Below are 57,671 nucleotides of genomic sequence, written 5' to 3' on the forward strand. Positions count from 1 at the left end.
AAATTATTCAGTGCTCTACATTTTTGTAGATGTTGAATAATCTAGGATTTTTAATTATTAAAGTTTAGGGGTCAAAAAACGTCATTCTCCGACAGCCCCTTATTTAAGATATAAACCGCTATTAATTTTTATAAACTACTCATCTTTAGATTTCAATTTCTTTGCACTGCACAAGTTCTCTTCTTTATTTGCTACTCTTCCGCACTTCTTACAAACATATTTCCCATCTGAAACAAATTTCATATATTCTTTCATATCTTTATCTAGAATATCATCCTTTACAAGTTTACATAGTTTTTTTGACATGAGATTCTCCTTTATAAATATATAACTAATTTCGCTGATGCTTATATAGGATTATTACCCTAATTAATAATAAATATCTACATTTTTAAAATATAATATATTTATAAAGAAAGAGCCCCCATTTAACCTGGAGCTCTCATGAAAAATCTAAATTATTTCAAAACTATATTAAATATTTTACCATTTATAAAGATTTCTTTTACTACAGTTTTACCTTCCATAAAAGACATAAGCTTGTCATCTTTTTGCAGTGCTTCTTTAGCAATCTCGATATTGGCATATCTTGAAATCAGTATTGTTCCTCTTACTTTTCCATTAAACTGTACCGGCATTTCAATTTCACTTTCTAAAGTAAGGTCTTCATTCCACTGAGGCCAACTCGTTTGATTTAGCATTCCTTCAAAACCTTGAATTTCACATATTTCTTCAGTTATGTGAGGAGCGATAGGGTAGAGTATGGTTATAAAGTCTTTAAGTTCATCTTTAGTAATATACCCACTTGTATTGAATTCATTTATAGCAGACATCATTGCTGCTATTGCAGTGTTATATTTCATGGCTTCGATATCTTGAGATACTTTTTTTATAGTCTTATGCATAAGTGCCGTGTTTCCCTTAGAGTATCCTTTTTCTTCACTAACCATATCTTGAAGTTTCCAGACTCTGTCAAGGAACCTTTTACAGCCTTTAACGCTTGAATCTGACCATATAGCCGGTTTTTCGTATTCACCTATAAACATCACATAGGCTCTTAGTGTATCTGCGCCATATTCATCGATTATATCATTAGGATTGATTACGTTTCCTCTGGATTTTGACATTTTCTCACCGTCGCCGCCCAGTACAAGCCCTTGTGCTGTTCTTTTTGCATATGGCTCCTTGAAAGGTACTGCTCCTATATCAAATAAAAATCTATGCCAGAATCTTGAGTAAATAAGGTGACGGGTAACGTGCTCCATTCCACCGTTATACCAATCTACTGGTCCCCAGTATTCAAGATTTTCTTTTGAAGCAAGTTCATTTTCATTATTTGGATCCATATATCTCAAGAAATACCATGAAGAACCTGCCCACTGAGGCATTGTATCAGTTTCTCTTTTTGCATCACCACCACAGCAAGGACATTTTACATTGACCCATTCAGCCATATTTGCAAGAGGAGATTCTCCTGTTTCTGTAGGTTTAAAGTTTTCTATAACTGGAAGTATAAGCGGAAGCTCTGATTCTGGAACTGGGACCATTCCGCATTTTTCACAGTGGATTATTGGAATTGGCTCTCCCCAGTATCTTTGTCTGTTAAAAGCCCAGTCTTTCATCTTGTAATTTACTTTTTTACATCCAAGATCATTATCATTAAGGTAATTAGTCATCTTTTCTATGGCATCTTTAACTTGGAGTCCGTCCACAAGTGGTGAATTCACCATAATTCCATTTGCAATATCAGTAAAAGCTTCTTCTTCAATATTTCCACCGCTTATTACTTCTATAATTGGAATGTCAAATTTTCTTGCAAATTCCCAGTCTCTCTTATCATGAGCTGGAACTGCCATTATAGCCCCTGTTCCATATCCCATCATAACATAATCAGAAATCCATACAGGAATTTCCTGGCCAGAAACCGGATTTATTGCTTTAATTCCCTTAAGTTCTACCCCGGATTTATCTTTTGCAAGTTGAACTCTCTCAAATTCAGTTTTCTTCTTAGCTTCATTTTTATAATCTTCAACTTCGTCCATATTGTTTATTTCTAAAGACAGAGTATCTATAAGTGGATGTTCCGGGGCTATAACCATAAATGTTGCACCATAAACAGTATCTGCTCTTGTTGTAAATACAGGTAAGTTCATATCATGATCTTTAATATTAAACTTTATTTCAGCTCCGTATGATCTTCCTATCCAGTTTTCCTGTTCAAGCTTAATTCTAGGAAGAAAATCAAGGTCTTTGAGCTCATCAAGCAGCTTGTCAGCATATTCTCTTATTCTCAGAAACCATACATCTTTTTCCATCTGTACGACTTCGCTTCCACATCTGTCACACACGCCATCTTGTGATTCTTCATTTGCAAGCACAACTTTGCAGCTGTTACAGAAGTTAACAAACGTTTTATCTTTAAAAGCAAGGTTATGCTTGAACAGTTGAAGGAATATCCACTGAGTCCACTTGTAATACTTTTCATCGGTAGTATCTACAGTTCTGCTCCAGTCAAAAGAATAACCAGCAGCCTTGAGCTGACTTGTAAATACTTTTATATTTTCATCTGTTACTTCTCTTGGGTGTTTACCTGTTTGAATAGCATAGTTTTCTGTAGGGAGACCAAATGCATCCCATCCAATTGGAAATAAAACGTTAAAACCTTCAAGTCTTCTTTTTCTTGAGACCACTTCTAAAGATGTGTATGCTCTTATATGACCAACATGAAGACCTGCTCCAGATGGATATGGAAATTCTACGAGATTATAGTATTTCGGCTTGCTTCTGTCGTCAGAAGCTTTAAATGTTTGATTTTTTTCCCATATATCCTGCCACTTTTTTTCAATAATACTTGGATTATACTCCATAATATAACACTCCTTTTAGAAAAAAATTCAATTAAAAAATCTCCATCTCAAAATAGAGACGAAGATCGCGGTACCACTCTAATTGACAATATGAATACATATCGTCCACTTAAAAGTTTATAACGTAACAACCCGGCAAAACTATTTATTAATCACAGTAAATTACAGGATTAATTTTCATATTTGCAACTCCCAGGCGAGTTCAGAATAAGTTTTACTGCATTACACCTTGTTGCAGCTCTCTGTCAAAACTTTTATAACTTACTACTCCTGATCAAAGTTTCATTTCTAAGATAGTATCATGATATTCAATAAAAATCAACAATATTTTGAATCATATGTGGAAATATTGTTCAAAACGATATATAATCATCTTATACAGGCAAAAGTAATGCCAAATTAAAAAAAGAGGTAACAAATGAAAACTGTTTATATTGAAGAACAAATTAAAAACCTTCCAGCAAAACCTGGAGTTTATATAATGAAAGATGAAAACGAAAATATAATATATGTAGGAAAAGCTATCTCTCTAAAAAATCGTGTAAGACAATATTTTAGAGAAAGCAATGCTGACCCTAAGGTAAGAGCAATGGTTGCAAAAATTAATGAATTTGAATATATAATAACTGATAATGAGCTTGAGGCCCTTATACTTGAAAACAACCTTATTAAAAAACATAAACCACATTATAATATATTACTCAAAGATGATAAGACATACCCATATATAAAAATTACAAAAGAAGATTATCCTCGGATATTTAAAACCAGGAAGATTTTGAAAGATGGCGCACAATATTTTGGGCCTTATACGAACATCTTTGCTTTGAATGACTATATAGACGCAATCAATGATATATTTATGATAAGAGACTGTAATCGAAATATCGAAAAATCTATAAGTAACAGGGAGCGTCCATGTCTCAATTATTATATAAAAAAATGCAGCGCACCATGCAATGATAAAATAAGCAAACATGAATATCAAAGTGAGGTAAAACGTGCAATCCAGATATTAGAAGGTAATACTCAGATTATAGAAGAATATCTTACACAAAAGATGTACAAGGCTTCAAGTGATCTTAATTTTGAAGAAGCTGCCAAATACCGTGACAAACTTACCAACATGGATAAGCTCTATGAAAAACAGAAGATAGTCTCAAATGACATAGACAAAAATCAGGATTATATCGTTTACAGCAATGATGATATAAATGTTGTATTTAGTGTATTTTTTATAAGAAACGGCAAAGTTATGGGCCAGGAAAGCTTTTATTTTGAAAGGAATCTAGACAATATCGATGAAATGTACAATTCATTTCTTATACAATATTATTTCGAAAAAGATGCACTGCCTGATGAGATAGTTATAGAAAAAGATATATCAGACAGAGGACTTTTGGAAGAGTATTTGGGTAATAGAAAGAGTAAAAAGATGAAAATCCTGGTTCCTCAAAAAGGAAAGAAAAAAGATATGCTAGACTTTGCTAAAAAAAATGCTCATGAACAATTTAAAATTAAGAGCATTAAAGAACTTAACAATAGATCGCATTTTGAATCTTCACTCAAAGAACTTTCTTCCTTACTTGGACTGGATAATATTTCTGTCATAGAATCATATGATATATCAAATATACAGGGCACCAGTTCAGTGGGCGTTAAAGTTGTATACAAAAAAGGAAAAAAATCTCCAAAAGACTACAGGCGCTATAGAATAAAAAGCCTGACTGACAAAAGTGATGATTATGCTTCGATGAGAGAGGTTATAGAGAGAAGAATGAAAGATCCTGAACTTCCCGACCTGATTTTGCTTGATGGCGGAAAAGGGCATGTATCCACCATAAAAGCTTTGTTTCGTGAATTAAAAATAGAAGTACCTGTTTTTGGAATTTACAAAGATAAAAATCACCGTACCGAGGGACTCTGCAGTGATACTGAGATTATGGAAATCAACAAGAGAAGCTCTTTGTTTAAATTTCTCACTGGAATACAAGATGAAACTCACAGGTTTGCCATAGATTATCACAGAAATATTAGAAATAAGAATATGATAAAGTCAGAACTTGATGGAATAAAGGGGATAGGCGAAAAAAGAAAAACTGCACTATTTAACAAATATGGCAGCATAGATAATCTTAAAAAAGCGTCTGTCGATGAAATCAGCAGTATCCCTGGATTTAATAAAAATATTGCTGAGAATATATTAAACTATTTTAAGGAGCTATAAAATGAAAAATACAATTTCAGTGAAAGAATTGATTGAAGAAATGCACTTAAACTGCGTCAACGCCTCTACAAATGAATACAGGGTGGATTCAGGGGATGTAAACAGACCAGGCATGCAATTAATAGGTTACTACATGCATTTTGCTTCAGATAGAATGCAAGTGATTGGGAATGCAGAATTTGCCTACCTGGAAACACTTAGCGATGATCATCTACGAATCAAGCTTGATGAGTTTTTATCATATGATTTGCCTGCAATCTGTATAACAAGGGGCCACAAGCCTAATGATATATTTTATGAGCTCATAAAAAAACACAATAAAAACCTTATTCTAAGTGACTTGCCTACGACCAAATTTATGAATAAAATTTCTGAATATGCAAATCACAAGCTCGCACCTATAGAAGTCACTCATGGAGTTTTGGTGGATGTTGATGGAGTGGGGATTTTGATAAAAGGCGACAGCGGAATAGGAAAAAGTGAAACTGCACTTGAGTTAATAAAAAGAGGACATAGGCTTATATCTGACGATGCTGTTGAAATAAAGCTTTTGGACGATGATCTTCTTATAGGCCAGTCCCCAGAACTCACAAGATATATGATTGAAATAAGAGGTATAGGACTCTTGGACATAAAGAGTCTTTATGGTGTTGGAGCTGTAAAGCCAACAAAGACTATAGATCTTATTGCATATCTTGAATTATGGCAAGAAGGCAAATACTATGATCGCCTCGGCATAGATGATGAGCTTGTAGAAGTGCTTGGCATAAAAATACCCAAAATAACAATACCGGTAAAGCCAGGACGAAATCTTGCCGTCATTTTGGAAATTGCAGCAAGAAACCAGAGACAGAAGGAAATGGGCTATAATGCGGCACAAGAATTCAACGAAAGATTAATCGTTAAACTTACAAAAAACAACTAATAATAAATATATGGCATTATTTGCAATTTTTATTGCATTTTACTGTATTAATATGAGATAATAATATTATATAAAACTGCGTTTTTTTAGTCACGGGGGAAAATATATGAACAAAATAATTGTAAAAATTGCAAATCAGGAATATACAATAATCGGAAAAGAAGAAAAAGATTATATCCTTAGTCTGGCTTCACATGTAGATGAGCAAATTTCAAAAGCTTCTGAGAAGACCCCAAAAACGAACATTGTAACTCCAGTAGTTTTAGCTTCAATAAATATTGCTGACCAGTATTTCAAATCACTTGAGGATAACAAAAAATTATTAAATGTAATCGAAAATCAAAATTCAGGTGTTCTAAATGAAAAAGACAAGAATTTTCAATCACTTAAAGAAAAAGACGAATATATTAATAATATAGAAAAAAAAATCACTGATTTAGATAAACAAAACAGTAATACCAGCCAGGAAATAGAACATTTAAATAAGGAAATTTCCAATAAAGAAAATGAAATTGAGGATCTTCATATCCTTATAAACAGTTTTCAAAATCATATTTACGAGCTTCAGTTAGAGATAAACAATTTAATAGATATAAAATAGTCTCTTCATAGAGGCTATTTTATATAAAGGAGAATTATGAATAATAAAATAGAATTACTTGCTCCCTCGGGAAGCTATGAGTCTTTGGTTGCAGCAGTGCAAAACGGAGCAGATGCAGTATACCTTGCAGGAATGAGGTTTGGCGCCAGAGCCAATGCTTCAAATTTTGATAATGACGAGATTATAAATGCAGTCAAATATGCACACGAAAGAAACGTCAAGGTCTATGTAACAGTCAATATAATAGTAAATGATGACGAAATTGCAGATTGCATGGAATATATAAGTTTTCTTTATAATAACGACGTAGATGCAGTAATAGTACAAGATATTGGTGTAGCAAATCTGATAAACAAATATTTTCCAGAATTTGAAATACACGCGTCAACGCAAATGAGTATTTCAAATTCTTTAGATGCTATGTTTTACAAAAACATGGGTTTTTCAAGATTAGTAGCTGCCAGAGAAAATTCAATAGAAGAAATCAAAAATATCAAATCATTTTCTGATACTGAAATCGAATCATTTGTTCATGGTGCTTTGTGTGTCTCTTACAGCGGCAAGTGTCTCTTTAGCTTTATACAAGGAGGCAGATCGGGAAACAGAGGAAATTGTGCCCAGCCGTGTCGTATGAAATATGATCTTAATTCTCCAAAAGGGGATACCACAATTGAAAACAAGTACATTTTAAGCATGAAAGATCTAAGCACGATTACAAATATAAAGGAAATCGTCAGCGGCAATATTGATTCACTCAAAATAGAAGGCAGAATGAAAAGACCAGAATATGTAGCCATTGTTGTCAAGAATTACAGAAAAGCTATAGATGGGATTTTAAATGATACAATAACACCCGAGGAATTAACCCTACTGGAAAACGAGATAAAATATGTATTTAACCGCGAATATACTTCGGGACATATCTTGTCCTCACCTCCTGGAAAAATGGCAAATCTTGATTCGCCAAAAAACAAGGGAGTTTATTTGGGTGAGGTATTAGATGTTGATACAAAAATGAAAAGAATAAAAATAAAACTAGAAGATGACTTGAGCAAGGGCGATGGCCTCAGCATAGGTGAATTCGTTGGAAGAATCATTCATAGAAAAGAAATCAAAAATTTCGCAGCAAAAGGCGAAACTATAGAATTAGATTTTATAGGTAATGCTAAAGCTGGTGATAGAATTTACAAAACTTATAATACTACTATCATGAATGCCGCGACTGAAAGTTATAAAAAAGAATTCATAAAGTCTCCACTTTCATTTAGTTTGAAATTTAAAATAGGCGAAAATCCTCAAATTTTCATAACTGATAACAGAAACAACAAAGTTAGTTACAAAGATGATGAATATACAGTAGAAGCTGCCATAAACAGACCTACAGACGAAGAAACAATAACTAGACAAATGAGCAAGCTTGACAGTACGTCATACTTCCTTAAAGATATAAGTATAGAAAAAGATGAAAATGCAGTAATTCCGGTATCAATGCTCAATAAACTTAGAAGAGAATCCATCTCGATGATTACTGCAGCAAGAGAAAATATTAATAAAAGAGCTCATTATGACACTTATAAAATGATTTCTGATATTAATGATCTCTACAGTGTTAACGTAAGTCAAAATGTAAATTCTGACAACCTGACATCTGATTCTGACTTTAGTATTGCAGTTAAGTGTTTTAATGAAGATCAGATAAAAGCCTGCATAGATTCAAAGGTAAATAGAATATACATTTCAGATATGGAATTATACAAGAACTATGCCAAAAATGATGACGCAAACCTTTATCATTTTATTACGCCGGGTATGATGAAAGATAAAGACATAGCCGATCTGCAGGATTTTATCAATGAGTATAACCCTAATATTATGACAAACAGCCTGGGTCATGCAAAACATATATCCAAACAGTATCTTGATAAGAATATAAACAATTCTGTAGGAATTGATTATATGGCAAATCTCAATAATAAATTTTCAATCGATTATACAATTAAATCCTTTGAGGCAAATTTAGATACTTTGAGTCCAGGATTAGAGTATGTTATAAATCAGCAATATTTAGATTATACTTTCTTTGAATCCCAAAAAAGCAAAATAGAAATTCCTGTTGCGACTCATCCAATCTTAATGATTACTGAGTATTGTCCTTATAAGACAGACGGAGCAAGATGCAAGTTTCCAAATTGTGTCATAAATGACTCTACTTTAAATGGTGAAAATAACGAGATTTATAAAATTAAAACCGACAGTTTCTGTAAACTGTATATATACAGTTCTCGTATTGTCGAGTTGCACGTTCAAAGTATAAAAACATTAAAGGAAAGTAACTACAATAGATTTAGAATAGATTTGCTTGATGAAACTTATGATAATACTATTAAACTTATTAACAAATATAAGAGAAACTAATAAAGAGTGATAATTATGGAAAAGAAAACATTAAACGTACTAGAATATAACGCTATTATAAACCTCTTGGAGGATTGCGCGTCTACTGAACTTGGGAAAATAAAAGCCCGCCAGATAGATGCAAGTAACTCTATAGAAGTTGTAAAACAAAGACTTAAAGAAACAAGTGAAGCTCAAAGTATCATATTAAAAAAAGGGGGTCTGCCCATATACAGTCTTACTGACATCAGAAGATCTTTAAAACTTGCAGAAATAGGATCAACAATAGACATTGGAAACATCCTCAAGGTTGGAGAAATTTTAAAAACAGCAAGACTGGTTTATTCAAAAGCTTCTGGAATTGCAAACCTTGAAATAATCCCAGGTCTTGCATCCAACCTGTATTCTGACCCCGAACTCGAAAACAGAATCTTTATATCAATAATATCTGAGGAAGAAATTTCAGATAATGCAAGTTCGCAGCTAAAAAAGATTCGAAGAGATATAAGAGTATCAAAAGAACAGATAAGAACTAAAATCGGTTCTATGATCACCTCTAAAGAAAATTCCAAATATTTACAAGAATCCATAGTTACAATGAGGCAAGACCGTTTTGTATTGCCTGTAAAAATTGAAAACAGGTCCAATATCCCCGGAATTGTCCATGATACTTCCTCGTCAGGTTCAACACTTTTTATCGAACCTATGGCTATTGTAGAAATGAACAACAATCTTCGTATACAGATCAATAAAGAACAAGAAGAAATCGAGCGTATAATTATGGCATTCTCTAACGAGATAGGATTAATCTCGGGAGCGATTTCTGAAAACATTAAAATTTTAACCGAACTGGATTTTATTATGGCAAAGGGAAAGCTGTCAATAAAAATGAAAGCTATCGAACCCAACATTAACGATACTTTATCTATAGTCATTAAGAATGCCCGGCATCCTTTAATTGACCCCAAGAGTGTGGTCCCTTTAAATATGGAGCTTGGCAACCAATATAAAACACTCATTATCACAGGCCCTAACACTGGCGGAAAAACAGTAGCACTTAAAACTATTGGCTTGCTTTCTCTTATGTTTCAAAGCGGACTCCATGTGCCATGTGACTATGGGAGCAGCATGTGTATATTTAGAAAAGTATTTGCCGATATTGGCGATGAACAGAGTATAGAAAACAGTCTTTCTACATTTTCTTCACACATGACTCATATAGTAAAGATTCTGTCTGAAATGGAAGATAATGACCTTATACTGCTTGATGAATTAGGGTCTGGAACAGACCCCATAGAAGGTTCTTCTCTAGCTATATCAATATTAGAAACCATAAGAGAAAAAAGTATACTGACAATGGCTACTACACACTACAGCGAACTTAAAAATTATGCACTCAATAAATACGGAGTTGAAAATGCATCTGTGGAATTTGACATTGAAACACTCAGCCCCACATATAAATTGATAGTGGGTATACCTGGAAAATCTAATGCTTTTGAAATTTCAAGAAAGTTAGGACTTAGTGATGATATAATAGATTTGGCAAAAGCAAATCTAAGTGAAGAAGAAATAAAAATGGAAGATCTTCTTGCTCAAATTGAAAGAGACAGAAAGAGGATTGAAAACGAAAAAGAATATATAATTTCAGCTTCTCAAAAAATCAAAGAAAAAGAAGAAGATTTAATTAAAAAAGAAATAAAAACAAAATCCGACAGAGAAAAAATCATACTAGAATCAAAGAAAAAAGCTTCTACAATTCTTAAAGATGCAAAATATGAAAGTGATTCAATCATAAAAGAGCTAAACAACATAAAAGCAGATATAGAACAATACAATGTAAACAAAGAAATAGAAAAAGTTCGTACAAAAGTAAAGACAGGACTTGAAAAATTTGGATATACAGAAGATCTTTTAGGCTTAGATGAGCTTGAAGGCAAAGCCTTACAAAGTGTAGACATTGGACAAAAAGTATTTGTTCCAAGTTTTAGTCAAGAAGGTCTGATTCTTTCTATAGATAACAATAAAAAAGAAGCTCTTGTTCAAATTGGAATTATGAAAATAAATATGCCTTTCGAAGCCCTTCAGGGAAAGAATAAAGCAAAAAAAGTAAAAGAGATCAAAAAAAGTGGCATAGGAAAAATAATTAAAGATAAAGCAAGTACAGTGAAGTCAGAAGTTGACGTTCGAGGTATGGATATGGAAACTGCCAGAATCGAAGTCGAAAAATATCTTGATAATGCTTATCTCTCAGGTATTCCAAGAGTTACAGTTATACATGGTGTCGGCACAATGGTCCTTAAAACCGGAATTAGCAATATGCTGAAATCTATGAACCATATAAAATCATATAGACCAGGTGGTTATGGAGAAGGCGGAATTGGAGTAACTATTGTAGAATTTAAATAAAAATTTAATTTAATAGTGAGGGTTGATATGACAACGAATAATAAAGATCTAATAAGTGTAATCCAAAGTGAATTCACAAAATTAAGTAAAGGTCAAAAAATCATAGCGCAATATATACTTTCTAATTATGACAAAGCTGCATTTATGACCGCTGCAAAGCTGGGTGAAACAGTTGGAGTAAGTGAATCTACAGTAGTAAGATTCGCAAACGCAATAGGATATGACGGGTATCCTGATCTTCAGAAATCACTTCAGGAACTTATTAAAACTAAACTGACCACTGTTCAGAGAGTAGAAATGTCCAATGAATATTCAAGCGATTTTACAATACTGAAAAAAGTTCTAAAATCAGATATAGATAACATCAAGGGCACTCTTGATGAGATAGACCCACAGTCTTTTGAAAACGTCATAAACAAGATGGTTTCTGCTAAAAAAATATATATAGTTGGATTGCGAAGTTCTGCAACTATAGGAGAGTATCTCGGATTTTATCTAAACTTCATACTCGATAACGTTGTACTTGTAAACTATGGTATCAGCGATGTATTCGAACAAATATTAAAAGTTGACAGTAAAGATCTGGTGATTGGTATTAGTTTCCCAAGATATTCAAAACGTACATTTGAATTGCTTAAATATGCAAAAGAACAAGGAGCCAGTGTGGTGGCAATTACTGACAGTAAACTAGCTCCAATATCTACAATTGCAGAAGAAATCCTTATTACAAGAAGTAATATGGCGTCTTTTGTCGATTCTCTGGTAGCACCGTTTAGTGTTGCAAATGCACTTATTGTATCGGTTGGTATGAGAAAAAAAGCTGACATCAAAGACTCCTTTGATAAGCTCGAAAAAATATGGAAAGAGTACAGAATTTATGATGATAAATAAAAACAACTTTATAATAGCTATAGATGGACCAGCTGGAGCAGGTAAAAGTACTGTGGCAAAAAAACTTGCTGAGAATTTAAACTTTCTATATATAGATACTGGTGCTATGTACAGAGCTATTACTTATAAAATAAATAAAGAAAAAATCGATATAAATGATAAATCTGCGATAAAAAATATGTTAACAAAAACCAGGCTTATTTATGAAAATTCTACACTTTATCTCGATGGAAACCCTGTAGGGGATGAAATAAGAAGCAACGAAGTTAATTCTAAAGTATCTACAGTATCTAGCAATAAATATGTAAGAACTTCAATGACTGACTTACAAAGATGTATAGGTCAGACCACTTCATGCATATTAGATGGCCGTGATATAGGTACAGTAGTATTTCCAAATGCTGATATAAAGATATTTCTGGTGGCAGATGTGTCAATGAGAGCTCAGAGAAGATATAAAGAAAACCTCGAAAAAGGTATGGACACAACTTTTAGTGAAATAAAAAAAAGTATAGTAGAAAGAGACTGTATTGATTCAAAAAGAGAGATAGCTCCTTTGTCAAAAGCAAATGATGCCATAGTGATAGATACAAGCAGTCTTTCTATAGATGACGTGGTTTCAAAAATAACAAATATATATCTGGAGAAAATAAATGTATAACTTTTTAAAGAGAACAGTATGGCTGTTTACAAAGCTGGTATTCAGAATTGAATACCAAGGGCTTGAGAACATCCCTGAAACAGGGGCTTTTATTATAGTTGGAAATCATAAAAACAATTTCGACCCCATCTTGATTTCATTTACTACCAAACGTCAAATAAGCTACCTTGCAAAAGCAGAGCTTTTTAAAACAAGATTTACAAAATTGTTATTTGAATCAATAAATTGTATCAAGATAGACAGAAACAAAACCGATATAACAGCTATAAAAAATGCACTTAGGGTATTGAAAGCTGGCGGAATACTGGGTATATTCCCAGAAGGTACCAGAATAAAAGATGGATCAGAAGGTGGTCAGATAAAATCAGGTGCAGTTATGATTGCATCTAAGGGCAAAGTAGACATCCTACCCGTTGCAATAAGTGGACAATATAAGATGTTTGCCAAAATAAAAATATCTGTGATGCCTATGTATGATATAAAAAAAGCTATGACCGACCACGACGGAGATATAGAAGAAATTTCATCAGAAATAATGAGTGTTATATATAGAGAGGTGGATAAAAACAGTAATGAAAATTAAAATTGCCGAATTTAGTGGCTACTGCTACGGAGTAAAAAGAGCAATGGACCTTGCGTGGGAAGAACTCACCACTAATTCAGATAAAAAGGTGTATTCATTAGGTCCACTTATTCATAATGATCAAGCGATGAAAAAATTCACTGAAAATGGACTTATTGTCGAAGACTCTATAGATAAAATAGAAAAAAAATCCATTGCTATAGTAAGAAGTCATGGACTTCCTAAGGACTTTTATGATAAAATGGATATAAACTCAACACAAATAGTTGATGCAACCTGTCCTTTCGTTAAAAAAATTCAGGATATAGTATATGAAAATTATAAATCAGGACACATTATAATTCTGATTGGAGATGCGGACCACCCTGAAATAAAAGGAATCAACGGTTGGTCGGATAATTCATCTATAATTATTAATTCAGTTGAGGATGCTGAAGAGTTTGTTTTTTTGGATAGTGAATCTTATATAGTAGCTGTCCAAACAACCTACAAACTTGAAAAATATCTTCAAATTGAAAAAATATTAAAAAATAGATTAAAAAAAGTTGAATTCTTCAATACCATATGCTATGCTACAAGAGAAAGACAAGACTCTGCCAGAGAACTATCAAAAACTGTTGATGCTATGATAGTTATCGGTGGAACAAGCAGTTCAAACACAAAAAAATTAGCAGAAATATGTTCTGAGAATTGCATTACATTTTTAATTGAGACATCAAAGGATATTGACATTAAAAAAATCTCATCCTTCAATACAATAGGTATTACAGCAGGAGCATCAACCCCTGATTTTATCATTGATGAAGTAAAAGATTTGTTGCTAACAAAATAAACGTTTAAGGAGTTGGAAATTAATGATTAGTGAAATGGAAAGATTATTGTTGGAAGAGGAACAAAATTACCAAGAAGTTTACAAAGGGTCAAGAGTAAGAGGAACAGTAGAGGTTATAAAACCAGATTCATTCTACATTTCTTTAAGTTACAAAACTGATGGAGTTCTTCCAAAATCAGAAGCAGGTGACTGTGAAGATATCAAAGTTGGAGATTCATTGGATTTGGAAGTTGTAAAAATCGACAAAAACACTGGCGAAATACTATTGTCAAAGAAAAGACTTGATGACTTTAAAGCATGGGATGAAATCCAAATGGGCGACATTATCAATGTAAAAGTAACAGAAAGAAACGAAAAGGGCCTTATTGCTAAATTCAAAGGATCAATAAGAGGATTCCTTCCACTTAGTCACATTGAAACTAGATTCATAGGCGAAGATGCATTAGATAAATATATAGGACAGGAATTTGAAACTGAAATCATTGACCTTGATCCAAAGAAAAGAAGACTTATCCTTTCAAGAAAGAATATGCTTCTTAAAGAGCAAAATGAGCTTAAAAAAGAATTGATCAACAAAATTGTTGAGGGCGAAGTATTCAAAGGTATCGTAAAAGATATTAAAGATTACGGTATATTTGTAGATTTAGGTGGAATAACTGGTCTTGTCCACGTTAGTGAACTATCATGGAACAGAAAAGATAACATCGAAAAATCATATAAGATTGATCAAGAAGTTGAAGTACAAGTATTAAGCTTTGACCAGGAAAAAGAAAGATTATCATTAAGTATCAAAGCTCTAATGCCAAATCCATGGGATGTTTTTGTACAAAATAACCATGTTGGAGATATACTATCAGGAGAAGTTAAAAATATCAAAGATTATGGTATATTTGTATCTCTTGGAGATGGAATCGACGGATTCGTTCATATATCAAATATTTCATCTGATTTCATAAAAAATCCAGGTGAGGTTGTAAAAGTTGGAGATAAGATTGATGCCAGAATATTAAATATTGATTCTCAGGCACAGAAGATCGAATTGACACTTAATCTTGAAGAAAAAGAAGAAGTGATATCTGAAGATATCGAAAATACACAGGAGGTATAATATGAAAAATTATGTTTGTGATGTATGTGGTTATGTTTATGATCCAACAGCAGGAGATCCAGATAATGGAGTAGCTCCAGGAACAGCGTTTGAAAATGTACCAGAAGATTGGGTTTGTCCACTTTGCGGAGTTGGAAAAGATCAGTTTTCAGAAGAATAATTAACAAAAAAAGAGTGGTTATTGCCACTCTTTTTTAAATTAAATGAATTTTCATTAATTTTTTGTTTATTTTAAATAAGTAGAAAAGAGGAAAATTTACTATGAGCAGAGTGCTAAAAAAGAATAATGGATTTACATTAATTGAACTTCTAATAGTTTTGACAATTTTAGTAGCTTTGACCCTGACTGGTACATATAAATACTTCAATATAATAGAAACCAATAAACAAAAAATAGACATCAGTAATGCAAACATTTTAGCAGAAGCAGTAAATGTCGCAGAAGCAACGGGACAAATCGAAATAAAATCTTCACCTGTCACAGTAACCTACGAAAATTTAAAAAATGTCATTAATAAAGAATTGTTCCCTGTGAGCAAACTTTATTCCGGAGAAAGTTCCAAACCCGAATTCGTAATAACAGCATCTAAGAGCAGCAATGATTTGATAATAACAGTTTCTGCTAATAAAATAGAACTGTATCCTGTGGCAAAAATAGTAACAACAGAATAAATATATTTAAAAAAACATAAAATTAAACTTGCAGAGGTATTAAATGGAAGAATGGATTTTAAAAAGATCTTATTTAGACTACAAAGATATATTAAATGACTTTAAACTCGATAAAGTATCCGCACAACTGGTATCAAAAAAACAGTTTGAAACAAAATCAGAAATATACAATTATTTAAATCCAGATATCAGCCTCTTTCATGATCCTTTTAAATTAAAAGGTATGGACGAGGCTGTAAATTTGATTTTGAATGATATAAAAGAGAATAACAATATATTATTATCGCTTGATTATGATGTAGACGGCATAATCAGTGGTGCTATAGCTTTTTTAGGACTAACTCAAATCGGAGCTAAATGTTCATATATTTTACCTCATCGAATCAAAGATGGCTATGGCATTAATGAAAGAATAATTGAATATGCTAAAGAAAAATCAATAGATACAATAATCACATTTGATAATGGTATTGCTGCTTTTGACGCAATAGATCTTGCAAAAAAATATGGCATTAAAATAATAGTAACGGATCATCATGATATACCATTTAGTTTTGACGAAAGTGCGAAAAAAATATTTAACTATGTAAACGCAGATATTATAATAAACCCCAAACAGCACGAATGTACTTATCCTTTCAAAGGACTATGCGGTGGGGCAATAGCCTACAAACTTATACAAGCCCTTTATATAACTTTAAATGAAGATATGAATAAGATGAACGATTTTATTTCTCTTGCTGCAATTGCTACTATATGTGATGTTATGGAATTAAAAGATGAAAACAGATCTTTCGTTTCATTGGGTTTGAAAAATATTCAAAACATACAAAATCCAGGACTAAAAGAGCTTTTTTTACTATATAACATAGGTGGACCGGTTACCTCGGATGATATCGGTTTTAAGATTGGACCCTGTTTTAATTCCAGTGGAAGACTTAGTACGGCAGCAAAAAGTCTTGAACTTTTGACCTCTCATCTACACAGTAAATCTTCAAATTTATATAATATCAAAAACTTAGCCGAAGAATTGTTTGAACTTAATCAAAAAAGAAAAGAAATTACAGCTCATGCTTTTGAAAAAGCAATTTCTATAATTGAATCCGAATATATATATAACGAAAATATTATTCTTGTATACATTGAAGACGTTCACGAAAGTATTGCCGGCATAGTTGCCAGTAGAGTTAAGGAAAAATATAATAAGCCTGTAATAGTCTTTACGGATTCAGAAGAAATAATAAAGGGTTCAGCAAGATCAATAGAATCTGTTGATATGTTTGAGCTTATCTCTAATCACAAAGATCTTTTGTTGAAATTCGGAGGACATCCTATGGCGGCTGGTATGAGTCTGGAAAAGACCAATCTCTCTGTTTTTTTCTCAAATCTTAAAACTAGTATATCTGAGTATTCAATACCCCAAAATAAGATTCATAAAGTAGATATGCTTTTAAAATTTGAACAACTCGACTTAAAACTTGCAAATGCTTTAAAAAAATTCGAACCTTACGGAAAAGGTAATGAAAAAATCATATTTTCAAGCTTAAATGTGACAATCAGAGATTTTAAAATAATTGGAAAAAATTCAAATGTGTTAAAATTGCAAATTTCTCAATCCGAAGTATTTAGAGGATTTATTTGCTTTACAAATATAGATTCCATATTGATAAAAATAAAAAACAAAGTGCAAACAAATCAGTATAATGATATAATAATTGATGAAAACAATACTTTTGATATAATATATACCATTGGCAAAAATGTATTCAATGGTTCAGAAAAACTTCAGCTCGAACTCATAAGTATTCGATAGTATTAATACAATATAAAAGGAGATTTCATATGAATTTAGAATCATTCGTAAGAACAATAGAAGACTATCCTCAACCAGGTATCAGCTTTAAAGATATAACCACTTTACTAAAAGATGGCGAGGCGTTTAAATATGCTGTAGATCAAATGATAAATAATCTAAAGAATAAAGAAGTGGATTATATAATTGGAATGGATGCCCGTGGATTTATTTTTGGAGCCGCAGTTGCATATGGACTTGGCGTAGGTTTTATACCTGCAAGAAAACCAAACAAACTTCCATCTGAAGTTATTGGGTGTGAATATGAACTTGAATATGGTAAAAATACAATAGAAATCCATAAAGATGCTATAAATCCTGGAGATAAGATAGTTATAATTGATGATTTGCTGGCTACAGGAGGTACTGCTGGAGCAGTAGAAAAACTTGTTCAAAGTCTTAAGGGAGAATTGGTGGGTTTTGAATTTCTCATAGAACTTGATGGTCTTGAAGGCAGAAAAAATCTGGAAAATAAAAATATAAACGTATTAATACACTACTAAATTACATTATAGTATAAAAGATATTAAAAGACTTTCGTTTTTCTACGAAAGTCTTTTAATATCTTACAATTTGTTATATAATGAGTAAATACAGTTTATTATGAAGAGTGGTGATATAGTGCTAGAAAACTTACTATTAAGAATAGAACAATACAATCCTGATGCTGATTTGAAGCTGCTTATAAAAGCATATAACTACGCGTCCAGTGCTCACGAAAACCAATATAGAAAGTCCGGCGAAAAATATATTATTCATCCAGTTGAAGTGGCAAAAATACTTGCTGAACTAGAACTTGATGTAGATACAATAGCAGCTGGCTTGCTTCATGATGTAATAGAAGATACAGCTATTACATTTGAAGAAATAGAACGTGAATTCAATCTCGATATTGCAATGCTTACTGATGGTGTCACTAAACTTGGCAAGCTCGAATATAAAAGTAAGGAAGAAACTCAGGCTGAAAATATGAGAAAAATGTTTTTAGCCATGGGTAAAGATATTAGAGTAGTTCTAATAAAACTTGCAGACAGACTTCATAATATGAGAACATTGAAACATATGTCTCCTGAAAAAGCTATAGAAAAATCTTTGGAGACAATCGAAATATACGCACCTATTGCAAACAGGCTGGGTATCTCAAAGGTAAAGCTTGAAATGGAAGACCTGGCGCTAAGATATCTTGACCCTGAGGGATATTATGATTTAGTCGAAAAAATAGCAAGAAAAAAAGCTGAAAGAGACGAGTATATACAAAAAGTAATATCAGAAATAAAAATAAAACTTAACGATTCTTCTATATATGCAGACATTACTGGCCGGGCAAAGCATTTTTATAGTATATATAAAAAGATGAAAAGTCAGAATAAGGAGTTTGACGAGATTTTCGACCTTATGGCTGTACGAGTTTTGGTTGAAAGTGTAAAAGATTGCTATGCTTCACTTGGATTAGTTCATACAATATGGCGACCTATTCCTGGTCGGTTCAAAGATTATATTGCCATGCCTAAACCTAATATGTACCAATCTCTTCATACTACAGTTATCGGACCAGACGGAGAGCCTCTGGAAATCCAGATAAGGACCATAGATATGCACAGGACCGCTGAATTTGGTATAGCAGCTCACTGGAAATATAAAGAAGGTAAAATTAATCAAGAATCATCGGATATGGAATCTAAGTTACTTTGGCTAAGGCAGATGATGGAATGGCAAAAAGAAGTCTCGGATCCAAAAGAATTTATGGATTCATTAAAAATGGACTTATTTACCACTGAAGTTTATGTTTTCACGCCCAAGGGCGAGGTTATCGAGCTTCCAGCAAGTTCAATTCCGCTTGATTTTGCCTATAAAGTCCACTCAGATGTTGGAAATCGTTGTGTAGGAGCAAAAATAAACGGCAAAATAGTACCTATGACATATACTCTTCAAAATGGGGACCTTATAGAGATCTTAACCTCATCAAACTCCAATGGGCCATCGCGTGACTGGCTTAATATGGTAAAGAGTTCTCATGCAAAAAGCAAGATAAGACAATGGTTCAAAAAAGAACGTCGAGAAGAGAATATCCAAAAAGGAAGAGAACTTCTCGAACGTGAAGCAAAGAGACAGGGATATTCCCAGTCTGAACTTTTAAAACACAAATATCTTTCTCCAATAATGAAATCTCTTTCTCTGCCAAATGATGAAGATTTTTATGCAGCTATTGGATATGGGGGTATAACTCTTTCACAGGTTATGCCTAAGTTAAAAGAAAAATATGACCTGGAAAACAAAGACAAAGATAAAGATATTAAAAACAAAAAAGCAGTCGAGCCCGAACCGGCTGTACCAAGCAAAAAACCACCTGCCCACGACTATAAGGGTGTTTATGTAAAAGGAATAGACAACCTTCTTATGAGGTTTGCAAAATGTTGCAACCCTCTGCCAGGAGACGAGATAGTAGGGTATGTTACAAAGGGCCGCGGGGTATCAATTCACAGGGCTGATTGTGATAATATAGATATAAATACCGAAGCACCAAGCGACAAATTGATCGAAGTAGGATGGGATCAAAATTACAACAACCTGAAATCTTTTGAAGTTGAAATTCTTATACTGGCTAATGACAGAAGAGGTCTCTTTGTTGATGTCAGCAGAGTATTAGCTGACGAGAAAATACAGGTAAATGGTATTAATGCGCGCAATAATAAAGACGGGCTTGTCAATATGAATACAATAATTGTCGTTGCTTCAAAGGATCAGTTGAAATCTGTAAAAAATAAAATCAAAAGAATAGAAGGGGTAATCTCTGTAGATAGATTATAAATAATTATGAGAGCAATCATTCAAAGAGTAAAATACTCAAGTGTAGAGTTTATAAGAAATGACGAAAAAATAAAAAACGAAATATCCAAAGGACTTCAAGTTCTTGTCGGAATAACGCATGACGATACAAGCAAGGACGTTGAATATATTGTCGATAAAATTACAGGGCTTAGAATATTTGAAGATGAAAATCACAAAATGAATCTTTCTATCAACGATATATCTGGAGAAATACTTTTGGTCTCCCAGTTTACTCTATATGGCGATGCCAGAAAAGGGAAAAGACCCAGTTTCTCTGATGCCGCAAAACCAGACCTTGCTATCCCTTTGTATGAGTCTATGATAGACAATATAAAAGATAAGGGTATAGTGTGTAAAACAGGCGAATTTGGAGCTGATATGGATGTTACAATCATCAACGATGGGCCAGTTACAATTATGCTTGACAGTAAAAAACAATTTTAGATATGAGGTAAATTATGTTTTTAGAAACTTTAGGAAGAAATAAATTTGGAATAAACACTTATATTTTAGCTGATGATAAAAAAAATGCAGTTGTCATAGATCCAGGAATAAATTATGAATCTATCGTATACAGCCTTAAAGAGAATCAACTGAATGTAAAGGCCATACTATTGACCCATGGCCACTGTGATCATATAGCAGATGTACAAAAAATAAAAGAAAAATTTGATATACCTGTATATTGTCATATTAAAGATAATGAACTTCTTATGCATGCTAAATACAATTACTCCAAAGATTTTGGAATGGGTTCAATCGAATTTAGCGCAGATGTATTGGTTAAAGACGGAGAATCTATTAATTTAGATGAACTTGATTTGAAAGTAATCCATACTCCCGGACACACAAAAGGAGGGGTATGTTATATGTATAAAGAAATATTATTTACAGGTGATACATTATTTGCAGGATCTATGGGCAGAACTGACCTTTATGGCGGAAATGAAGAACATATGGCAGCATCTCTTCGTAAACTTTCTCAGCTTAGCGATAATATAACCATATATCCCGGCCATGGTCCAAAATCCACTATAAAAATAGAAAAGGAAACGAACCCGTTTTTAAGGTTATAAAATGAAAGTATATATTAAAAATGTTAAATACGAATATGAATTAAAAATGTTATATCACAGTTTCTCAAGAAAAGAAGTCGATTTTTATAGCATTTCAGATCATATAGAATCTGATAAGGGTGATTACATCGCTATTCACGAAGAATCGGGGTCAAATCCTTCAACAATAAACGTATCTGTGACATCAAATATAGATAATAACAATTATTATTATACAGAAGTGTGTCCTGACATTAGTAAAGAGGTTAAAAACGCTTACAAAAGATGTTTATACAGAGTTCTTTCCTCAGTCTTTAACAGGAATCTCCCATGGGGAATACTGACCGGAATAAGGCCTGTTAAGATATACAACGAGCTCAGAAAAACCGCTTCGGTCTTGCCTTATTTGACTGAAGACTCTATCAAAAATGAAATTTCATCAAAACATTTGATTTCTGATGAAAAAATAGAGCTTATGAAAACCATATCAAATATTCAAAAGCCTGTCATAGATTCTATAAACGATCAGAGCTACAGCATATATATATGTATTCCATTTTGTCCGAGCCGATGTAACTACTGTTCTTTTTTCTCCAATGATATAAATAAAAAAGGACATTTAAGAGATTCTTATATTGATGCACTGGAAACAGAGATCAATTCTGTTATGCAAGAAGAATGGGTGCAAGGCAAGCGACTTGACAGCATCTATGTCGGTGGAGGAACGCCGACAGCTCTTAAAGACTATCAGATTGAAAAACTGATGATTTTTTTGAATAGTAAATTTGACTTCAGCAAAATAAAAGAAATCACTTATGAAGCAGGAAGACCAGACACCATAACAGAGGCTAACCTTAGAATACTAAAAAAATATGGTGTTAACAGAATATCTATAAATCCTCAAAGCATGGTAGATGAAACTCTTAAAAAAATAGGAAGACTTCATAATTCCTCAGAAATAGAACAAGTCTTTAATCTAGCCAGAGAAGTAGGTTTTGACAATATAAATATGGACATCATTCTGGGTTTGCAAGACGAAGATGTGACCAGTGTAAGGCATACTCTTTCAAAAATCAGAGACTTAAATCCTGATTCCATAACAATGCACACTTTGTCAATAAAGAAAGCTTCAACTTTGCACCAAAATATTGATTATGAAGAACTCGAAAGACAAGAGCACAATATACAGCAAATGGTTGAAATCGTTTACGAATGCATGAATAACATGAATTTTACACCCTATTATCTATACAGACAAAAAAACATACTGGGCGGATTCGAAAATGTTGGATTTTCAAGACCAGGAAAAGAGTCCTGGTATAACATTATAATAATGGAAGAACTCCAAAATATACTGGCATTTGGTTCAGGAAGTGTTTCAAGGTTTGTATATCCTGAAGAAAACAGGATTGAGAAAGTAACTAATATCAGAAATCTTGAAGAATACATTAACAGGACACAAGATATGGTAAACAGAAAAAGACTGGAGATGAAATAATGAAAATTCAAAAACCAAAAGGCACCGAAGATATATTACCTTCATCCATTGGCAAATGGTACTATGTTGAAAACATGTTCAAAAAAGTATGTGAAGATTTTGCATACAGAGAAATCAGAACTCCTATGTTTGAATTCACTGATCTCTTCAATCGTGGGGTAGGAGAGACTACTGATATAGTTCAAAAAGAAATGTTTAGTCTCGAGCAAAGAATTAATCCAGGCTCAAAAAAGAAACCTGAATCTTTTTCTCTTAAGCCCGAAGGCACAGCCCCTGTAGTAAGAGCTTATATAGAAAACAGTCTCTACGCCAATCCTCAACCTACAAAATTATTCTATATAACCCCATGTTTTAGATACGAGCAGCCACAAGAAGGAAGAAAAAGAGCTTTCCATCAGTTTGGAGTCGAAGTCTTCTCGAGCTCTAACACTTACACTGATGCCGAAGTCATATCACTGGCCATGGAATTTTTCAGAAGACTTGGAATAGACAAGTATGTTGAACTGAGAATAAATTCAGTAGGTACCTCAGAAAGCAGAAAATCGTACTCAGATAAACTGAGATCGTTTTTACAAGACGATTTTAACCAGCTCTGCGATACATGTAAAGAAAGATTTTACAAAAATCCAATAAGGATTATAGACTGTAAAAATGAAAAATGCCACACTATAGCTGAGGGAGCTCCACTTATGATAGATAATCTAAGTGAAGAAAGTGAAAAAAACTTTGAAGAATTAAAACACAATTTGGATTTAATGGGAATAAAATATACTGTTGACCCTTACATAGTAAGAGGCCTTGATTATTACACAGATACAGCATTTGAAATAGTATCTAATGACATAGGCAGTCAATCCACTGTATGTGGCGGGGGCAGATACAATGGTTTAGTGGAGCAGTTAGAAGGCCCAGTAACTCCAGGTATAGGTTTTGGTTTGGGTATCGAACGCCTCATCATGGTATTAGAGAATCTAAATATTGAATTCCCACAAGATAAAGGCTTAGATTTGTTTGTTATTTCTATTGGTGACAAAGCCGACTCTATATCTACTAAAATAGTACATGAGCTTCGTAAAAAAGGTGTCTCATCAGACAAAGATCACCTTCGCAGAAGTATCAAAGCCCAATTTAAATATGCAGATAAATTAAACACAAGATATACAGCTGTTATTGGCGATGATGAAATAGAGTCTAAGTCAATAATACTCAAGAACATGAATAATTCTACTCAGGAAAAACTGAATTTAGAAAATTTTACGGAAGATTTTTTCAATATCATAAAATAAAATGCGAAATACGGAGACTAATTATGGAAACCTTAAAAGGATTAAAAAGAAGCAATTATTGTTCAACATTAAGAATAACAGACATTGACAAAGAAGTTACACTCATGGGATGGATACAAAAATCCAGAAACCTTGGAGGACTCATATTTGCAGACATAAGAGACACCTCAGGACTTTGTCAGGTAGTTTTTGATATAAACATAAACAAAGAACTTTTTGAAAAAGCAGAAACTTTAGGATCAGAATATGTAGTTGCAGTAAAAGGTATTGTAAAAGAAAGACAGGCAAAAAATCCAAATATTGAAACTGGGGATATAGAAATAATAGCAAATGAACTCAGAATACTCAACACTTCTGAAACTCCACCTATATATATTAAAGATGATGACGATGTTTCTGAATCACTCAGATTGAAATACAGATATCTGGACCTTAGAAAACCAAAGATGCAAAACAATTTAAAAATGAGACATAAAGTATGTCAGATTGTAAGAAACTTTCTTTCTGATGAAAATTTTGTTGAAATAGAAACTCCAGTACTTGCAAAGCCTACACCAGAAGGAGCAAGAGACTATCTTGTGCCAAGCAGAGTGAACCCAGGAAATTTCTATGGGCTTCCACAATCTCCACAACTCTTTAAGCAGCTTCTCATGGTTTCGGGAATGGACAGATATTTTCAAATAGTAAAATGTTTCCGAGATGAAGACCTTCGTGCAGACAGGCAACCAGAATTTACACAAATCGACTGCGAAATGTCTTTTGTTGAAATGGAAGATGTAATGCAAGTTATGGAAAAGCTTATACAAAAGGTATTTAAAGAAACTATAAATGTCGATGTTGCGCTTCCACTACAAAGAATGACTTATAAAGAAGCTATGGATAGATTCGGATCAGACAAACCAGACCTTAGATTTGGATTTGAAATAAAAGATTTAAGTCCTATAGTTCAAAAATGTGGATTTTCTGTTTTTGAAAATGCCCTTGAGAGCGGTGGATCTGTACGCGCAATAAACGTAAATGGCTATGAATCCCAGTTTACGAGAAAAAATATAACTGAACTTGAAAATGTGGCTAAATTGTTTGGAGCCAAAGGTCTTGCCTGGATGAAAATTACAGGTGAAGGTATTTCTTCGCCTATAGCTAAGTTTATGACTGAAGAAACTATAAATAACATTATATCTTCAATGGATGCTAAAGCAGGTGACCTTATACTCTTTGTTGCAGATAAGAACACTGTAGTATTTAACGCGCTTGGACATGTAAGAATTGAAGCTGCTAAAAAACTAGATATCATTGATAAAGATGCATTTAATTTCCTTTATGTAACAGAATTTCCATTATTTGAATTCGATGAAGAAGAGAACAGATACTTCTCAATGCATCATCCATTTACTTCACCACTGGATGAAGACTTTGATAAATTTGAATCAGATCCTGGAAGCATGAGGGCAAAAGCATATGATATGGTCCTAAACGGAGTTGAACTCGGTGGCGGAAGTATCAGAATATATGATTCAAATGTTCAAAGTACTATGTTTAAAGCTTTAGGGTTCTCAGAAGAAGAAGCACAAAACCAATTTGGATTCTTACTTGACGCTTTCAAATACGGAACTCCGCCTCATGGTGGACTGGCATTTGGTCTGGATAGAATAATGATGCTGCTTCTAAATCTGGAAAGTATAAGAGAAGTCATTGCTTTCCCAAAAAATCAGAATGCAGTTTGTCCGCTTACAAATGCACCAGGGAAGGCTGATCCAAAATCATTGGAAGAGCTAAATATCAAATTTGAAATTTAATATTGTGAAAATAATATTGCCAGCCTAAAACTGGCAATATTACAAACACTGGCAACTATTCTTTAAATGTATATTTTGCGAATAGTTGCATAAGGAGGCCCCCAAAAATGAAGATTCATAACAAATCTGGTAAACCCATGAATATTGTAATATCTGAGAATAAGCTGATTGAAAAATGTATAGAACTAGAAACTCAAATGCCAGTTTTTCTAAAAGACTATTTTATTTTTATAAAAAATGCCGTGTCTTTAAGTACCAGATATGCATACCTTAAGGATATTCATTTCTTTTTAAATTATCTTTTAATTGATAATTCCCATATCAAATCAATTGTAGATATTAAGCCTCAGCTTATAAATGATTTCACTGCCCGTGATTTTAACTATTTTATAGGCGAATACTGTTCACGTTACGAGGTTGATAAAAATGGCAGCCGAATCATCTACGAAAATCACAACAGATCACTCTCTCGAAAAAAATCCTCATTATTGTCTTTATTGAAGTTCTTATACAGAAACGAACAAATTACCAGTAATATAATCGAAGGTTTAAATCCAATAAAAACGCCCAAACCACAGCCAGATGCTATAAAAAAGCTTTCTGTTGAAGAAGCTGGAAAACTTATTGAAATTGTAAATACTGGTAAAGGTCTTACAGAAAAAGAGCTTGATTTTTGGAGACTTACACAGCAAAGAGACCGCCTTATAATTCTGCTTTTTATAATATATGGACTGAGAATTTCAGAACTCCAGTCATTAAATGTTTCATCTTTTAATCTAAACAGAAATGAGTTTAAAATTTTTAGAAAAAGAGGCAAAGAAGTTGATATGCCCTTGGACGAAAAAGTTAAGAAGTATCTTGTAGAATATCTGGAAACTGAGCTTAAAAATAACAAAGTCTCTGATAAAGATTCTGACGCACTTTTTCTTTCAAGGCAAGGTACAAGGCTTACTTCAAGAGCTATACAGAATTTGATCAAAAAATATACTTCTGTAGCAATGCAAACCAGTCGCAGCAACGGATATTCCCCACATAAGCTGCGAGCAACAGCCGCCAGCTCCATGATAGAATTCGGATTTTCTATCTATGATGTCCAAAATCTACTCGATCATGACAGTGTACTTACTACTCAGCTCTATGCAGCTCACAGAAAAAATGCAAAAAAAGAAATAATTGAAAATTTAAACTGGATTAAATAAAAAATCATCAGATTGATTGCTGTCAAAGAATCAAAAAAACACAAAAATGCTTAAAGATAGCAAATTTTGTGTTTTTGATTGTTTTATTTTTTCTTACTAGTCTACTAAAATAAAGGTGGATGAGGTGGAGATGTTCTCTTGTGCTCAGACCTGGCATTTAATCTTTCGATTACGACTTTATCTTCTTGAGGAATTTCTTTACCCTGAAGATACATATCTATATATTTATAGGTCGTGCCCATTTCTTTCTCGTCTGTCTGGCCTTCCCAAAGACCAGCAGTTGGAGCTTTTGCAAGTATATTTTCAGGAACGTTGAAATATCTCCCCCACTCATATACTTCGTTTTTTAAAAGATTGGCAAGAGGTAAAATATCGACTCCCCCATCACCATATTTTGTAAAGTATCCAGTTAACAATTCCGCAGCATTGTCTGTTCCCACAACAAGATAATTAAGATTGTTAGCTATGGAATAAAGTGCTGTCATTCTCAGCCTTGCTCTCATATTCGCATCGACAATTTTTTTATTTTCTTTAATAAAAAGTTCTTTCATCTCAGATTCAACTTTGTCTAATATTGATTCATTCTCATGAGAAAGATCAATTGTTAATTTTTTTATGTCACACGATTCACAAAGCGCATTGGCATCCACCAGATCTTCCGAAGAATTGTGTATTGGAAGTATAACTCCCAGACAATTATCGGGTGAAGCCAATTTTATAAGATTTGCAACTACAGCAGAATCAATTCCTCCAGAAACCCCAACAAGTAAACCTTTGGTTTTTGTTTCTTTCATCTTATCTTTCAGCCAGTTTACTGTACTTAAAATTTTCTCTTCAGTCGTCATTTTAAAACCTTTCTAAATTATAACTAATCTATTATTTTATCATTAAAAAACCTTACAAAAACATTGTCCAATTCATCTATGTTAACTAAAGATGAAGTTATATCAACTAATTCATTTAATATCATTATTTCTTCTTCATTAATATACACCATGAATTTTACATTTTCAAGATATTGTATATCTTTTACAATCACACCACTGTTTTTAAATCTGTGTTGTATTTTGGGTGCGATATCATAAGTACAAGTTATCAAGTAGCATTTCATTTGTCTGCATTCGATTATTTTGGAGGCTTCCATTCCCATTTTAGCAGATTCGGTATAGGCCCTTACCAGTCCTCCAGTACCAAGTTTTATGCCACCAAAATATCTGGTAATAACTATACAGATATCCGTCATTCCTTTTTTTAACATGACATCGAGTATTGGCATGCCAGCTGTTCCAGACGGTTCTCCATCATCTGAGTACCTCTTTATATCCGAGGCTTCTCCTACTACATAAGCGCTTACGTTATGAGACGCATTATAATTAAGCTTTTTAATCTTGGCAATGAAATCTATCGCTTCACTTTCTTCGTGTACAGGTTTTGTGTAAGAAATAAACCTCGATTTTTCAACTATATATTCCACTTGTGAATAATCTAATACTGAATAATAGTTCAATTTATTATCCTTCCTTTACTATTCTCAGAATAATATCTTTATTATATTCAACAGTTTCGCTCTTATACACTTTTCTCAAAAAATCTATTTTATCCTCTGTATTATATTTTGAAAAAGATTTGATTGCATAAGAACGAACCTGTGGCTTGTTATCTTTACATCCTTGTTTTAAATACGGAATAAATTCTTCATCATATATTTTACCCATACTGGAAAATGCCATTCTTTTAATATTACCATTATAGCTAAATGATAATTTTTTAAGGTAATCGTTGAATTTTTCAAGTTTTAACTCGCCAATTATCCATACAACCATAGACAAATCTTCTGCATTGTTTTTTTCATGATTTAAAAAAACTGAAATTTCATTTACGAGTTCTTTTTTAAAATCAAAAGTTATATTTTGAAGAAAATTGATTCTGTCTGCCTTTTCCATGAGTAACAGCTTTTTAAGCGTAGTATTGTTTTGAGGCTGCAGCTTTATATTTAAGCTTAAACTGAGCTTTGCATCAATAATATGCTGCCTTACTTGATTTTCATCAATTTCAAGTATCTTAGATATTTCAGAAATATTTTTTCCGGCCTTATATAATTTATATGATTCTTCCTGATAGTTCAAATTATCAGTCTCCTTATATTAAAATATATTCATTATATTTTCTGATATCATCCTGGGTCAACTTTAAGGTTATGCTTATTCCATTTTCTTGGTATTCAGTTGCTACATTTGAATATTTATCGTGAATTTCATTTATAAGATTGCCTTCATTATATGGAATGAGCAAAGTTTTTTCTTCTATATCTGGTATTATTGTTTCTTCTATCATATCTAATAATCTTTTTATATCGTCAGGATTATTTGCCGATATGTTAATGCTCTTTACCTCAGCGCTGCCTACAACAAAATCGCCAGATAGCAAATCTATTTTATTATTTACAATTATCTTTGCTTTGTCGGCGCATCCTATTTCTTTTAGCACATCTTCTGTAGTCTCTCTTTGCAGTTCATAATTCTTATCCGATGCATCAAGAATATGAAGCACCAGGTCTGCAAACAATGCTTCTTCAAGTGTGGATTTGAAAGCTTTTACAAGAGAGTGAGGAAGTCTTGAAACAAATCCAACTGTATCTATAACTAAAAAATCATTTCCATTTGTAAACTTGGCTTTTCGAAGTGATGTGTCGAGTGTAGCAAAGAGCATATCTTTAACAAAAACTTCTTTTTCTGGATCATGTAGTTCATTTCGCTTTATTATTTCATTTGTAATTGTTGATTTGCCTGCATTTGTGTACCCAACTAAGGCAACGATCGGTAAATTGGATTTCATTCTCTGGCTTCTTTGAACATCCCTGTTTTTAACTATTTCAGCAAGTTCTTTTTCTATTTCCAGTATTCTTGCATTTATGTGTCTTTTGTCTGTCTCAAGTTTTTTTTCACCAGGTCCTCTTCCGCCTATGCCGCCTCCCATTCTAGAGAGTTTTCCACCTATCCCAGCCAGCCTTGGGAGTCTGTATTTTAACTGAGCCAGCTCAACTTGAAGCTTTCCGTCTTTAGTGATAGCACGGTTAGCGAATATTTCCTGTATTAGCATGGTTCTGTCAATAACGTCTACATCTAAGGCATTCTCCAGGTTTCTTATCTGAGAACCTGATAGTTCATGGTTGAATATTACGAGATTTACATTCATATTCTCTGAATATGTTTTAATCTCTTCTACTTTACCTTTTCCTATAAAATATGTTACGTCTACGCTTTGCTTGTTTTGGACCATATTTCCTAAGACTTCAACATTCGCGGCCAAAGCAAGTTCATTAAATTCAGTCATTGACGCTTCAATATCTTCAATATAATCCTTGCTTTTTTTGTCTGCAATGTTGAGTGTCACCAGTATAGCCTTGTAATCTATCTTTTCTGTTGTTTTTTCCATAATTATTCCTTAATCTAAATAGTCTTTCAATTTTTTAGATCTGCTCGGATGTCTAAGTTTCCTGAGAGCTTTAGCTTCAATCTGTCTTATTCTCTCTCTGGTTACTTCAAACTCTTTTCCTACTTCTTCAAGAGTTCTCGCTCTTCCGTCTTCCAAACCAAATCTTAACCTTAAAACTTTTTGTTCTCTCTCATTAAGAGAAGTTAACACCTCATCAAGCTGTTCTTTGAGAAGTGAATATGCTGCAGCCTCTGCGGGCGCAGGTGCATCTTCATCTGGTATAAAATCTCCAAGATGACTGTCTTCTTCTTCTCCGATTGGAGTTTCCAAAGAAACGGGTTCTTGTGAAATTTTTTGAATTTCTCTTACTTTCTCAACTGGCATATCCATTTTCTTTGCAAGTTCTTCTGGACTTGGATCTCTTCCCAGCTCTTGCATCAATTGTCTGGAAATCCTTACAAGTTTATTTATTGTTTCGACCATATGAACCGGAATCCTAATAGTCCTCGCCTGGTCAGCTATTGCTCTTGTTATAGCCTGCCTGATCCACCATGTCGCATAAGTTGAAAATTTAAATCCTTTTTTATAATCAAATTTGTCAACTGCTTTAATAAGTCCAAGATTACCTTCTTGAATCAAATCAAGAAATAGCATTCCCCTTCCAACATATCTTTTTGCTATAGAAACTACAAGTCTTAGGTTAGCCTCAACAAGTAAAGACTTTACTGAATCATCACCTTCATCCATTCTTTGAGCAAGACTTGACTCTTCTTCTGGGGAAAGCAGAGGTATTCTTCCTATTTCCTTAAGATACATCCTGACTGGATCATCTATAGACACTCCTTTTGGTGCAGACAAATCTAAAGCCTCTGCTTTGACTTCTTCGGCTATTACATTTTCTTTCTCATAGTCTATATCTTCAATCAAATCCAGCTGATTCTCTTTGTTCTCCTCATCTACTACCTCTATACCCAGTTGACTAAGGGTCTCATAGGTATTTTCAATTACATCTTTATCCATATCAAACGTGGATAGAGCTTCAGTAATTTCTGAAAAAGTAAGTGTTCCTGTTTCTTTTCCTTTTTCAAGCAAATTTTTGATCGTTGTAGCTTCAGAAGCCCTGTTTTCATTATTTTCCATCAATACTCTCCTAATTAGTAGTTACTTTAAGTTTATTTATTAATTTTTTTGTTATTCAGATTTATTATATGTTGTCCTATAGTTAAAGCCAGGTCTAAAGTAGACTCATCTATCGATTCCAAAAGTCTAAGCTGTATTTCTTCAAATTTATTTATCTGTTTGTCCAGCGATATATTTCTCATGTTTTTTTTCAAAATATACATTTCTTCAGACTCTATCTTTGAATAATACTCTTTTAAGTGATCAGTTTCCTTTGAATTCTTGTGGAATATATTAGCATAAATCATCCGGTTTTCTCTTGTACTGAAATCATTGATTGAAAAATACTCTAACTCTATATTACCCATTATTATATTAGCTAAAATCATTTTTTCTTTTTTATCTATTTCAAACTCGTCAAAATACATTACCTTATTTAAGTCGGAACGAGATGGTTTTCTCTCAATCTCATCATTTTTGCTAAACTGTTTAATGCTGAAATACTTTCCAAATATGTCCTGGCCAATAGCTTTAATAGAGTATCCACTCTCAGTTGCAAGAAAGTAAATTGCATTTTCTACAAAGATATGACTGGAATTATATTTATTTAAATATTTTTTAATAAATTCTACGGATTCTTTTAAAAAATCTATCTTTTGTGATTCCAGGTCTGTTTTATATTTATTTTTTATGTTTTTAATATTAAAAATCAAATAGTCATCAGCTTTATCAAGTAGTTTTTCAAATGAAACATTTCCAAATTTAGAAAGAAATTCATCTGGATCTTTCGCCTCTAATATAGACACTACCTTGACTTCCAGGCCTTCTTGTAAAGCTATTTCCAGCGCTCTCAGGCTCGCCTGAATCCCAGCATTGTCTGAATCATATATTATATATAGTTTATCTGCTGTTTTCTTAATCAATTTTGCCTGCTCTATAGTAAGAGAGGTTCCCAGTGATGCAACCGTATTTTTATATCCAAACTGATGCATCTTTATTACATCCATATACCCTTCTACAAGAAATATACTTTTGTTTATCAAATTTTTCTTTGCAATATGGAACCCATAAAGATTGTCTTTTTTTAAAAATATTTTTGTCTCAGGCGAATTTAGATATTTGGGACCATAATCATCCATCTGCCTTCCCCCAAAAGCAATTACTTTATTTCTTGAATCAAAAATAGGAAACATTATTCTATTTCGGAATCTTGAATATATCTTTTCGTTTTTTTGTACAAACACCCCACTTCCAATTAAACTTTCTGTTGGAAATGTCTTTTTTAGCATGTTTAATAAGTCAAAGCTGTTATCTGCGTAGCCTATTCCAAATTCTTTTATCATTTCCGGAAGTATGCCTCTGTTTTTCAGATAATCTATTGCAGTAGGTGTGTTTATAAGATTTTTATAAAAAAACCGTGCTGATTCAGTATTTATTTCTTTTAACTCGGCATTGGCCTTTTCATAAGTCGAATAACCTTCCTTATTGTTTTGTGGCAATTCAATGTTTAACTTTTCAGCAAGAATCTTTAATGCTTCTATAAAGTCCACATTCTCAATTTCTTCTATAAATTTTATTACATCTCCACTCTTCCCGCATCCAAAACATTTGAAAATTTGTTTATTTTCACTTACAACAAAAGATGGAGTATTTTCATTATGAAATGGACAACATGATTTGTAATTTGAACCATTGTTTTTAAGATCTACATAATTAGAAATTATATCCACTATGTTAGCTTTATCCTTTACTTCATTAATAAAGTTATTATCTATACTCATTTTCTCTCCATTCATTGCCTCAACTATACAATTCTACAACAGCAGGGATTTTCCTTCTGAATTTACAAAAAAAATAAAAATTTAAAGGAAAGCCTTTAAATTTTTTTCATAAGTTGTTTGAAATCAGAAAAATCTATAGTCTGTTCTTTATCTGAAAGAGCTTCTTCTGGTTTTTTATGAACTTCTACAATTATTCCATCAGCACCTGCCGCCAGCGATGCACATGACATGGGTATAACGAGGTCTCTAATCCCAGTTCCATGGCTTGGGTCGGCAATCACAGTAAGTCCTGTTTCTTTTTTTATAATTGGAATTGCAGCTATATCCATTGTATTGCGTGTATAATCATTAAATGTTCTAATTCCTCTTTCACACATTATGATGTCAGAGTTTCCTGATTCGTATATATATTCTGCCGCTCTTATCCATTCATATATGGTTGCTGCCATTCCTCTTTTAAGGAGTACTGGTTTCCCATATTTTCCTGCTTCTCGCAAAAGCGTAAAATTTTGCATGTTTCTTGAACCTATTTGAATTATATCACTGACTTGTGCTACACTCTCAAGAGACTCCGTATCTACAGCTTCTGTGACAACTTTTATTCCTACATTTTCTCTGACTCTTTTAAGAATTTGAAGTCCTTCGTATTTTAAACCCTGAAAGTCTCTGTTTGAAGTCCGAGGTTTATAAGCCCCGCCTCTCAATACGGTAGCCCCATTATTTTTAACAAATTCAGCTATTTCTAACAACTGCTCCTCAGACTCTATTGAACATGGTCCAGCAATTATTATCTTATTTTTTTCTTTATTATAAAGATCATCTAATCGATTAATCTTCAATTTTTTAAAATCATTTTTAATCATAATTTTTATATTCCCTGCACTTATTCAAGTGCCAATAACTCAGATTTCACTACGCCATTTAATACTTTCAAATTTTCTATAAGTGTATCGATGTCTGTCTCCATCTTTGATATTTCTATTGTTATAGATACATTTGCAATTTTATTTATTGGCAAATCCTGATTTATTGTCAAAATGTTTACATTGTTATTTGAAAGATGTTTTAAAATTGAAGACAAGGTTCCTCTTTCATCCTTAAGAAGAAAAGATAATATTGCCTTGTTACCAACCATACCTTCTGAAAGCCCAAATACATAATCCTTATATTTATAAAATGTGCTTCTTGAGATATCTACTTTTTTAACTGCCTCTGATATCCCTTTTACACTGTTGGTCCTTAGCAGTTCTTTTGCGGTTAAAACTTTTTCAAAAACATCCGGTAAAACACTGCTGTCAATTACTAAAAATTTCTTCAACTGGAAATCCCCCATTCAATTTATTTACATTTATCATTTCTATTTTTTTATCTCTTGTCATGCGCTTTATCTGTCCTTCTCTTTTTAAGGCCTCACTCATAGAAGAAAACTCTTCTGAGTAAACAAGTTTTACAGGAATTCTGCCACGTGTATACTTAGCACCCTTTGCGCAGTTGTGCGCGCCAATCCTTTGGTTTAAATCCACCGTATAGCCTGTGTATAGTGTGTCATCCGCACATTTAACTATATATATATAATGCTTTTTATTTTGTCCCATTAGGTAAATATTCTCACTTTAATTATCCTGTTTTTAGATACAAGTTCTACAATGAATTTATAATTATAATAGTTTACAATCTCTCCATTTTTAGGAAGTCTTCCCAGAACACCTATGATAAATCCCCCAAAAGACTCAAACTCTTCAGATTCAAACGTTGTCCCTATAAGGTCGTTAAGTTCATCTAATTTTATATTACCATTTACTACATACTCATCTTCTTTTATTACTTCTATATCACTCTCGATGCTTTCATCGAATTCATCATTTATTTCACCAAATATACTTTCAATAATATCTTCCATAGTCACCAGACCCGCAACCCCACCATACTCATCTAAAACTATAGCTATATGGTTTCTGTCGCCTTTCATCTGTTTAAAGAAATCAGAAATTTTAATGAATTCAAAAGTCATAAGAGGATCTCTCATATAATCTTCAACTTTAAAATTGAGTGAAAAGTCTTTTTCTGATATGTTGCTGAAAAAAAGGTCTTTCGCATATAACATGCCCGAGATATTATCAATAGTATCATCATATACTGGCAATCTCGAGAACTTCTTGGTATTGAAAATTTCCAGAACTTCATCATAACTTGCATCTTTGGATATAGCCAGTACGTCCATTCTTTGGATCATTAAATCACCTACCCGCAGATCTCCAAATTCAAAGATGTTATATATCATGTCTTTTTCTTCTTTTTCAAGTATACCTTCTTTGCTTGATACATCTACAATTGTCTTTAACTCTTCGTGAGTAATAAATGGTTTTTTATCATCCGGAGTACCACCTAAAAGCTTGATGATACGATTTGTCAATTTAGTAAGAACATATAGCAGAGGCGAAAATATTACCGAAAGAAAGTTTATAATAGGTGCAACTAGTAATGCGAATTTTTCAGGGTACTGCATAGCAAGACTTTTCGGAGTTATTTCTCCAAATATAAGTATCAACACTGTCATAGATATAGTTGCAAGCCCTACCCCCCTGGTTCCAAAAATAGAAATCGCCAATACCGTAGCAACTGCTGATGCACCAGTATTGACCGCGTTATTACCCAGAAGAATGGCTCCCAGCATTTTATTAGGTGTGTTTAGCATTTTCTCTATTGTATCTGCATTTTTAACTTTAGATTCCACCATATGTCTTAACCGTATTTTACTTAAAGACATAAGCGATGTTTCTGAGGCTGAAAAAAAACCCGAAACAAATATCAATATAATAAGCAAGATTAGTTGCATATATGTATTTACTTCCATACTTTCTCCTTAATTTAATAATAGAATTTATTTGTAAATATTTCTTCACTGAATTAAATTATACAACAGAATCAAACAAATTGCACTATAAAGCAATATTAAAATTGTAAATTTTTCATATGATTGATATAATGTCAATGGAGGTAATAATTATGAAAACACTTATTTTTGGACACAAGAACCCAGATACAGATTCAGTCTGCAGCGCTATAGCATATTCTCACTTAAAAAATTCAATGAATGAAAATACCGAGCCCAGAGTTCTTGGAGAAATTAAGAACGAAGCTAAATACGTATTAGACTATTTTAAATTACCCTACCCTGAAATTTTAGATAATGTAAAGTCTCAGCTAAAAGACGCTCCCTATCATAGATCCCTGCCTGTAGACGAACACAACTCCTACCTTAAGGCTTTTAAAACTATGGATCTAAATGCTTTGAATACCATAGCCATAACAGACAAAAACAACTATCTAACTGGAATTCTAAGCATAAAAGATATAGCTATGGAACTCATTAAAGGTGATTTTAAAAACCTTAATTCAGTCTTTAATAATATAGTAGTACAAATCGATGCAAAAATCCTTGTTTGTGCAGGTCTTAATGAATCATCTCCTGTTATAGGTAATATTTCCGTTGCCGCAGACTATTATAAGTCTTTAAATGACACTTACAATGAAAATGACATTGTAATCACAGGTGATGTGTTCCCACTAATTGAAAAGCTACTTGAATATAATGTAAGGCTTGTGATAATATGTAGTGAAACATTAATTCCCGATGAAATTATAAATATAGCTGACAAAAAAAACATAGCCATAATTCAGACCAATAAAGATACTTATGCTGTGAGTAAGATAATACAGCAATGTAATTCCGTAAAAAATATAATGAAAAACAATGATATAGTAAAGCTGAGCATAAATGATTATATTACTGATGTCAAAGAGGAAATTTCCAACACTAATTATAGAAATTATCCTATTGTAGATTCGGATGGTAAATATCTTGGATTTATTGACAGAAAGTCGTTATCTGCTACTTCTAGAAAAAAAGTGATACTCGTGGACCATAACGAGGAAAATCAAAGTGTATACGGACTTAATGAAGCTAGCGTTTTGGAAATTATAGATCATCACAAACTTGGAGGGCTGACATCTATCGAGCCCATACACTTTTTGAATTATCCAGTTGGTTCCACATGCACCATAGTGTTTCAACAATTCGAATTTAACAAAATAAGTATACCTGCAGATATAGCGGGAATACTCATAAGTGGTATATTATCTGATACACTTTCATTTAAGTCACCTACATGTACACATCATGATATTGTGGCAGTCAAGGAATTAAATAAAATAGCAAAACTTAATATAGAAGAACATTTTTCAAATATGTACAAAGCCGCCTGTTCGACAGAAAATCTTACAATAGAAGAACTACTCTACACCGATTCAAAAGAATTTACAAATGTAAATGAAAAGTTCAGAATTTCACAGTTCTTTACGTCAGACCTGACTTTTATGGAAAATAATAAATTAGAAATCCTAAAAAAACTCAAAAGTGAATCCTCTGATAATAATTACTTTATATTCTTGCTCACAATAACTGATATAATAAATGAAGGTTCTTTTTTATATTATTTCTGCAAAGATCATAATTTTATATCAAGAGCATTTGACTGTAATGATACACAAGGTACTTTCGTTGAAAATATTGTTTCTAGAAAGAAACAAATTATTCCACAGATAATATCTGAACTTAACAGTAAGATGTAATAGGAGCTATTTATGCTAAAAATTTATAAGACAATTAATGATGCCACAAAAGAGATCAGCACACTCGATGATGGGGTATGGATTAACATGATTAATCCTACTCAGGAAGAACTTGCAAATATAAGACTGCGATATAATATAGAAGAGAGCCACCTTAAAGCAGCACTTGACGATGAAGAAAGCCCACGTATAGATGTAGAAGACGAAAGTACTCTCTTTATAATAGACGTTCCTATACCATTTGAAGACGTCACTCTTCAAGGATCAAGAATATATGGTACCGTTCCTATAGGAATAATTATTTCAGCACATGCCATAATAACCGTGTCCACAATAGAGGTAAAGCTTCTCAATGATTTTATAAAAATGAGAGTCAAAGGATTTCATACTGGAAAAAAGACTCGAATAATCCTTCAGATGATGTACAAAAATGCGACTTATTATCTATTTTATCTTAAACAAATCGACAGACTAAGTGAATCTATGCAAAAAGAGTTGCATAAATCCATGAAAAATGAAGAACTGCTCCAGCTTCTTTCTCTTGAAAAATCTCTAGTATACTTTACTACCTCACTTAAATCAAATGAAATTGTATTTGAAAAAATGATGAGGCTGGATGTCATTAAACAGTATTCAGATGACAAAGATCTTCTTGAGGATGTAATAATTGAGAATAAGCAGGCCATAGATATGTCACAGACCTACAGTAATATACTAAATGGAACCATGGCCGTTGTCGGATCTGTCATATCTAACAATCTTAACATAGTTATGAAAGTTCTTACCTCTCTAACTATAATACTTGCTATACCTACCATAGTAGCCAGTTTTATGGGCATGAATGTGCCTGTACCAATGGCAGGAAATCCAGCTGGATTTTTAATAATCATATTGATAACTATAGTAATTACAGCTGCCTTTACCTTGTTTATGCTTAAGAAAAAACTTTTTTGAAATTATAAAATTAAAAGCTGTGTAAGATACCCTCTAAAGGAATTCATACACAGCTTTTTTGTTTTTACATATTTTTCAATAGTCCTTCTATTATACGGATAGAGTTGTCTACTGCCAGAGGAACAAATTTTTGAAAATCTACACTTGCTCCTGTATTTGCATTATCTGATATAGATCTTATGACTATAAAAGGGACATTGTTCTGATGCGACACTTGCGCTATACTTCCGCCTTCCATTTCTACGGCTGCTGCACTAAAAGTTTCATCCAACCATTTAACTTTATTGTTATCCGCAATAAATTGGTCTCCAGTCGCTATTATTCCTACCATAGTCTTGTTTGATTCGCTCTTTAATTCAACATTTTTAGCAATATTTATCATTGCCTGGTCGCATTTGAAATCTAATACATCCATCCTTGGAATTTGACCATGTTTTTCTCCAAAAGCTGTACAATCTACATCATGCTGTACAAGTGAGCTCGCTATTACAACATCTCCTGGATTGGCATCTAGACTTACGCCGCCTGCCACTCCGACGTTTATTATTTTATCAACATCAAACATGTCTACCAGTATCTGCGTACAGATTGCAGCATTAACTTTGCCTATACCACTCACTACTACTACTGCATCATGTCCCCATAATTGTCCTTCAAAAAATTCCATGCCAGCCTTATTCATAGTATCTTCGACTTTCATTATTTTTTTAAGACTTTCTACCTCTTCTGACATTGCTCCTATTATACCTATCACCATCTTAATTTTCCCCCTGATTTTCAACACTTACTTTTCTTATAATATAATTTTCTTTTACTTCATATCCAAAATCAATCCATACCTGTTCTTTTGGCCTTGGGGCTACGTCCATACTCTCCATATTTTCATTATAAATAGCCTTTACTGTCGTATATATAGTCTCACAGTCAGGGCCAATTATTTCAACCTTATCTCCAAGGAAAATTCTGTTTCTTACATCGATTTTAGCCATATTTTTATCAGTATCATACAAAGTTACCAGACCCATAAAATCATAATTTCTTATATATGAACTAGTTCCGTAATTCTGAGATTCTCCATCTGGTTTATCAAGATAAAAACCGCTCGTGAAATCTCTATAGCTGGCCTTTTTTACCTCTTCCATCCAAGAAGGATCGGATTTATAGTTATCCGGATTTTTATAGTACTCGTCTATTGCCATTCTATAGGCCCTTACTACTGTTGCCACATAATAAGGTGTCTTTACCCTGCCTTCTATTTTAAAACTGCTTACGCCTGCTTCTATGAGCTCTTTTACATACTCAATCATGCACAGGTCTTTGGAGTTAAAGAAATACGTACCTCTTTCATCTTCTTCGATTGGAAAATATTCGCCAGGTCTCTTTTCTTCTACAAGTGAGTATTTCCATCTGCATGGATGCGCACATGATCCTCTGTTTGCATCTCTTCCCGTCATATAGTTGCTCATAAGACAGCGCCCTGAATATGAAATGCACATTGCTCCATGTACAAATGATTCTATATCCATATCTTCTGGTATTTCATCACGTATTTTTTTTATTTCTTCAAAAGATAACTCTCTTGCTGTAACAACTCTTTTTACACCTTGTCTGTACCAAAAATTCGCACTGTTAAAGTTTGTATTATTCGCCTGCGTGCTCAGATGAATTTCCATATCAGGAACTGTATCTTTTGCTATCATAAGGACACCTGGATCGGCCACAATAATTGCATCTATTCCTATTTCTTCAAGGTATTTAAGGTAATTTTCCAAACCTTCAAAATCATCGTTGTGAGGTATGATATTACAAGTTACATATATTTTTTTATTATTTTTCTTTACAAAATCTACAGCCTCTTTCATTTGCTCTTCAGTGAAATTCTTTGATGCCGTTCTAAGCCCAAAATTTTCACCCGCAATATAGACTGCATCTGCTCCATATAGTATGGCCATTTTCAATTTTTCTAAATCACCTGCTGGAGCTAATAACTCAATTTTATTCATTGCAAATCCTTTCATATTTAAATGTGATATATTGAAAATATAATTATCTTTTATAGGTTATTGCCAATCCATCACCAATTGGTACTAAAGTTGTATAAAACGACTCATTTTCAGTCGTAAGGTAATCCAGATATTGGTTCATTCTTCTATATATGGTCCTTTGTCTTCGTTCTACTGAACAAATTTCCGGTTCACAGACCATAGCTTTGTGAAAAATATTATCAGATATTATTATGCCTCCAGATCTTACTTTTTCAAATATCATATCAAAGAATAGCCTGTATTGGCCTTTTGCTGCATCTATAAATACCAGATCATATAAACCATTTTCAATTATAGCTCCTGCCTCAAGGACATCCACATTAATAATATCTATTTCATCCTGGAAACCAGCTCTTTTAACATATTCGATTGCTTTCAAATATCTTTTTTCATTTCTCTCTATTGTGGTTATCTTACAGTTTCCTTTTAATTCTGTACATATCATTATAGATGAGTATCCTATGGCTGTCCCAAATTCGAGTATATTATAAGGTTTGTTTATATGCACAATTGTTTTCAAAAGAGCCAGTGTATCTCTGGTAACTATAGGTACTACATTTTCTTTTGCGTACAATTCCATCTCTTCTTGAATATTAGAAACTGCATGAGTTCTCTCAGTTATATATTTCTCTACTTTGTCATTTGTAATATTACTCATTTTATTCCTTCCACTTTAATTTCCGAGATATTTGGCTTTATTTTTTAGATGCTCTTCGTACGTTTCACTATATACCTGTTCTCCGCTTCCATCATTTTTTGCAAGAAAATACAGATATTGTGTATCTGCAGGCTGAAGCACAGCCATAATAGCTTTTTCGCCAGGAGAGGCTATGGCAGTTTTGGGAAGTCCCTTGTACATGTAGGTATTGTATGGGGAATCTATACTTATGTCTTCATAAGATAGAATCGGTTTTCTTTCTCCTAAAATGTACTGTACTGTTGCACAAGACTGAAGTGACATGTCTATATCAAGTCTTTTGATAAAAACAGATGCAACAAGAGGCATCTCTTCTTCTATCGCCGCTTCTCTTTCGACTATAGATGCCAGTATTATAACTTGATTTACGCTCATACCTGTAGATTCTATATTTGAAGCTATATTTTTTTTATAAATAATATCAAATTGGGAAAGCATCTTGTCTGCAATTTCTTCAGAAGGCGTATTTTCTTTAAAATGATACGTTCTTGGGAATAAATAGCCTTCTAAAGTTGTTATATTTTCATCTTTTAAAAATTCATATTTATCTCTGAATATGTCCGGGTCATTAACAACCCTCATAAAATCGGCACCACTTCCAATACCGGCTTCCTCTATTTTTCTCGATATTTGAATAGCCTCATATCCTTCTGGAACGGTTAGTTTTTTCCCTTGATAATTATCACCGTCAATAAATTTTTGCAGTATTTCACTTGCTTTCATTGATTTCGTTATTATATATTCACCAGCTTGTATATTGGTTTTGTCATTTTCTGTCGCATATTTTTTAAGTGCTTTGGCATTTTTAATATATCCATATTCTTCCAACTCACTCGCAACTGTAGTTACATTTGTTCCCGATTTTACTTCATATATAATTTCTTCACTGTCATTTGCATCTACAGCCGACAACTTGTCTTCTTGAGAACATCCAGAAATAACTAAAGAAGAAATTAATAAAAGAGAAATTAATATTTTTTTTATCATATTATAGATTCCTTTTCAATGTAATCACTGTACATCATTACGCCAAGTATAGTTTTTGCATCAACAATTTCCTTGCTGTAAATCATTTTTTTCGTTTCTTCAAGGGAAAGCTCTATTATCTCAATATCTTCATCTTCATCAAAATTGGTACTTCCCTTGTCTGTAGCATCCAAAAAGTAAATATGCCCAACTTCATTAGAAAATCCTGGAGTAGTATAAAAATATGTCATATATCTAAGATTTTCTATATCGTATCCAGTTTCTTCTTTAAATTCTCTTACTATTGCATCATCAGGCTTTTCTCCTGGCTCCAATTTTCCTGCTGGAATCTCTAGTATTTCTTTCTCAATCGATTTTCTGAATTGCTTTACCAGAACAAGCTTTTTATACCTGGTCACTCCTACTGCACAAACTGCACCACAGTGATTGACAATCTCTCTGACTGAAGTTTTCCCTTCTGAGATTTCGACTATATCTACCTTTAAAGATACTACCTTACCGTCATATATCTGTTTAGTGCTCAAAGTTTTCTCTTTTGTCATTATTATATACTCCTGTTGTTTTTGGATATCAGTTCTTTTGCATTATCAATTGTGGTTTTTGTAATATTTAGTCCACCTATCATTTTTGCCAGTTCTGTCACTCTCTGATCATAATCTAATTTAGACACTACTGTTTCGGTAGATATGTCTGTATCAAATTTTTCTACAAGATAATGCCTGTCCGCATAGCTGGCAATTTGGGGAAGGTGAGTAATACATAGCACTTGTCTGTGCCTGCTTATTTCTTTAAGTTTATCACCTATGGTTTGTGCTGCAACGCCACTTACTCCCGTGTCAATTTCATCGAAAATAAGAGTTTCAATATCATCTGTTTCTGATATTACATTTTTCAAGGCCAGCATGAATCTGGAGATTTCTCCCCCAGACGCTATTTTGTTTATTGATTTAAGCACATCACCTTTATTAAAATTAACCATAAACTCTATATTATCAGATCCAGCTTCATTATACTGGGTTTCATTAAAATCAATTCTGAATTGTGTATTATTCATTTTCAGCGAACAAAGTTCTTTTATTATTTTTTCTGTTAATTCCAGGCCTATTTGTTTTCTTGAATTTGAAAGTTTCTCAGCTTCTTCGGATAACCTTATTTCGATTATCTTCAGCTCTTTCTTGTATTTTTCAATAAGCTCATCTCTCAGTATTATTTCTTCCAGTCTCTTTGATGATTTGTCTCTAAATTCAATGACCTTCTCATAACTGTTTCCGTATTTCCTGTATAGGGTATTTATTTTGTCTATTCTCTGGTTTAGCTCATCTATCAATGAAGGATCAAACTCAAAACTATTTTTCTTAGACCTTATTTCATTTGCAACATCATCTAATCTATAATAACAGTCTTTAATTACATCGTTCCATTGCTTGATGTCCTTATCAAAGTCTTCAATCTGGTCAAACTTGTTAAGACTGTTTGAAAGTATAGATAAAACAGATTCCGAACTTCCATATATAGAGTCATAACTTGTTGACAATATGCTTTGTATCTTTTCTGTATTCTCGACTTTTTTCAGTTCTTTTGTAAGTTCCTGTTTTTCATCTTTTGATAAGTTTGCAGTTTTAATTTCTTCTATTTCATATTTAATCAAATCAATTTCTCTTTGTAATTTACTGGGCTCTTCATAATTATTAAGCTTAGATATTTTCTTTTTCAAATCAATATATTCATCATAAATATTCTTATAAGAGCGTTTCTTATCATACAGAATTTCTCCGCCAAAGAGATCAAGAAGATTCAGCTGATTATTAGAGTTCATTATTTGTTCGTACTCGTTTTGTCCGTGTATGGTTATTAGCTGAGTTGAAATCTGTTTTAATATAGACTTACTTACGCTTCGGTTGTTTATCCTGCTAAGAGTCTTACCTTCTGCGCTTATTTCTCTTGTTATTATTATCTCTTCTTCAGCATCGTCTATTCCAAGGTCGCAAAGCGACTTTATTATTTCAGAGTTTTTACAGCTGAAAACTGCCTCAATTACTGCCTTGGAGCTTCCATTTCTGACATATGATCTATCACCTTTTTTCCCAAGCGCCATAGACAAAGCATCAATCAGGATAGATTTTCCTGATCCAGTCTCTCCTGTGATGATATTTAATCCCTCTTTAAATTTAATTCTATTTTCATCAATTAACGCAAAGTTTTTTATATAGATTTCATGTAACATAATTACCTCTTAAGTCTATTTATCCAATTTAAAATGTGCACTTTTTACAACATTCTCCGCTTCTTGGTTTGTGTCAGTGATTTCATTCTCCGAGTTATTGCTTAATAACATAAGAAATTCTATATTTCCCTTAGGACCTTTTATTGGTGAGTAATCGAGGCCAGTAAGGTGCAGCCCGATTTCAAGAGCATGGCCTATGCACTTGACTATAGCTTTTAAGTGTTTTTCAGGATCTCTTACAACTCCATTTTTCCCAACTTCTTCTCTGCCTACCTCAAATTGTGGCTTTATTAAAGCTATACATTCAAAATTGTCGTCTCCAAGCTCTTTGATTTTGGGAAGTACAAGTTTGAGAGATATAAAAGAGACATCTATGCTGAAAAACTGAATTTTATCTTCAAGATTTTCTAAAGTAACATTTCTTATATTAGTTCTTTCCATAACTTTTACTCTGCTGTCGTTTCTTAATTTCCAGTCAAGTTGTCCATATCCTACATCAACAGCATAAACCTTTTTTGCTCCATTTTGCAGCATACAGTCTGTAAATCCGCCAGTAGATGACCCAATATCCATGCAGACTTTGTTATCAAGACTTATTTCCAATGAATTCATTACTTTCTCAAGCTTTAACCCACCTCTTGAAACATATGGTATAGCGTCATTTTTAATTCGGATTTCAGCTTCCGTGTCAATCAAAAAGCCGGCTTTGTCAATTACCATGTTGTTCACAAGAACTGTTCCTGCCATGATATTTTTTTTGGCTCTTTCTCTTGAATCAAAAAGACCTCTGTCAACAAGAATTTTATCTATTCTTTCTTTCATTATTATCCTTTCTGATTACAGCATAATAACTGCTATAAGCACTCCCAGTATACCACCAGCTATAACTTCTTTGGGTGTATGACCGATTAGTTCTTTCAATTTTTCTTCTTTAAATGTAAACTTGTGTTCTTGTATATCTGTAAGCATTTGGTTCAAGATTTTAGCCTGTGCCCCAACTGCATATCTCACACCCGCTGCATCATACATTGTAATGCAAGTTACTGCAAAGGCAAGTGCAAATATTGGCGAATTAAATCCTTCAGTTATTCCAACAGCAGTAGTCATACTCGTCACTAAAGATGAGTGAGAACTGGGCATTCCCCCTGAACCTACAAATCTTGAAAAATCAACTTTTTTTGTCGAAATCAAAGTGAATATAACTTTTAAAAGCTGCGCTATAAACCATCCCCAGAAGGTGACTTTTAGAACATCATTGCTAAATATCCCGTTTATTCCCAAGTTTTTTACCTCCTAATTAGTTTTTCCTTAAGACGATGAATCTTGCAAGTTCTTCAAGAAATACACGATTTTTAGAATCGAATATATCTAAAGATTTAATTGCATCTTCAAGACATTCTTGAGCAAGCAGCCTTGCTTTTTCTATACCAAACAATGATACATAGGTTGATTTTTCATTTTCCTTATCACTTCCGGTGTTTTTTCCAAGATCTTTGCTATCTCCTACAACATCAAGTATATCATCAGCTATCTGAAACGCCAGTCCTATATTTTGGGCATACCGCTTTACTGCGTCTATTTCTTTTTCATCTGCTCCGGCAAGATATGCTCCAGCTATAACAGAGGCTTCTATGAGAGCTCCAGTTTTTTTGCTGTGCAGATATCTCAATTCCTCATAAGATATGGTTTTTCCTTCTGACTCAATATCTACAATCTGACCGGCAATCATACCATTTATTCCTGCACATTTTGAAATAACATTCATAGCTTTTATTGAGCCTGCTGAGTTGTTTTTAAGAATTTCATCAGACATTATCTCAAAAGCCGAATTAAGCAGTCCGTCTCCAGAAAGTATTGCAATGGCTTCACCAAAAACTTTGTGATTTGTCGGTTTTCCTCTTCTTAAATCATCATCATCCATAGCTGGAAGATCATCATGAATAAGTGAATATGTGTGAATATATTCCACTGCGCACGCAAAGGCAAGTCCTGATGTATAATTTCCGCCCAGCATTTTCAAAGTCTCGAGTAAAAGCACCGGTCTTATTCTCTTTCCACCCGCCTCAAGGCTGTATATCATCGATTCAAATATTGTTTTTTGGGGTGTTCCGGCTATATGATCTATAAAAGAAATCAAATTTTCTTCAACGTCTTTTTTTGTAGCATTATATTGTTGGGTAAATTTCATTCTTATCTCCTAAATTCATTTATTTAATATTATATCAAAAATTAATGTTATTGTCTTTTTTATTCAATTATTATATTTTCTCCATCTACGGTTTTTATACTTAATTCAAGATTTTTCAGTTCTTCCGAGCATTCATGATATAATTTGATTCCATCTTTATATAATTCGATTGAATCTTCAAGTCCTATATTGCTTTCTTGAAGTTTTTTTATTATGGTATCTAGATTTTTTATTTTTGATTCATATTTAGTTTTCATTATTACCTCCAATTACTTTTGCAGTAACTTTACCATCGTAAAATCTTATGTTTATAATATAGTCTTTTTCAAGTTCTGATGATCTTGTTATGAGTCCGCGACTTTCGCTGTAAACGGTTGTATACCCTCTGTCAAGCAAATTAAGTGGATTAAGCGCGACCAGCTGTTCTCTTCTTGAATTCAAAATCAGATTGCTGGTTTCTATCATTCTGTAAATTTGATTTTGAAGGTCATATCTCATCTTATCAAGTTCTTCTTTATTTCTCATTAATGTAGAGAGTGGATTGTAAATCTCAATAGTGTTTTTAATGTTATATAATTTTTCATAGTTTGATTCAAAGATTCTGCTGGCTTCACGGTTAAGGTGATTTTTCATGTTCTCCAGATCTCTTTTCAAAGTTAGCATTGATGGCACCGCAAGTTCGCCGGCCATTGAAGGTGTTGATGCTCTTAGATCTGACACAAAGTCTGCAATAGTAAAATCATTTTCATGTCCGATTGCCGATACTACAGGAATTTTTGAATTAAAAATTTCATAGGCCAGCTCTTCATTGTTGAAAGTAGAAAGTTCTTCAAAAGAACCTCCGCCTCGGGCTATTATTATAAGATCTGGCATTTCTTTCTTATTAGCGCTGTTGAAATACTTGAGTCCTGATATTACATCCTCATACGCCCTGTCCCCTTGGACAAGAGCCGGGTATAATAAAATCTCCACTTTAGGAAATCTATTGTTTATCACATTATATATATCTCTTATAACTGCCCCTGTAGGAGAAGTTATAACGCCTATCTTTGAAGGGATATATGGTATTTCTTTTTTATGTTTTTGATCAAAAATTCCTTCTTTTTCGAGTTTTAATTTCAGCTCTATAAACCTCTTATACAATTCCCCAATTCCTGTTTTTTCAGTTTTAGAGACTATAATGCTGACATGTGCGTCTCTTTCATAGAAATTCACTTTTCCCTGACATATAATTCTGTCTCCTTCGTTCAATTCCTCCGTGATATAGGCATCAGCAAAGACTATACAGTTTATTTTGCTATTGTCATCTTTGAGCGTGAAGTATATATTCCCTCCAGAGTGAAATTTTAAATTTGATACTTCTCCTTCTACTCTTACACTCTGCGATATTGGATCTGCCTTTATGAAATTAGATATATAGCGGTTAAGCTCACTTATAGTAAGGGTACGCATTCTCATATTATCGTCTCTTTCTTTAATGTGGTTGCTATTTATAAATATGTTTCTTTAAAAAATAACCAGTGTATGAATCTGAGTTTTCCATAACTTCTTCAGGCGTTCCTTTGGCTATAACTTCTCCACCTTTGTCTCCTCCACCTGGTCCAAGATCTATTATATAGTCTGCAGTTTTTATTACATCAAGGTTATGTTCAATCACAACAACTGTATTCCCATTATCTGCAAGTTTGTTTAGCATCATTATCAATTTATCTACATCGGCTATATGAAGCCCTGTCGTAGGCTCATCAAGAATGTACAGAGTCTTTCCTGTTTGCTTCTTGCTGAGTTCTGTAGATAGTTTTATCCTTTGCGCTTCCCCTCCGGAAAGCTGGGTAGAAGGCTGCCCCAGTTTAATATATGATAAACCTACATCCACAAGTGTCTCCAGCTTTCTTTTTATAGCTGGTATTTTTTCAAAAAATTCATGTGCTTCTTCTACGTTCATGTTTAACACATCAGAAATACTCTTTCCTTTATATTTGACTTGCAGCGTCTCTCTGTTATAGCGCTCTCCTTTGCATACTTCGCAGGGAACATATACATCAGGCAGAAAGTGCATTTCAATCTTCAATATTCCATCGCCCTTACATGCCTCGCATCTTCCACCCTTAACGTTAAAGCTGAATCTGCCCTTCTTATAGCCCTTAGATTTTGCATCTATCGTGGTTGCAAAAAGATCACGGATCGGATCAAATACGCCTGTATAAGTAGCTGGATTTGAACGAGGGGTTCTTCCTATTGGGCTTTGGTCTATATCTATAACTTTATCAATTCTATCAAGTCCAATAATTTCTTTGTACTTACCTGGCTTTAATCTTGATCGGTTTGCATGATTTGAAGCCGCTTTATACAGTATTTCGTTTATAAGTGAACTTTTACCTGATCCTGAAACTCCAGTTACGCAGGTTAACACTGACAGAGGAAATTTTACATCTATATTTTTAAGATTGTTCTCTTGTACTCCTTTTATTTCTATAAGGTTCTCCCAATTTATCGGTCTTCTATTTTCTGGAATTTCAATTTTCATTTTCCCACTGAGATATTGGCCTGTAAGCGATTTTTCACATTTGAGCATCTCATCTACAGTCCCTTGAAATACTATTTCTCCTCCGTGAAGTCCTGCCCCTGGGCCAATGTCTACTATTTGATCCGCAGCATACATAGTATCCTCGTCATGCTCAACTACAATAAGAGTGTTCCCTATGTCTGTCAGACCTCTGAGTGTCTTTAACAAGCGTTCATTATCTTTTTGATGGAGGCCTATGCTCGGTTCATCAAGTACATATAAAACACCTACAAGCGCAGACCCTATCTGTGTTGCAAGCCTTATCCTTTGAGACTCTCCACCAGAAAGTGATCCTGATTGTCTTGCAAGAGTGAGGTAGTCAAGCCCTACGTCTTTTAAAAAATTTAGTCTTTGATTAATTTCTTTTGTGATTTCACCTGCAATTATTTCTTCGTTTTTGCTAAGCTTTAATGATTCCAGGACTTTTATATGTTCTCCAACCGAAAGTTCTGTTAGCTCAGTTATGTTTTTATCTCCTATAGTTACGGCTAAGACCTCAGGTTTAAGTTTTTTTCCATTGCATACCCTGCATGGACTTTCAAACATATAGTGCTCTATCTTTGTTCTTATGAATTCCGAGGGCGTTTCTTTATATCTTCTTTCCAGATTGTTTATCACGCCTTCAAAGGTTGATTCGTAAGCTCTGTAACCATCAGAAAATCTGCTTTCATAATTAAATTTAAGTTTGTCCTCTGATCCAAACAACAGTTTTTTCTTGAAATCTTCTGGAAGGTCTTTGTAGGCAACATCCATGGATACCTCGTTAGCCTCTGCCAAAGCTTTTATCATACTAAAATATATACTGCTCTCACTTTTGTCGCTGGAAGCCCATGCCGCAACGGCATTTTCTCTAAGTGTAAGATTTTCATCAGGAACTACGAGTGAGGGGTCTACGTTTTTATTCATTCCCAGGCCATTACACTCTGGACAAGCCCCATATGGAGCATTGAAGGAAAATACTCTAGGAGATATTTCTTCAAGCGTTATCCCGTGTTCAGGACATGCAAATTTAGTTGAGAACATCATCTCCTCTTTGTCAATTATATTTACTATCACCAAACCTTCAGTTAATTTCAGGGCCGTCTCAATGGAATCATTTAATCTGCTTTCTATTGAATCTTTGATTATTATACGGTCGACTATGACATCTACATCGTGTTTTTTATTTTTTTCCAGATTTATTTCATCTCCAATTTCAAGGTTTTCCCCATCTATTCTTATTCTTATATAGCCTTCATTTTTTATGGCTTCTAGCACTTTCTCGTGTCTGCCTTTTTTCCCCCTTACTACTGGAGCTATTATCTGTATCCTTGAACCCTTTTCAATATCCATTACCTTATCTACAATTTCTTGAACTGTCATCTGCTGAATTGTTTTGCCACAATGTATACAGTGAGGCACTCCTACATTTGCATAAAGGAGTCTCAGATAGTCATATATTTCTGTAACCGTTCCAACTGTAGATCTTGGATTTTTTGAAGTTGTTTTTTGATCGATCGATATAGCAGGAGAAAGTCCCTCTATATAATCTACGTTGGGCTTTTCCATTTGACCAAGGAACTGTCTTGCATACGAAGAAAGACTTTCTACGTATCTTCTTTGTCCTTCGGCGTAAATAGTATCAAACGCAAGAGAAGATTTTCCCGACCCTGACAGCCCTGTAAATACAATTAATTTGTTTCTTGGTAAAGTTATATCTATATTTTTCAGATTATGCTCTTTTGCTCCTCTAATTACTATCTGATCGTTCATTATATTTTCCTTTCCAGCTCTCTTATTCTGTCTCTTACTCTTGCTGCATCCTCAAATTTAAGTTGTTCTGCAAGTTCAAACATTTTCTCAGTTAATTCAATTATTTCTTTTTCTATTTTTTCTGACTTTATAGTTTCTTTTACATTGTATTTCTTTCCTTCATCTGCTACAAGTGTAGAAATTTTATCTCTTATTTCTTTCTTTATAGTTTCTGGCGTAATATTGTGATCAATATTATATTGCTCCTGCACAGCTCTTCTTCTATTTGTTTCGTTTATAGCAGCCTCCATGGATCTTGTGATCCGGTCTGCATACATTATGACTCTTCCCTGAGCATTTCTTGCTGCTCTTCCTATGGTCTGTATAAGAGATGTTTCAGATCTTAAAAAACCTTCTTTATCAGCGTCTAAAATTGCAATCAGGGAAACCTCTGGGATATCAAGGCCTTCTCTCAAGAGGTTTATACCTACCAAGACATCAAATATCCCAAGTCTTAAATCCCTTATTATTTCAATTCTTTGCATGGTAACTATATCAGAATGCAAATACCTTACTTTAATGCCATTCTTTTCAAGATACTCTGTCAGGCTTTCTGACATCTTCTTGGTAAGAGTAGTAACTAATACTCTCCTGTTTTTAGACACTGCCTCGTTTATCTCGTGAATAAGATTATCTATCTGATTATTAGTTGGTTTGATTTCTATTACAGGGTCTAAAAGTCCTGTAGGCCTTATTATCTGTTCGGCAAAGCCTTGGGAATTTTCCATCTCAAACTTTGAAGGAGTGGCTGACACGAATAAAATCTGATTTGAAACCTCAAGAAACTCTTCATACTTTAGGGGTCTGTTATCTATGGCAGATGGAAGTCTAAATCCATACTCTACCAGAGATTTTTTTCTGGACTGGTCTCCTGCGTACATTGCGTGTATTTGCGGCAGGGTAACATGAGACTCATCTATTATTATGAGATAGTTATCCGGAAAAAAGTCCATGAGTGTCAGGGCTCTTTCTCCAGGCTGGCGTCCAGTCAAATGCCTTGAGTAGTTCTCAATCCCTTTGCATGTACCTATTTCCTTTAACATTTCTATATCATATCTGGTTCTTTGTTCTATCCTTTGAGCTTCGAGGTACATATCATTTTCTTTATAATATTTCAGCCTGTCTTCAAGTTCTGCTTCTATTGACACTATAGCTTTTTCTAGTTTTTCTTTACTTGTTACATAGTGTGAAGCTGGAAATATAGAAACATGTGTTCTAGTTCCAATAACTTCTCCTGTGAGATGATCTATTTCCACTATACGTTCAATTTCGTCTCCAAAAAACTCTATTCGTAATCCTTTTACATCTGTATTGGCAGGCAGTATTTCTAATATATCACCCTTTACCCTGAATGTCCCTCTTACAAAATTCATATCGTTTCTTTCATATTGGATTTCAATCAGAGATTTGATTACCTCATCGCGATCTTTCTCCATTCCAGGCCTTAAAGAAACCATCATGTGTTTGTACTCATCTGGATCACCAAGTCCGTATATGCACGATACTGATGCGACTATAATCACGTCGTCTCTCTCAAGTACAGATGCTGTGGCGCTGTGTCTTAACTTGTCTATCTCTTCATTTATGGATGAATCTTTTTCAATATATGTGTCTGTAGATACTACATATGCTTCTGGTTGATAGTAATCATAATAACTTACAAAAAATTCAACTCTGTTTTCAGGGAAGAATTCTCTAAACTCAGAATATAACTGAGCTGCCAGAGTCTTATTATGCGCTATTATGAGTGTTGGCTTTTTAGTTTGTTTAATAATATTTGCCATTGTAAAAGTTTTTCCAGAACCAGTCACTCCCAGCAGGGTTTGGAATTTATTATCATTATTTATCGATTTAACTATTTCTTCTATTGCTGCAGGCTGATCCCCTGTAGGCGAAAATTCAGATATCAATTGAAAATCCATCATTTTTCTCCTTTTAATAATTTTTTAGCTTTTTCTATTTGCATCTCATAATCTTTTACTTCATAATCTGGTATGACTCCCTTTTTGTGTATTGAGGCACCGTTTGGCGAAAAATACTCACTGGTAGTCAGTTTATATCCAGTTCCGTCCGCAAGATTGTAAGTGGTTTGAACTATTCCTTTTCCAAAGGTTTTGACTCCCACCACTTTCGCACCAATGTGTTCTCTCAAAGCAAGTGTCATTGCTTCTGCTGCAGAAGCAGAGTTTTCGTTTACAAGAATACATACCTCGCCTTCAAAAATTTTCTCGCTTTTTGAAATATATTTTATTTCTTCATCAGTTCTGTTTTTTATATATATTACAGTTTCTTTTCCTGTAAGATATCCCGTTGCTTCTACCAAAGAGTCTAAAAGCCCGCCGGGATTATCTCTTAAATCCAGTATTAGCTTTTCGATTTTTTCCTTGTTTAAATATTCAATAGCTTCTTGAAAATAATCAGAGGTATCTTTGATAAACCTGTCTATTTTTATATAACCAATTTTGTCAATTACTTCATATGAAATTGCTCTGTCAATCATCTTTTTTCTTTCCACATCAAGACTAATAATTGTTTCTTCTCTTTTGATCACAATTTTTATATGGGGGTAATCACCAAATATAATGAATTCTTTATTGTCTTTTCCAATAATATTTATAGCCTCAAAAATATTATCTCTATTTAATTTTACATCATCAATTTCCACTATTATATCACCCGGCATTATACCTGCTTTATGTGCAGTTCCGGTTTCATCAACGGATATTATCTTTATTTTACCGTCCTCAAGTATTTCTATGCCTATCCCTATCCCTATCAAAATTCCTTTTTCGCTGTTTTGCTTTGTCTTTAACTCTTCTTTAGAGATGTAGTATGAGTAATTATCGTTGAGTGAATTAAACATACCTCTTATAGCGCCTTCTGTTAGTTCTTCATCATCTGTTTCTTTGTAATATAAGTCCTCTATTTTTTGCTTTAATTCTAAAACTTTCTTCATCTGTATATATTCCTGATACTGGGTATTTGTTATTACCGCTTTTTCAAAGTAGGGTATCTTAAAACCAAATACAAGAGATGACAAAATAACAGCATTTAAAATAAATACTATTATAAAAACTGAAAGTAAAATTGTCCTAAAAACTTTATTATTCCTACTCATTTCCAAGGCCTCGCTTTATTTGACTTATAATAACAAAAGACTCTAAGTTTATTTAAACTTAGAGTCTTTGATATACAAATTATATCATATTTATAGCTTTTTTAGGGCATTTTTTTGCACAAACTCCACAACCGATACATTTATCTTTATCGACTACATGAACTTGTTTAAGTTCTCCTGCTATTGCATCCACAGGACAATTTTTAGCACATATTGTACATCCGATACAAAGATCAGGCACTATATCAGCTTTCTTTCTATTTTTCAGATCTCCTGCTATAGCTTTAGTAGGACATTTTTCTACGCATATCATGCAGCTTGTACACTTTGAATAGTCTATTCTGGCAATGTTGTTTTCAACGTGTATTGCATCAAATGGACAGTTCTTTTCGCATATACCACAAGCTATACATCCCACACTGCAGTTAACCTTAACTTCTTTACCTTTATTTTTATTTATACAGTCAACTACAACTTCTTTAGATGCTGGAACCAGCTCTATTATACTCTTAGGACAAGCTTCTATACACTTTCCACAAGCAACACATTTTTCTGGATCAACGTGAGCAATCCCATCATCAAGTACATGAATTGCATCAAATGGACATACATTTTCGCATGTTCCAAATCCCATACATCCATATTCACAAGATTTTGGTCCTCCACCTGAAACCATAGCTGCTGCTTTACAATCTAATATACCACTGTATTTTGATTTGTCTGTAGCATTTTGCTTTGTACCATTACATAACACTCTTGCAACAATTCTTTCTCCTGCTGAAGCTTCTACTCCCATAATTATACTTATGGCTTCTGCAACAGGTGCTCCCCCTACCGGGCAGGCATTAACTGGAGCGTTTCCCTGAGCTATTGCTGTTGCAAGTCCTCCACAACCGGGAAAACCACAACCTCCGCAGTTTGCACCAGGTAAGGCGTCCAAGATGGCTGCTTCTTTTTCATCAACTTCTACTGCGAATTTTTGTGATGCATAAGCCAAGCCTGCACCAAAAACAAGTCCCATAGCTGATAAACTAATTACTGAATTTACAATTGGATTCACTATATAACCTCCTATTTTACAAGTCCACTAAAACCTAAAAACGCAATAGACATAAGTCCTGCAGTAATCAGTGCGATAGGGAAACCTTGAAATGATTTAGGAACATTTGATATTTCGAGTCTCTCTCTGATACCTGCAAATAACACTATCGAAAGAGTAAATCCTACAGCTGCTCCAAATCCATTGAATAAAGTCTCTACCAGATTGTAGTTACTTTGAATATTCAATATGGCAACTCCAAGAACCGCACAGTTTGTGGTAATAAGCGGAAGAAAAACTCCAAGCGCCTGATAAAGAGTTGGAGACATCTTTTGAATTACCATCTCAACAAACTGAACAAGTGATGCTATTACAAGAATAAATGCTATAGTCTGTAAGTATTCTATTCCTAATGGAATTAAAATCAATTTTTGAATCAGATAAGTAAACAGAGATGCTATAGTCATTACGAATGTAACTGCCATTCCCATACCAAGTGCTGTTTCGATTTTTTTTGAAACTCCAAGGAAAGGACATATTCCAAGGAATTTTGACATTACAAAGTTATTAACAAATATTGAACTTAATAATATTATAAATATTGATTTCACTTTTTTTCCTCCCTGTTAATTAGTAGACTTCTTAGATTTCACTTTATTAATTAAAGCCAAAATCATACCTAAAGCTAAGAATGCACCTGGAGGCAATATCATAATAAGTGCTGGTTGAAAACCTGCGCCAAACATTGACATTCCAAAAATGCTGCCGTTACCTAAAATTTCTCTTACAGAACCAAGAAGCGTTAATGCCAAAGAGAATCCAAGGCCCATACCTATACCATCTGCTATTGATAAAACAGGGTTGTTTTTTGAGGCAAAGCTCTCTGCTCTTGCAAGAATTATACAGTTAACAACTATAAGCGGAATAAATAGTCCCAGTGCCGCATCAAGTGCTGGTACATATGCTTTCATGAGCATACCTACTACAGTTACAAATGATGCAATTACTACTACATATGCCGGAATCCTTATTTTCGAAGGAATAACCTTTCTTAAAAGAGATATAACAAAGTTTGACAATATAAGTACCGCTGTAGTTGCAAGGCCCATACCTAATCCGTTGATTGCTGACGTTGTAACTGCCAGTGTAGGACACATTCCAAGAACTTGTGTAAAAGTCGGGTTATCATCTATCAACCCATTTTTTATTACTTGAAAGAAGTTCATTTAGACTCACCCTCCTATTTAAAGTTTTCATTAAAAACGTTTACTGCAAGATTTATACCATCTGTTACTGCCTGCGATGTAATAGTTGCACCTGATATTGCCACTATTTCGTTATCAGCACCAGTATCACTCTTTGAAACAACAATTTCATTTTCTATAGATTTTCCATTGTACTGAGATATAA

General features: G+C 33.4%; 53 protein-coding genes and 1 other annotated feature (1 of these 54 running past the window's edge). Of the genes, 23 read left to right on the forward strand and 30 right to left on the reverse strand.

The genetic code is table 11. The features are described 5' to 3' along the window. Positions 1 to 135 precede the first annotated feature (135 nt). Both G558_RS14090 and leuS read right to left on the reverse strand, forming a co-directional pair. Positions 136 to 306 (reverse strand): hypothetical protein, encoded by a 171-nt coding sequence (locus G558_RS14090; protein ID WP_169337702.1) that lies wholly within the window; start codon positions 304 to 306, stop codon positions 136 to 138. Between the two features lie 152 nt (positions 307 to 458). Then, on the reverse strand, positions 459 to 2,867 hold the full coding sequence (gene leuS / locus G558_RS0100010) for a leucine--tRNA ligase (protein ID WP_207636184.1): 2,409 nt from the start codon (positions 2,865 to 2,867) through the stop codon (positions 459 to 461). A 51-nt stretch (positions 2,868 to 2,918) separates the two neighbouring features. Beyond that, positions 2,919 to 3,154 (reverse strand) — a binding site (T-box leader). A gap of 131 nt (positions 3,155 to 3,285) precedes the next feature. On the opposite strand from leuS, the gene uvrC reads away from it, so the two are divergent. The 21 genes from uvrC to G558_RS0100115 all read left to right on the forward strand — a co-directional run bounded on the left by uvrC (position 3,286) and on the right by G558_RS0100115 (position 27,685). Then, positions 3,286 to 5,094, forward strand: coding sequence for an excinuclease ABC subunit UvrC (gene uvrC / locus G558_RS0100015; RefSeq protein ID WP_036931268.1), 1,809 nt, complete (start codon positions 3,286 to 3,288; stop codon positions 5,092 to 5,094). A 1-nt stretch (position 5,095) separates the two neighbouring features. Next, positions 5,096 to 6,019: an HPr(Ser) kinase/phosphatase gene (gene hprK, locus G558_RS0100020; protein ID WP_036931271.1), complete on the forward strand. Its 924-nt coding sequence runs from the start codon at positions 5,096 to 5,098 to the stop codon at positions 6,017 to 6,019. Positions 6,020 to 6,125: 106 nt separating this feature from the next. Further along, on the forward strand, positions 6,126 to 6,620 hold the full coding sequence (zapA, locus tag G558_RS0100025; RefSeq protein WP_028828316.1) for a cell division protein ZapA: 495 nt from the start codon (positions 6,126 to 6,128) through the stop codon (positions 6,618 to 6,620). Between the two features lie 36 nt (positions 6,621 to 6,656). Then, positions 6,657 to 9,035 (forward strand): peptidase U32 family protein, encoded by a 2,379-nt coding sequence (locus G558_RS0100030; RefSeq protein ID WP_028828317.1) that lies wholly within the window; start codon positions 6,657 to 6,659, stop codon positions 9,033 to 9,035. 15 nt (positions 9,036 to 9,050) lie between these two features. After that, complete coding sequence (locus G558_RS0100035) at positions 9,051 to 11,423, forward strand: endonuclease MutS2 (protein ID WP_028828318.1); 2,373 nt, start codon at positions 9,051 to 9,053, stop codon at positions 11,421 to 11,423. A 27-nt stretch (positions 11,424 to 11,450) separates the two neighbouring features. Continuing rightward, on the forward strand, positions 11,451 to 12,314 hold the full coding sequence (locus G558_RS0100040; RefSeq protein ID WP_028828319.1) for a MurR/RpiR family transcriptional regulator: 864 nt from the start codon (positions 11,451 to 11,453) through the stop codon (positions 12,312 to 12,314). Next, positions 12,301 to 12,975 carry a (d)CMP kinase gene (cmk, locus tag G558_RS0100045; RefSeq protein ID WP_028828320.1) on the forward strand — a complete coding sequence of 225 codons (675 nt, stop codon included), beginning with the start codon at positions 12,301 to 12,303 and terminating at the stop codon, positions 12,973 to 12,975. The genes G558_RS0100040 and cmk overlap by 14 nt, the downstream gene beginning before the upstream one ends. After that, positions 12,968 to 13,558: a lysophospholipid acyltransferase family protein gene (locus tag G558_RS0100050; protein ID WP_028828321.1), complete on the forward strand. Its 591-nt coding sequence runs from the start codon at positions 12,968 to 12,970 to the stop codon at positions 13,556 to 13,558. The genes cmk and G558_RS0100050 overlap by 8 nt, the downstream gene beginning before the upstream one ends. After that, positions 13,548 to 14,390, forward strand: coding sequence for a 4-hydroxy-3-methylbut-2-enyl diphosphate reductase (gene ispH, locus G558_RS0100055; RefSeq protein ID WP_028828322.1), 843 nt, complete (start codon positions 13,548 to 13,550; stop codon positions 14,388 to 14,390). The genes G558_RS0100050 and ispH overlap by 11 nt, the downstream gene beginning before the upstream one ends. A 22-nt stretch (positions 14,391 to 14,412) precedes the next feature. After that, a complete protein-coding gene (locus tag G558_RS0100060) occupies positions 14,413 to 15,498 on the forward strand; it encodes a 30S ribosomal protein S1 (RefSeq protein ID WP_028828323.1) in 1,086 nt (361 codons plus the stop codon). 1 nt (position 15,499) lies between these two features. Next, positions 15,500 to 15,658, forward strand: coding sequence for a rubredoxin (rd, locus tag G558_RS13555; RefSeq protein WP_071604430.1), 159 nt, complete (start codon positions 15,500 to 15,502; stop codon positions 15,656 to 15,658). A 101-nt stretch (positions 15,659 to 15,759) separates the two neighbouring features. After that, positions 15,760 to 16,170 (forward strand): pilus assembly FimT family protein, encoded by a 411-nt coding sequence (locus G558_RS0100070; RefSeq protein ID WP_028828324.1) that lies wholly within the window; start codon positions 15,760 to 15,762, stop codon positions 16,168 to 16,170. A 43-nt stretch (positions 16,171 to 16,213) separates the two neighbouring features. Further along, positions 16,214 to 17,983: a single-stranded-DNA-specific exonuclease RecJ gene (gene recJ / locus G558_RS0100075; RefSeq protein ID WP_028828325.1), complete on the forward strand. Its 1,770-nt coding sequence runs from the start codon at positions 16,214 to 16,216 to the stop codon at positions 17,981 to 17,983. A gap of 29 nt (positions 17,984 to 18,012) precedes the next feature. Then, the gene (locus G558_RS0100080; RefSeq protein WP_028828326.1) at positions 18,013 to 18,525 is read left to right on the forward strand and encodes an adenine phosphoribosyltransferase; all 513 of its coding nucleotides are present in this window, start codon (positions 18,013 to 18,015) and stop codon (positions 18,523 to 18,525) included. A gap of 100 nt (positions 18,526 to 18,625) precedes the next feature. Beyond that, entirely contained in the window at positions 18,626 to 20,830 is a 2,205-nt protein-coding gene (locus tag G558_RS0100085) for a RelA/SpoT family protein (protein ID WP_156888476.1), read from the forward strand. Positions 20,831 to 20,836: 6 nt separating this feature from the next. Continuing rightward, positions 20,837 to 21,295, forward strand: coding sequence for a D-aminoacyl-tRNA deacylase (gene dtd / locus G558_RS0100090; protein WP_028828328.1), 459 nt, complete (start codon positions 20,837 to 20,839; stop codon positions 21,293 to 21,295). Between the two features lie 14 nt (positions 21,296 to 21,309). Next, complete coding sequence (locus tag G558_RS0100095; RefSeq protein WP_028828329.1) at positions 21,310 to 21,927, forward strand: MBL fold metallo-hydrolase; 618 nt, start codon at positions 21,310 to 21,312, stop codon at positions 21,925 to 21,927. A 1-nt stretch (position 21,928) separates the two neighbouring features. Continuing rightward, positions 21,929 to 23,404 carry a coproporphyrinogen dehydrogenase HemZ gene (gene hemZ, locus G558_RS0100100; protein WP_028828330.1) on the forward strand — a complete coding sequence of 492 codons (1,476 nt, stop codon included), beginning with the start codon at positions 21,929 to 21,931 and terminating at the stop codon, positions 23,402 to 23,404. Next, positions 23,404 to 24,690, forward strand: coding sequence for a histidine--tRNA ligase (gene hisS / locus G558_RS0100105; RefSeq protein WP_028828331.1), 1,287 nt, complete (start codon positions 23,404 to 23,406; stop codon positions 24,688 to 24,690). The genes hemZ and hisS overlap by 1 nt, the downstream gene beginning before the upstream one ends. Positions 24,691 to 24,713: 23 nt before the next feature. Then, positions 24,714 to 26,486 (forward strand): aspartate--tRNA ligase, encoded by a 1,773-nt coding sequence (aspS, locus tag G558_RS0100110; protein WP_028828332.1) that lies wholly within the window; start codon positions 24,714 to 24,716, stop codon positions 26,484 to 26,486. A 107-nt stretch (positions 26,487 to 26,593) separates the two neighbouring features. Continuing rightward, entirely contained in the window at positions 26,594 to 27,685 is a 1,092-nt protein-coding gene (locus tag G558_RS0100115) for a tyrosine-type recombinase/integrase (RefSeq protein ID WP_036931273.1), read from the forward strand. A gap of 104 nt (positions 27,686 to 27,789) precedes the next feature. Here G558_RS0100115 and nadE read toward each other — a convergent pair whose 3' ends face one another. The 10 genes from nadE to G558_RS0100165 form a co-directional block, all read right to left on the reverse strand. After that, positions 27,790 to 28,530, reverse strand: a complete 741-nt coding sequence (nadE, locus tag G558_RS0100120; protein ID WP_028828334.1) for an NAD(+) synthase — start codon at positions 28,528 to 28,530, stop codon at positions 27,790 to 27,792. Positions 28,531 to 28,553: 23 nt separating this feature from the next. Then, positions 28,554 to 29,192 carry a YigZ family protein gene (locus G558_RS0100125; RefSeq protein ID WP_028828335.1) on the reverse strand — a complete coding sequence of 213 codons (639 nt, stop codon included), beginning with the start codon at positions 29,190 to 29,192 and terminating at the stop codon, positions 28,554 to 28,556. 4 nt (positions 29,193 to 29,196) lie between these two features. After that, on the reverse strand, positions 29,197 to 29,811 hold the full coding sequence (locus tag G558_RS0100130; protein WP_028828336.1) for a HEAT repeat domain-containing protein: 615 nt from the start codon (positions 29,809 to 29,811) through the stop codon (positions 29,197 to 29,199). Positions 29,812 to 29,824: 13 nt separating this feature from the next. Next, positions 29,825 to 31,120, reverse strand: coding sequence for a GTPase HflX (gene hflX / locus G558_RS0100135; protein WP_028828337.1), 1,296 nt, complete (start codon positions 31,118 to 31,120; stop codon positions 29,825 to 29,827). 9 nt (positions 31,121 to 31,129) lie between these two features. Then, a complete protein-coding gene (rpoD, locus tag G558_RS0100140; RefSeq protein WP_028828338.1) occupies positions 31,130 to 32,260 on the reverse strand; it encodes an RNA polymerase sigma factor RpoD in 1,131 nt (376 codons plus the stop codon). A 32-nt stretch (positions 32,261 to 32,292) separates the two neighbouring features. Next, positions 32,293 to 34,020: a DNA primase gene (gene dnaG, locus G558_RS11950; protein WP_051188375.1), complete on the reverse strand. Its 1,728-nt coding sequence runs from the start codon at positions 34,018 to 34,020 to the stop codon at positions 32,293 to 32,295. Between the two features lie 95 nt (positions 34,021 to 34,115). Next, entirely contained in the window at positions 34,116 to 34,883 is a 768-nt protein-coding gene (aroF, locus tag G558_RS11955) for a 3-deoxy-7-phosphoheptulonate synthase (protein ID WP_051188376.1), read from the reverse strand. A 20-nt stretch (positions 34,884 to 34,903) separates the two neighbouring features. Continuing rightward, entirely contained in the window at positions 34,904 to 35,338 is a 435-nt protein-coding gene (locus G558_RS0100155; protein WP_028828339.1) for an ACT domain-containing protein, read from the reverse strand. After that, complete coding sequence (locus tag G558_RS11960) at positions 35,316 to 35,615, reverse strand: GIY-YIG nuclease family protein (RefSeq protein WP_051188377.1); 300 nt, start codon at positions 35,613 to 35,615, stop codon at positions 35,316 to 35,318. The genes G558_RS0100155 and G558_RS11960 overlap by 23 nt, the downstream gene beginning before the upstream one ends. Beyond that, complete coding sequence (locus G558_RS0100165) at positions 35,615 to 36,874, reverse strand: HlyC/CorC family transporter (RefSeq protein WP_028828340.1); 1,260 nt, start codon at positions 36,872 to 36,874, stop codon at positions 35,615 to 35,617. The genes G558_RS11960 and G558_RS0100165 overlap by 1 nt, the downstream gene beginning before the upstream one ends. A 152-nt stretch (positions 36,875 to 37,026) precedes the next feature. Between G558_RS0100165 and G558_RS0100170 the strand changes: the two genes are divergently transcribed. Both G558_RS0100170 and G558_RS0100175 read left to right on the forward strand, forming a co-directional pair. Then, a complete protein-coding gene (locus G558_RS0100170) occupies positions 37,027 to 38,652 on the forward strand; it encodes a putative manganese-dependent inorganic diphosphatase (RefSeq protein ID WP_028828341.1) in 1,626 nt (541 codons plus the stop codon). A gap of 12 nt (positions 38,653 to 38,664) precedes the next feature. Beyond that, positions 38,665 to 39,606: a magnesium transporter CorA family protein gene (locus tag G558_RS0100175; protein ID WP_028828342.1), complete on the forward strand. Its 942-nt coding sequence runs from the start codon at positions 38,665 to 38,667 to the stop codon at positions 39,604 to 39,606. 64 nt (positions 39,607 to 39,670) lie between these two features. Here G558_RS0100175 and G558_RS0100180 read toward each other — a convergent pair whose 3' ends face one another. The 18 genes from G558_RS0100180 to G558_RS0100265 all read right to left on the reverse strand — a co-directional run. Beyond that, entirely contained in the window at positions 39,671 to 40,363 is a 693-nt protein-coding gene (locus G558_RS0100180) for a 5'-methylthioadenosine/adenosylhomocysteine nucleosidase (RefSeq protein WP_028828343.1), read from the reverse strand. A 1-nt stretch (position 40,364) separates the two neighbouring features. Then, positions 40,365 to 41,609, reverse strand: a complete 1,245-nt coding sequence (locus tag G558_RS0100185) for a peptidase U32 family protein (protein ID WP_028828344.1) — start codon at positions 41,607 to 41,609, stop codon at positions 40,365 to 40,367. Positions 41,610 to 41,652: 43 nt separating this feature from the next. Continuing rightward, a complete protein-coding gene (locus tag G558_RS0100190) occupies positions 41,653 to 42,309 on the reverse strand; it encodes an O-methyltransferase (RefSeq protein ID WP_028828345.1) in 657 nt (218 codons plus the stop codon). Between the two features lie 15 nt (positions 42,310 to 42,324). Then, positions 42,325 to 43,335, reverse strand: coding sequence for an endolytic transglycosylase MltG (gene mltG / locus G558_RS0100195; RefSeq protein ID WP_028828346.1), 1,011 nt, complete (start codon positions 43,333 to 43,335; stop codon positions 42,325 to 42,327). Beyond that, positions 43,332 to 43,877 carry an NUDIX hydrolase gene (locus G558_RS0100200; RefSeq protein WP_028828347.1) on the reverse strand — a complete coding sequence of 182 codons (546 nt, stop codon included), beginning with the start codon at positions 43,875 to 43,877 and terminating at the stop codon, positions 43,332 to 43,334. Before G558_RS0100200 ends, mltG begins: the two co-directional genes overlap by 4 nt. Before the next feature lie 2 nt (positions 43,878 to 43,879). Further along, positions 43,880 to 45,559 carry a DNA repair protein RecN gene (gene recN / locus G558_RS0100205; protein WP_028828348.1) on the reverse strand — a complete coding sequence of 560 codons (1,680 nt, stop codon included), beginning with the start codon at positions 45,557 to 45,559 and terminating at the stop codon, positions 43,880 to 43,882. Between the two features lie 15 nt (positions 45,560 to 45,574). Beyond that, positions 45,575 to 46,381, reverse strand: coding sequence for a TlyA family RNA methyltransferase (locus G558_RS0100210; protein ID WP_028828349.1), 807 nt, complete (start codon positions 46,379 to 46,381; stop codon positions 45,575 to 45,577). A 15-nt stretch (positions 46,382 to 46,396) separates the two neighbouring features. Further along, positions 46,397 to 46,840, reverse strand: coding sequence for a divergent PAP2 family protein (locus G558_RS0100215; protein WP_028828350.1), 444 nt, complete (start codon positions 46,838 to 46,840; stop codon positions 46,397 to 46,399). A gap of 16 nt (positions 46,841 to 46,856) precedes the next feature. Beyond that, entirely contained in the window at positions 46,857 to 47,747 is an 891-nt protein-coding gene (locus tag G558_RS0100220) for a polyprenyl synthetase family protein (protein WP_028828351.1), read from the reverse strand. Between the two features lie 59 nt (positions 47,748 to 47,806). Next, entirely contained in the window at positions 47,807 to 48,004 is a 198-nt protein-coding gene (xseB, locus tag G558_RS0100225; protein WP_028828352.1) for an exodeoxyribonuclease VII small subunit, read from the reverse strand. Next, positions 47,994 to 49,205, reverse strand: coding sequence for an exodeoxyribonuclease VII large subunit (gene xseA, locus G558_RS0100230; RefSeq protein WP_028828353.1), 1,212 nt, complete (start codon positions 49,203 to 49,205; stop codon positions 47,994 to 47,996). The genes xseB and xseA overlap by 11 nt, the downstream gene beginning before the upstream one ends. A gap of 28 nt (positions 49,206 to 49,233) precedes the next feature. Continuing rightward, positions 49,234 to 52,065 carry an excinuclease ABC subunit UvrA gene (gene uvrA, locus G558_RS0100235; protein WP_028828354.1) on the reverse strand — a complete coding sequence of 944 codons (2,832 nt, stop codon included), beginning with the start codon at positions 52,063 to 52,065 and terminating at the stop codon, positions 49,234 to 49,236. Then, positions 52,065 to 54,026 (reverse strand): excinuclease ABC subunit UvrB, encoded by a 1,962-nt coding sequence (gene uvrB / locus G558_RS0100240; RefSeq protein WP_028828355.1) that lies wholly within the window; start codon positions 54,024 to 54,026, stop codon positions 52,065 to 52,067. The genes uvrA and uvrB overlap by 1 nt, the downstream gene beginning before the upstream one ends. Then, positions 54,026 to 55,222, reverse strand: coding sequence for a S41 family peptidase (locus G558_RS0100245; protein WP_028828356.1), 1,197 nt, complete (start codon positions 55,220 to 55,222; stop codon positions 54,026 to 54,028). Before G558_RS0100245 ends, uvrB begins: the two co-directional genes overlap by 1 nt. A gap of 79 nt (positions 55,223 to 55,301) precedes the next feature. Then, on the reverse strand, positions 55,302 to 56,282 hold the full coding sequence (locus G558_RS0100250) for an RnfABCDGE type electron transport complex subunit B (RefSeq protein ID WP_028828357.1): 981 nt from the start codon (positions 56,280 to 56,282) through the stop codon (positions 55,302 to 55,304). Between the two features lie 11 nt (positions 56,283 to 56,293). After that, complete coding sequence (rsxA, locus tag G558_RS0100255; protein ID WP_028828358.1) at positions 56,294 to 56,872, reverse strand: electron transport complex subunit RsxA; 579 nt, start codon at positions 56,870 to 56,872, stop codon at positions 56,294 to 56,296. A gap of 15 nt (positions 56,873 to 56,887) precedes the next feature. Beyond that, positions 56,888 to 57,487, reverse strand: coding sequence for an electron transport complex subunit RsxE (gene rsxE, locus G558_RS0100260; protein ID WP_028828359.1), 600 nt, complete (start codon positions 57,485 to 57,487; stop codon positions 56,888 to 56,890). A 14-nt stretch (positions 57,488 to 57,501) separates the two neighbouring features. Then, positions 57,502 to 57,671, reverse strand: the end of a protein-coding gene (locus G558_RS0100265; RefSeq protein ID WP_028828360.1) for an RnfABCDGE type electron transport complex subunit G. Its footprint extends 388 nt past the window's final position; the window shows 170 of its 558 coding nt (coding positions 389-558); its start codon lies off the right edge, out of view — the gene reads right to left on this strand; it ends in the stop codon at positions 57,502 to 57,504.

Source organism: Proteocatella sphenisci DSM 23131 (assembly GCF_000423525.1).
Classification (GTDB): Bacteria; Bacillota; Clostridia; order Peptostreptococcales; family Filifactoraceae; genus Proteocatella; species Proteocatella sphenisci.

Bases quoted from the DNA above. Each gene is read 5' to 3' on its own strand.
- G558_RS14090 (WP_169337702.1), bottom strand. From the start codon at position 306: ATGTCAAAAAAACTATGTAAACTTGTAAAGGATGATATTCTAGATAAA.
- leuS (WP_207636184.1), bottom strand. From the start codon at position 2,867: ATGGAGTATAATCCAAGTATTATTGAAAAAAAGTGGCAGGATATATGG.
- uvrC (WP_036931268.1), top strand. From the start codon at position 3,286: ATGAAAACTGTTTATATTGAAGAACAAATTAAAAACCTTCCAGCAAAA.
- hprK (WP_036931271.1), top strand. From the start codon at position 5,096: ATGAAAAATACAATTTCAGTGAAAGAATTGATTGAAGAAATGCACTTA.
- zapA (WP_028828316.1), top strand. From the start codon at position 6,126: ATGAACAAAATAATTGTAAAAATTGCAAATCAGGAATATACAATAATC.
- G558_RS0100030 (WP_028828317.1), top strand. From the start codon at position 6,657: ATGAATAATAAAATAGAATTACTTGCTCCCTCGGGAAGCTATGAGTCT.
- G558_RS0100035 (WP_028828318.1), top strand. From the start codon at position 9,051: ATGGAAAAGAAAACATTAAACGTACTAGAATATAACGCTATTATAAAC.
- G558_RS0100040 (WP_028828319.1), top strand. From the start codon at position 11,451: ATGACAACGAATAATAAAGATCTAATAAGTGTAATCCAAAGTGAATTC.
- cmk (WP_028828320.1), top strand. From the start codon at position 12,301: ATGATGATAAATAAAAACAACTTTATAATAGCTATAGATGGACCAGCT.
- G558_RS0100050 (WP_028828321.1), top strand. From the start codon at position 12,968: ATGTATAACTTTTTAAAGAGAACAGTATGGCTGTTTACAAAGCTGGTA.
- ispH (WP_028828322.1), top strand. From the start codon at position 13,548: ATGAAAATTAAAATTGCCGAATTTAGTGGCTACTGCTACGGAGTAAAA.
- G558_RS0100060 (WP_028828323.1), top strand. From the start codon at position 14,413: ATGATTAGTGAAATGGAAAGATTATTGTTGGAAGAGGAACAAAATTAC.
- rd (WP_071604430.1), top strand. From the start codon at position 15,500: ATGAAAAATTATGTTTGTGATGTATGTGGTTATGTTTATGATCCAACA.
- G558_RS0100070 (WP_028828324.1), top strand. From the start codon at position 15,760: ATGAGCAGAGTGCTAAAAAAGAATAATGGATTTACATTAATTGAACTT.
- recJ (WP_028828325.1), top strand. From the start codon at position 16,214: ATGGAAGAATGGATTTTAAAAAGATCTTATTTAGACTACAAAGATATA.
- G558_RS0100080 (WP_028828326.1), top strand. From the start codon at position 18,013: ATGAATTTAGAATCATTCGTAAGAACAATAGAAGACTATCCTCAACCA.
- G558_RS0100085 (WP_156888476.1), top strand. From the start codon at position 18,626: ATGAAGAGTGGTGATATAGTGCTAGAAAACTTACTATTAAGAATAGAA.
- dtd (WP_028828328.1), top strand. From the start codon at position 20,837: ATGAGAGCAATCATTCAAAGAGTAAAATACTCAAGTGTAGAGTTTATA.
- G558_RS0100095 (WP_028828329.1), top strand. From the start codon at position 21,310: ATGTTTTTAGAAACTTTAGGAAGAAATAAATTTGGAATAAACACTTAT.
- hemZ (WP_028828330.1), top strand. From the start codon at position 21,929: ATGAAAGTATATATTAAAAATGTTAAATACGAATATGAATTAAAAATG.
- hisS (WP_028828331.1), top strand. From the start codon at position 23,404: ATGAAAATTCAAAAACCAAAAGGCACCGAAGATATATTACCTTCATCC.
- aspS (WP_028828332.1), top strand. From the start codon at position 24,714: ATGGAAACCTTAAAAGGATTAAAAAGAAGCAATTATTGTTCAACATTA.
- G558_RS0100115 (WP_036931273.1), top strand. From the start codon at position 26,594: ATGAAGATTCATAACAAATCTGGTAAACCCATGAATATTGTAATATCT.
- nadE (WP_028828334.1), bottom strand. From the start codon at position 28,530: ATGACGACTGAAGAGAAAATTTTAAGTACAGTAAACTGGCTGAAAGAT.
- hflX (WP_028828337.1), bottom strand. From the start codon at position 31,120: ATGGAAAAAACAACAGAAAAGATAGATTACAAGGCTATACTGGTGACA.
- rpoD (WP_028828338.1), bottom strand. From the start codon at position 32,260: ATGGAAAATAATGAAAACAGGGCTTCTGAAGCTACAACGATCAAAAAT.
- dnaG (WP_051188375.1), bottom strand. From the start codon at position 34,020: ATGAGTATAGATAATAACTTTATTAATGAAGTAAAGGATAAAGCTAAC.
- aroF (WP_051188376.1), bottom strand. From the start codon at position 34,883: ATGATTAAAAATGATTTTAAAAAATTGAAGATTAATCGATTAGATGAT.
- G558_RS11960 (WP_051188377.1), bottom strand. From the start codon at position 35,615: ATGGGACAAAATAAAAAGCATTATATATATATAGTTAAATGTGCGGAT.
- G558_RS0100165 (WP_028828340.1), bottom strand. From the start codon at position 36,874: ATGGAAGTAAATACATATATGCAACTAATCTTGCTTATTATATTGATA.
- G558_RS0100170 (WP_028828341.1), top strand. From the start codon at position 37,027: ATGAAAACACTTATTTTTGGACACAAGAACCCAGATACAGATTCAGTC.
- G558_RS0100175 (WP_028828342.1), top strand. From the start codon at position 38,665: ATGCTAAAAATTTATAAGACAATTAATGATGCCACAAAAGAGATCAGC.
- G558_RS0100180 (WP_028828343.1), bottom strand. From the start codon at position 40,363: ATGGTGATAGGTATAATAGGAGCAATGTCAGAAGAGGTAGAAAGTCTT.
- G558_RS0100185 (WP_028828344.1), bottom strand. From the start codon at position 41,609: ATGAATAAAATTGAGTTATTAGCTCCAGCAGGTGATTTAGAAAAATTG.
- G558_RS0100190 (WP_028828345.1), bottom strand. From the start codon at position 42,309: ATGAGTAATATTACAAATGACAAAGTAGAGAAATATATAACTGAGAGA.
- mltG (WP_028828346.1), bottom strand. From the start codon at position 43,335: ATGATAAAAAAAATATTAATTTCTCTTTTATTAATTTCTTCTTTAGTT.
- G558_RS0100200 (WP_028828347.1), bottom strand. From the start codon at position 43,877: ATGACAAAAGAGAAAACTTTGAGCACTAAACAGATATATGACGGTAAG.
- recN (WP_028828348.1), bottom strand. From the start codon at position 45,559: ATGTTACATGAAATCTATATAAAAAACTTTGCGTTAATTGATGAAAAT.
- G558_RS0100210 (WP_028828349.1), bottom strand. From the start codon at position 46,381: ATGAAAGAAAGAATAGATAAAATTCTTGTTGACAGAGGTCTTTTTGAT.
- G558_RS0100220 (WP_028828351.1), bottom strand. From the start codon at position 47,747: ATGAAATTTACCCAACAATATAATGCTACAAAAAAAGACGTTGAAGAA.
- xseB (WP_028828352.1), bottom strand. From the start codon at position 48,004: ATGAAAACTAAATATGAATCAAAAATAAAAAATCTAGATACCATAATA.
- xseA (WP_028828353.1), bottom strand. From the start codon at position 49,205: ATGAGAATGCGTACCCTTACTATAAGTGAGCTTAACCGCTATATATCT.
- uvrA (WP_028828354.1), bottom strand. From the start codon at position 52,065: ATGAACGATCAGATAGTAATTAGAGGAGCAAAAGAGCATAATCTGAAA.
- uvrB (WP_028828355.1), bottom strand. From the start codon at position 54,026: ATGGATTTTCAATTGATATCTGAATTTTCGCCTACAGGGGATCAGCCT.
- G558_RS0100245 (WP_028828356.1), bottom strand. From the start codon at position 55,222: ATGAGTAGGAATAATAAAGTTTTTAGGACAATTTTACTTTCAGTTTTT.
- rsxE (WP_028828359.1), bottom strand. From the start codon at position 57,487: ATGAACTTCTTTCAAGTAATAAAAAATGGGTTGATAGATGATAACCCG.